Annotated in this window: 61 protein-coding genes (1 of these 61 running past the window's edge); 23 read left to right on the top strand and 38 right to left on the bottom strand. The window is 47.6% G+C overall.

What is annotated here, in order from left to right:
* Positions 1–340: 340 nt before the first annotated feature.
* From rplQ to W04_RS16680, 19 genes are all read right to left on the bottom strand, one after another.
* Complete coding sequence (rplQ, locus tag W04_RS16600; protein WP_022943959.1) at positions 341–742, bottom strand: 50S ribosomal protein L17; 402 nt, start codon at positions 740–742, stop codon at positions 341–343.
* A 40-nt stretch (positions 743–782) separates the two neighbouring features.
* Positions 783–1,769, bottom strand: a complete 987-nt coding sequence (locus W04_RS16605; RefSeq protein WP_022943958.1) for a DNA-directed RNA polymerase subunit alpha — start codon at positions 1,767–1,769, stop codon at positions 783–785.
* Between the two features lie 24 nt (positions 1,770–1,793).
* The gene (rpsD, locus tag W04_RS16610; protein ID WP_022943957.1) at positions 1,794–2,414 is read right to left on the bottom strand and encodes a 30S ribosomal protein S4; all 621 of its coding nucleotides are present in this window, start codon (positions 2,412–2,414) and stop codon (positions 1,794–1,796) included.
* 21 nt (positions 2,415–2,435) lie between these two features.
* A complete protein-coding gene (rpsK, locus tag W04_RS16615; RefSeq protein WP_022943956.1) occupies positions 2,436–2,822 on the bottom strand; it encodes a 30S ribosomal protein S11 in 387 nt (128 codons plus the stop codon).
* A 13-nt stretch (positions 2,823–2,835) separates the two neighbouring features.
* Positions 2,836–3,192 carry a 30S ribosomal protein S13 gene (gene rpsM / locus W04_RS16620; protein WP_022943955.1) on the bottom strand — a complete coding sequence of 119 codons (357 nt, stop codon included), beginning with the start codon at positions 3,190–3,192 and terminating at the stop codon, positions 2,836–2,838.
* 130 nt (positions 3,193–3,322) lie between these two features.
* Positions 3,323–3,436, bottom strand: coding sequence for a 50S ribosomal protein L36 (rpmJ, locus tag W04_RS18765; protein WP_002959476.1), 114 nt, complete (start codon positions 3,434–3,436; stop codon positions 3,323–3,325).
* 22 nt (positions 3,437–3,458) lie between these two features.
* Positions 3,459–4,787 carry a preprotein translocase subunit SecY gene (gene secY / locus W04_RS16625; RefSeq protein ID WP_022943954.1) on the bottom strand — a complete coding sequence of 443 codons (1,329 nt, stop codon included), beginning with the start codon at positions 4,785–4,787 and terminating at the stop codon, positions 3,459–3,461.
* A gap of 11 nt (positions 4,788–4,798) precedes the next feature.
* On the bottom strand, positions 4,799–5,233 hold the full coding sequence (gene rplO / locus W04_RS16630; RefSeq protein WP_022943953.1) for a 50S ribosomal protein L15: 435 nt from the start codon (positions 5,231–5,233) through the stop codon (positions 4,799–4,801).
* Positions 5,234–5,238: 5 nt separating this feature from the next.
* Entirely contained in the window at positions 5,239–5,418 is a 180-nt protein-coding gene (gene rpmD, locus W04_RS18770; protein ID WP_081604373.1) for a 50S ribosomal protein L30, read from the bottom strand.
* Positions 5,419–5,424: 6 nt separating this feature from the next.
* Positions 5,425–5,931 carry a 30S ribosomal protein S5 gene (gene rpsE, locus W04_RS16635; RefSeq protein WP_022943952.1) on the bottom strand — a complete coding sequence of 169 codons (507 nt, stop codon included), beginning with the start codon at positions 5,929–5,931 and terminating at the stop codon, positions 5,425–5,427.
* Between the two features lie 9 nt (positions 5,932–5,940).
* A complete protein-coding gene (rplR, locus tag W04_RS16640) occupies positions 5,941–6,294 on the bottom strand; it encodes a 50S ribosomal protein L18 (RefSeq protein WP_053911660.1) in 354 nt (117 codons plus the stop codon).
* A gap of 9 nt (positions 6,295–6,303) precedes the next feature.
* Positions 6,304–6,837, bottom strand: a complete 534-nt coding sequence (gene rplF / locus W04_RS16645; RefSeq protein WP_022943950.1) for a 50S ribosomal protein L6 — start codon at positions 6,835–6,837, stop codon at positions 6,304–6,306.
* Between the two features lie 12 nt (positions 6,838–6,849).
* Positions 6,850–7,242: a 30S ribosomal protein S8 gene (rpsH, locus tag W04_RS16650; protein WP_022943949.1), complete on the bottom strand. Its 393-nt coding sequence runs from the start codon at positions 7,240–7,242 to the stop codon at positions 6,850–6,852.
* A gap of 21 nt (positions 7,243–7,263) precedes the next feature.
* Complete coding sequence (rpsN, locus tag W04_RS16655; protein WP_022943948.1) at positions 7,264–7,569, bottom strand: 30S ribosomal protein S14; 306 nt, start codon at positions 7,567–7,569, stop codon at positions 7,264–7,266.
* A gap of 10 nt (positions 7,570–7,579) precedes the next feature.
* Positions 7,580–8,119 carry a 50S ribosomal protein L5 gene (rplE, locus tag W04_RS16660; RefSeq protein ID WP_045980290.1) on the bottom strand — a complete coding sequence of 180 codons (540 nt, stop codon included), beginning with the start codon at positions 8,117–8,119 and terminating at the stop codon, positions 7,580–7,582.
* A 15-nt stretch (positions 8,120–8,134) separates the two neighbouring features.
* On the bottom strand, positions 8,135–8,449 hold the full coding sequence (rplX, locus tag W04_RS16665) for a 50S ribosomal protein L24 (RefSeq protein ID WP_022943946.1): 315 nt from the start codon (positions 8,447–8,449) through the stop codon (positions 8,135–8,137).
* Positions 8,450–8,459: 10 nt separating this feature from the next.
* Positions 8,460–8,828: a 50S ribosomal protein L14 gene (gene rplN / locus W04_RS16670; protein WP_022943945.1), complete on the bottom strand. Its 369-nt coding sequence runs from the start codon at positions 8,826–8,828 to the stop codon at positions 8,460–8,462.
* A gap of 318 nt (positions 8,829–9,146) precedes the next feature.
* A complete protein-coding gene (locus W04_RS16675) occupies positions 9,147–11,084 on the bottom strand; it encodes an AsmA family protein (protein ID WP_053911661.1) in 1,938 nt (645 codons plus the stop codon).
* 68 nt (positions 11,085–11,152) lie between these two features.
* Positions 11,153–12,454 (bottom strand): PLP-dependent aminotransferase family protein, encoded by a 1,302-nt coding sequence (locus W04_RS16680; protein ID WP_306341155.1) that lies wholly within the window; start codon positions 12,452–12,454, stop codon positions 11,153–11,155.
* A 209-nt stretch (positions 12,455–12,663) separates the two neighbouring features.
* Here W04_RS16680 and W04_RS16685 point away from each other — a divergent pair, with 209 nt between their 5' ends.
* The 3 genes from W04_RS16685 to W04_RS16695 all read left to right on the top strand — a co-directional run bounded on the left by W04_RS16685 (position 12,664) and on the right by W04_RS16695 (position 15,438).
* On the top strand, positions 12,664–13,188 hold the full coding sequence (locus tag W04_RS16685; RefSeq protein WP_053911663.1) for a GNAT family N-acetyltransferase: 525 nt from the start codon (positions 12,664–12,666) through the stop codon (positions 13,186–13,188).
* Between the two features lie 117 nt (positions 13,189–13,305).
* The gene (locus tag W04_RS16690) at positions 13,306–14,463 is read left to right on the top strand and encodes a hypothetical protein (protein ID WP_053911664.1); all 1,158 of its coding nucleotides are present in this window, start codon (positions 13,306–13,308) and stop codon (positions 14,461–14,463) included.
* Between the two features lie 288 nt (positions 14,464–14,751).
* A complete protein-coding gene (locus W04_RS16695; RefSeq protein ID WP_082342274.1) occupies positions 14,752–15,438 on the top strand; it encodes a TorF family putative porin in 687 nt (228 codons plus the stop codon).
* 47 nt (positions 15,439–15,485) lie between these two features.
* Here W04_RS16695 and W04_RS16700 read toward each other — a convergent pair whose 3' ends face one another.
* Positions 15,486–16,211: an ABC transporter substrate-binding protein gene (locus W04_RS16700; RefSeq protein WP_053911665.1), complete on the bottom strand. Its 726-nt coding sequence runs from the start codon at positions 16,209–16,211 to the stop codon at positions 15,486–15,488.
* A complete protein-coding gene (locus W04_RS16705) occupies positions 16,198–17,085 on the bottom strand; it encodes an aldo/keto reductase family oxidoreductase (RefSeq protein WP_053911666.1) in 888 nt (295 codons plus the stop codon). The genes W04_RS16700 and W04_RS16705 overlap by 14 nt, the downstream gene beginning before the upstream one ends.
* A 71-nt stretch (positions 17,086–17,156) precedes the next feature.
* Between W04_RS16705 and W04_RS16710 the strand changes: the two genes are divergently transcribed.
* Positions 17,157–17,966 carry an endonuclease/exonuclease/phosphatase family protein gene (locus tag W04_RS16710; protein ID WP_053911667.1) on the top strand — a complete coding sequence of 270 codons (810 nt, stop codon included), beginning with the start codon at positions 17,157–17,159 and terminating at the stop codon, positions 17,964–17,966.
* Here W04_RS16710 and W04_RS16715 read toward each other — a convergent pair.
* Together W04_RS16715 and W04_RS16720 are read right to left on the bottom strand one after the other, a co-directional pair.
* Complete coding sequence (locus W04_RS16715; protein ID WP_053911668.1) at positions 17,961–21,545, bottom strand: M1 family aminopeptidase; 3,585 nt, start codon at positions 21,543–21,545, stop codon at positions 17,961–17,963. The two genes, W04_RS16710 and W04_RS16715, sit on opposite strands and share 6 nt — an antisense overlap.
* A gap of 8 nt (positions 21,546–21,553) precedes the next feature.
* A complete protein-coding gene (locus W04_RS16720; protein ID WP_022943935.1) occupies positions 21,554–22,438 on the bottom strand; it encodes an ABC transporter ATP-binding protein in 885 nt (294 codons plus the stop codon).
* A 162-nt stretch (positions 22,439–22,600) separates the two neighbouring features.
* Here W04_RS16720 and W04_RS16725 point away from each other — a divergent pair, with 162 nt between their 5' ends.
* Complete coding sequence (locus W04_RS16725) at positions 22,601–23,278, top strand: nitroreductase family protein (protein WP_053911669.1); 678 nt, start codon at positions 22,601–22,603, stop codon at positions 23,276–23,278.
* On the opposite strand, the gene W04_RS16730 is transcribed toward W04_RS16725, so the two are convergent.
* From W04_RS16730 to W04_RS16740, 3 genes are read right to left on the bottom strand one after another with little or no spacing between them, the layout of a single operon-like run.
* Positions 23,273–24,328, bottom strand: coding sequence for an efflux RND transporter periplasmic adaptor subunit (locus W04_RS16730; protein ID WP_053911670.1), 1,056 nt, complete (start codon positions 24,326–24,328; stop codon positions 23,273–23,275). The genes W04_RS16725 and W04_RS16730 overlap by 6 nt on opposite strands.
* Positions 24,318–27,587, bottom strand: coding sequence for an efflux RND transporter permease subunit (locus tag W04_RS16735; protein WP_053911671.1), 3,270 nt, complete (start codon positions 27,585–27,587; stop codon positions 24,318–24,320). The genes W04_RS16730 and W04_RS16735 overlap by 11 nt, the downstream gene beginning before the upstream one ends.
* Before the next feature lie 3 nt (positions 27,588–27,590).
* A complete protein-coding gene (locus W04_RS16740) occupies positions 27,591–27,887 on the bottom strand; it encodes a helix-turn-helix transcriptional regulator (RefSeq protein ID WP_053911672.1) in 297 nt (98 codons plus the stop codon).
* A gap of 136 nt (positions 27,888–28,023) precedes the next feature.
* Here W04_RS16740 and W04_RS16745 point away from each other — a divergent pair, with 136 nt between their 5' ends.
* Genes W04_RS16745 through W04_RS16755 form a run of 3 tightly spaced genes read left to right on the top strand, consistent with a single transcriptional unit; the run spans position 28,024 to position 30,395 of the window.
* Positions 28,024–28,212 (top strand): DUF2892 domain-containing protein, encoded by a 189-nt coding sequence (locus W04_RS16745; protein ID WP_022943930.1) that lies wholly within the window; start codon positions 28,024–28,026, stop codon positions 28,210–28,212.
* Position 28,213: 1 nt separating this feature from the next.
* Positions 28,214–28,558 (top strand): rhodanese-like domain-containing protein, encoded by a 345-nt coding sequence (locus W04_RS16750; RefSeq protein ID WP_053911673.1) that lies wholly within the window; start codon positions 28,214–28,216, stop codon positions 28,556–28,558.
* Between the two features lie 58 nt (positions 28,559–28,616).
* The gene (locus tag W04_RS16755) at positions 28,617–30,395 is read left to right on the top strand and encodes an alkaline phosphatase (protein WP_053911674.1); all 1,779 of its coding nucleotides are present in this window, start codon (positions 28,617–28,619) and stop codon (positions 30,393–30,395) included.
* Here the strand turns inward: W04_RS16755 and W04_RS16760 are convergent.
* Both W04_RS16760 and W04_RS16765 read right to left on the bottom strand, forming a co-directional pair.
* Positions 30,392–30,937 carry a PH domain-containing protein gene (locus tag W04_RS16760; RefSeq protein ID WP_053911675.1) on the bottom strand — a complete coding sequence of 182 codons (546 nt, stop codon included), beginning with the start codon at positions 30,935–30,937 and terminating at the stop codon, positions 30,392–30,394. The genes W04_RS16755 and W04_RS16760 overlap by 4 nt on opposite strands.
* Entirely contained in the window at positions 30,930–31,334 is a 405-nt protein-coding gene (locus tag W04_RS16765) for a DUF3224 domain-containing protein (protein WP_053911676.1), read from the bottom strand. Before W04_RS16765 ends, W04_RS16760 begins: the two co-directional genes overlap by 8 nt.
* Positions 31,335–31,473: 139 nt before the next feature.
* On the opposite strand from W04_RS16765, the gene W04_RS16770 reads away from it, so the two are divergent.
* The gene (locus W04_RS16770) at positions 31,474–33,261 is read left to right on the top strand and encodes an ABC transporter transmembrane domain-containing protein (protein ID WP_053911677.1); all 1,788 of its coding nucleotides are present in this window, start codon (positions 31,474–31,476) and stop codon (positions 33,259–33,261) included.
* On the opposite strand, the gene W04_RS16775 is transcribed toward W04_RS16770, so the two are convergent.
* On the bottom strand, positions 33,251–33,895 hold the full coding sequence (locus tag W04_RS16775; protein WP_371741515.1) for an OmpA family protein: 645 nt from the start codon (positions 33,893–33,895) through the stop codon (positions 33,251–33,253). The genes W04_RS16770 and W04_RS16775 overlap by 11 nt on opposite strands.
* 71 nt (positions 33,896–33,966) lie before the next feature.
* Positions 33,967–34,791 carry an ABC transporter substrate-binding protein gene (locus W04_RS16780; RefSeq protein ID WP_082342272.1) on the bottom strand — a complete coding sequence of 275 codons (825 nt, stop codon included), beginning with the start codon at positions 34,789–34,791 and terminating at the stop codon, positions 33,967–33,969.
* Positions 34,792–34,824: 33 nt separating this feature from the next.
* On the opposite strand from W04_RS16780, the gene chrA reads away from it, so the two are divergent.
* The gene (gene chrA / locus W04_RS16785; protein ID WP_053911678.1) at positions 34,825–35,958 is read left to right on the top strand and encodes a chromate efflux transporter; all 1,134 of its coding nucleotides are present in this window, start codon (positions 34,825–34,827) and stop codon (positions 35,956–35,958) included.
* 13 nt (positions 35,959–35,971) lie between these two features.
* Here the strand turns inward: chrA and W04_RS16790 are convergent, their stop codons facing one another.
* From W04_RS16790 to speA, 4 genes are all read right to left on the bottom strand, one after another.
* Positions 35,972–37,165: a mechanosensitive ion channel family protein gene (locus tag W04_RS16790; RefSeq protein WP_045980275.1), complete on the bottom strand. Its 1,194-nt coding sequence runs from the start codon at positions 37,163–37,165 to the stop codon at positions 35,972–35,974.
* Positions 37,162–38,082, bottom strand: coding sequence for an acyltransferase (locus W04_RS16795; protein WP_053911679.1), 921 nt, complete (start codon positions 38,080–38,082; stop codon positions 37,162–37,164). Before W04_RS16795 ends, W04_RS16790 begins: the two co-directional genes overlap by 4 nt.
* 2 nt (positions 38,083–38,084) lie before the next feature.
* Entirely contained in the window at positions 38,085–38,978 is an 894-nt protein-coding gene (locus W04_RS16800) for an acyltransferase (RefSeq protein WP_053911680.1), read from the bottom strand.
* 96 nt (positions 38,979–39,074) lie between these two features.
* Positions 39,075–40,955, bottom strand: coding sequence for a biosynthetic arginine decarboxylase (speA, locus tag W04_RS16805; protein WP_045980273.1), 1,881 nt, complete (start codon positions 40,953–40,955; stop codon positions 39,075–39,077).
* A gap of 160 nt (positions 40,956–41,115) precedes the next feature.
* Between speA and speE the strand changes: the two genes are divergently transcribed.
* Together speE and W04_RS16815 are read left to right on the top strand one after the other, a co-directional pair.
* Positions 41,116–41,976 carry a polyamine aminopropyltransferase gene (gene speE, locus W04_RS16810; RefSeq protein WP_022943916.1) on the top strand — a complete coding sequence of 287 codons (861 nt, stop codon included), beginning with the start codon at positions 41,116–41,118 and terminating at the stop codon, positions 41,974–41,976.
* A gap of 185 nt (positions 41,977–42,161) precedes the next feature.
* Positions 42,162–44,195, top strand: a complete 2,034-nt coding sequence (locus tag W04_RS16815) for a glycoside hydrolase family 97 protein (RefSeq protein WP_053911681.1) — start codon at positions 42,162–42,164, stop codon at positions 44,193–44,195.
* A gap of 80 nt (positions 44,196–44,275) precedes the next feature.
* Here the strand turns inward: W04_RS16815 and W04_RS16820 are convergent, their stop codons facing one another.
* From W04_RS16820 to W04_RS16835, 4 genes are all read right to left on the bottom strand, one after another.
* Complete coding sequence (locus tag W04_RS16820; protein WP_053911682.1) at positions 44,276–44,656, bottom strand: DUF6768 family protein; 381 nt, start codon at positions 44,654–44,656, stop codon at positions 44,276–44,278.
* Between the two features lie 11 nt (positions 44,657–44,667).
* The gene (locus tag W04_RS16825; RefSeq protein ID WP_053911683.1) at positions 44,668–45,180 is read right to left on the bottom strand and encodes an RNA polymerase sigma factor; all 513 of its coding nucleotides are present in this window, start codon (positions 45,178–45,180) and stop codon (positions 44,668–44,670) included.
* Between the two features lie 404 nt (positions 45,181–45,584).
* Positions 45,585–46,640, bottom strand: coding sequence for a potassium channel family protein (locus W04_RS16830; protein ID WP_053911684.1), 1,056 nt, complete (start codon positions 46,638–46,640; stop codon positions 45,585–45,587).
* A gap of 45 nt (positions 46,641–46,685) precedes the next feature.
* A complete protein-coding gene (locus W04_RS16835) occupies positions 46,686–48,473 on the bottom strand; it encodes a DUF885 family protein (protein ID WP_082342273.1) in 1,788 nt (595 codons plus the stop codon).
* Positions 48,474–48,705: 232 nt separating this feature from the next.
* Between W04_RS16835 and W04_RS16840 the strand changes: the two genes are divergently transcribed.
* From W04_RS16840 to hemB, 11 genes are all read left to right on the top strand, one after another.
* The gene (locus W04_RS16840) at positions 48,706–49,656 is read left to right on the top strand and encodes a diguanylate cyclase domain-containing protein (protein WP_157576514.1); all 951 of its coding nucleotides are present in this window, start codon (positions 48,706–48,708) and stop codon (positions 49,654–49,656) included.
* Positions 49,657–49,746: 90 nt separating this feature from the next.
* A complete protein-coding gene (gene ubiE, locus W04_RS16845; protein WP_022943908.1) occupies positions 49,747–50,502 on the top strand; it encodes a bifunctional demethylmenaquinone methyltransferase/2-methoxy-6-polyprenyl-1,4-benzoquinol methylase UbiE in 756 nt (251 codons plus the stop codon).
* A gap of 9 nt (positions 50,503–50,511) precedes the next feature.
* The gene (locus W04_RS16850; RefSeq protein ID WP_053911686.1) at positions 50,512–51,135 is read left to right on the top strand and encodes an SCP2 domain-containing protein; all 624 of its coding nucleotides are present in this window, start codon (positions 50,512–50,514) and stop codon (positions 51,133–51,135) included.
* 11 nt (positions 51,136–51,146) lie between these two features.
* Positions 51,147–52,745, top strand: a complete 1,599-nt coding sequence (ubiB, locus tag W04_RS16855) for a ubiquinone biosynthesis regulatory protein kinase UbiB (protein ID WP_053911687.1) — start codon at positions 51,147–51,149, stop codon at positions 52,743–52,745.
* 70 nt (positions 52,746–52,815) lie between these two features.
* Entirely contained in the window at positions 52,816–53,058 is a 243-nt protein-coding gene (gene tatA / locus W04_RS16860) for a Sec-independent protein translocase subunit TatA (protein WP_053911688.1), read from the top strand.
* A 6-nt stretch (positions 53,059–53,064) separates the two neighbouring features.
* Positions 53,065–53,385, top strand: a complete 321-nt coding sequence (tatB, locus tag W04_RS16865) for a Sec-independent protein translocase protein TatB (protein WP_022943904.1) — start codon at positions 53,065–53,067, stop codon at positions 53,383–53,385.
* Positions 53,378–54,118 (top strand): twin-arginine translocase subunit TatC, encoded by a 741-nt coding sequence (gene tatC, locus W04_RS16870; protein WP_022943903.1) that lies wholly within the window; start codon positions 53,378–53,380, stop codon positions 54,116–54,118. Before tatB ends, tatC begins: the two co-directional genes overlap by 8 nt.
* Positions 54,115–54,666 carry a hypothetical protein gene (locus W04_RS16875; protein WP_053911689.1) on the top strand — a complete coding sequence of 184 codons (552 nt, stop codon included), beginning with the start codon at positions 54,115–54,117 and terminating at the stop codon, positions 54,664–54,666. The genes tatC and W04_RS16875 overlap by 4 nt, the downstream gene beginning before the upstream one ends.
* Before the next feature lie 9 nt (positions 54,667–54,675).
* The gene (locus tag W04_RS16880; RefSeq protein WP_053911690.1) at positions 54,676–55,449 is read left to right on the top strand and encodes a TatD family hydrolase; all 774 of its coding nucleotides are present in this window, start codon (positions 54,676–54,678) and stop codon (positions 55,447–55,449) included.
* Between the two features lie 2 nt (positions 55,450–55,451).
* Positions 55,452–57,239 carry a sensor domain-containing diguanylate cyclase gene (locus W04_RS16885; protein ID WP_053911691.1) on the top strand — a complete coding sequence of 596 codons (1,788 nt, stop codon included), beginning with the start codon at positions 55,452–55,454 and terminating at the stop codon, positions 57,237–57,239.
* 9 nt (positions 57,240–57,248) lie between these two features.
* Positions 57,249–57,671: the beginning of a porphobilinogen synthase gene (hemB, locus tag W04_RS16890; RefSeq protein WP_022943899.1), read on the top strand. Its footprint extends 588 nt past the window's final position; the window shows 423 of its 1,011 coding nt (coding positions 1–423); its start codon is at positions 57,249–57,251; the stop codon falls past the right edge of the window.

A 57,671-nucleotide genomic window follows, 5' to 3' on the forward strand; every position in this document is an offset into this window, starting at 1 on the left:
CTGTTTAAAACTCAGTTTTACTTGACTCACCCAACTCGTTGAAGTGCTTGTTTGTAAGCAGTCCGCCGTGTCGGTGGATGCGCATTATAGGGAGATTCGATTTCCACGCAACCCCTTTTTTAAAGAAAACTGCAAAAAATGGATCGTTTGAACAAAAATAGAACTAAAACTACTGTATTTAACAGTTATAGATCTATTTAGGATCTAAATTGCTACATTTAAGATGTTTTATATAGAGAAGGGTTTAGCTAAATAGCTATATATAGAAGAGCTGAAATTTAATTTTGACCATAAAAAGAAAAAGCCGAGCATAAGCTCGGCTTTTTGTGTCTTTTACGACTTACTCTGCAGACTGTGCGTCTTCTTGAACGTCTTCGCTCGCAACTGGGCGATCTACTAGTTCAATGTAAGCCATTGGTGCGTTGTCGCCTGCACGGAAGCCACACTTCAAAATACGAGTGTAACCACCAGGACGGCCTTCGTAGCGAGGACCAATCTCGCTAAACAACTTACCAACAACTTCTTTATCACGCGTGCGAGCAAATGCTAAACGGCGATTTGCAACGCTATCAGTCTTAGCCAGTGTGATTAAAGGTTCAATTACACGGCGCAGCTCTTTCGCTTTAGGCAATGTTGTTTTGATGATTTCGTGCTTCACCAAAGAACCAGCCATATTGCTGAACATCGCTTTGCGATGGCTGCTGTTACGGTTTAATTGACGACCACTCTTACGATGGCGCATGACCCTATCCTTCTAACTAAACTAAATATAGTGATTTAGATTACTCAGCTAAGCTTGCTGGCGGCCAGTTTTCTAGGCGCATGCCTAGAGACAGACCACGTGATGCAAGCACGTCTTTGATCTCAGTTAGAGACTTCTTACCTAAGTTAGGTGTTTTCAGAAGCTCAACTTCGGTACGCTGTACTAAATCACCGATATATTGAATTTGCTCGGCTTTCAAGCAGTTTGCTGAACGAACTGTTAGCTCAAGATCATCAACTGGACGAAGCAGAATAGGATCGAATTCTGGCTTCTCTTCCTTCTCTTCTGGCTCAGAAACATCACGTAAGTCTACGAATGCTTCTAATTGCTCAGCAAGAATGGTCGACGCACGGCGGATCGCTTCTTCAGGATCTAAAGTGCCGTTTGTTTCCATATCAATGATTAACTTGTCTAAGTCAGTACGTTGTTCAACACGTGCTGATTCGACCGAGTACGCAATACGCTCAACTGGGCTGAATGATGCATCAAGCAACAAACGGCCGATTGGGCGCTCATCGTCTTCAGAGGATACGCGGCTAGAAGCTGGTACATAACCACGACCACGCTCAACACGGATGCGCATGCTGATCTCGCTATTGTCAGTTGTTAAATGACAAATTACGTGATCAGGATTGCTGATTGTTACATCACCATCGTGCTGGATATCTGCCGCAGTCACAGGGCCTACACCAGATTTAGTCAGGGTCAGAAAAACTTCATCTTTGCCTTCGATATTAACTGCTAGACCTTTAAGGTTTAACAGGATTTCAATGATGTCTTCTTGTACGCCTTCTTTCGCGCTGTACTCATGTAAAACGCCATCAATTTCTACCTCAGTAACTGCGCATCCAGGCATAGATGACAACAGAATACGACGTAGAGCGTTTCCTAGAGTGTGACCAAAACCACGCTCAAGCGGCTCTAGTACCACTTTTGAACGAGTTGGGTTGATAGCGTCGATATCGACTAACCTTGGTTTTAGGAATTCGGTTACAGAACCCTGCATTTTATCCTCTCTTAACTCTTAACTTTACTTCGAGTAAAGTTCGACGATTAGTTGTTCGTTAATGTCCGCAGACAGATCAGAACGCTCAGGTAGGCGCTTAAAAGTACCTTCCATTTTCTTACCGTCAACTTCAACCCAAGTTGGCTTCTCACGTTGCTCAGCCAATTCTAGAGCTCCAACGATACGTGCTTGCTTCTTCGACTTCTCACGAATTTCTACCTGATCTTCAGGAGTAACGTTGAAAGAAGGAATGTTTACAACACGACCATTAACCATAATCGCTTTGTGACTTACTAGCTGACGCGCTTCAGCACGTGTGCTTGCAAAACCCATGCGATATACAACATTGTCTAGACGTTGCTCTAGAAGCTGAAGTAGGTTTTCACCTGTATTGCCTTTAAGGCGAGCAGCTTCTTTGTAGTAGTTACGGAATTGCTTTTCAAGGATGCCGTACATACGACGAACCTTTTGCTTTTCACGTAGCTGTAGACCGTAGTCAGATAAACGACCCTTACGGGCGCCGTGCTGACCAGGTGCTGTCTCAAGTTTACACTTAGAGTCGATAGCTCGTACGCCGCTCTTAAGGAACAGGTCAGTACCTTCACGACGACTTAGCTTGAGCTTAGGGCCCAAATATCTTGCCATGTTCTTTCTCCTAACCTATTGTTATACGCGACGTTTCTTCGGTGGACGACAACCATTGTGTGGAATTGGCGTCACGTCAGTGATGTTTGTGATACGGAAACCAGCAGCATTCAATGCACGTACAGCAGACTCACGGCCTGGACCTGGACCTTTAATGAATACTTCTAAGTTCTTCAAACCGTATTCTTGTGCAGCAGTACCTGCACGCTCTGCAGCTACCTGAGCAGCGAATGGTGTAGATTTACGTGAACCACGGAAACCTGAACCACCGGCAGTTGCCCAAGAAAGTGCATTACCTTGACGGTCTGTAATCGTAACAATAGTGTTGTTGAAAGACGCATGAACGTGAGCCATGCCATCAGCAACTTGCTTTTTGACCTTCTTACGACGAATTGGTGCTTTAGCCATAATTTACCCCACCTTATTTCTTGATAGGCTTGCGAGGACCCTTACGAGTACGCGCGTTAGTCTTAGTACGCTGACCACGTAGTGGTAGCGAACGACGGTGACGTAAACCACGGAAGCAACCAAGGTCCATAAGACGCTTGATGTTCAAAGTAACTTCACGACGAAGATCACCTTCTACAGTGTACTTGCCAACTTCTTCACGAAGCGTGTCAAGAGTTTCGTCATTTAGTTCACCGATTTTAGTATCTTCTGCGATACCTACCGCTGCCAAGATCGCCTTAGCGCGGGTTTTACCTACACCATAAATTGAGGTTAAACCAATAACCGCATGTTTATGATCAGGAACGTTAATGCCAGCTATACGGGCCACTAACACATCTCCTATAGTTTAAATTTGGTAATCATCTTCTCGAAAAGCCCGTTAGGATACTCAAGTGATGACCAAACTACAATGAAAAACACAGGCCGAGCATACCACTCAGCCTGCATGACTTGTTTAATTAGCCTTGCCTTTGCTTGTGCTTAGGCTCACTGCAAATCACACGTACAACGCCGGCACGTTTGATTACTTTGCAGTTACGGCAGATTTTCTTAACGGAAGCACGTACTTTCATTACTCAACTCCGTAAACCGACCTTATCGGCCATAGCCTTTAAGGTTTGCTTTTTTCAGCACAGAATCATACTGATGTGACATCAGATGGGTCTGTACTTGTGCCATAAAGTCCATGATCACAACAACGATAATCAAGATTGATGTACCGCCGAAGTAGAATGGCGTTTGCCATGCCATGGTCATAAACTCGGGCACTAGACAGATAAAGGTAATGTACAAGGCACCTGCCAATGTCAGGCGTGTCATTACTTTATCAATGTATTTCGATGTCTGCTCACCTGGACGAATACCTGGAATGAAAGCTCCAGATTTTTTCAGGTTGTCTGCAGTTTCACGCGGGTTGAAAACCAACGCAGTGTAGAAAAAGCAGAAAAAGATAATAGCAGCAGCCAAGACCATTGCGTACAGCGGTTGACCCGGAGTCAATGCTGTGGAAATGGCTTGTAACACGTCAGCTACAGGACCTTCACCCTGGCCGAACCAGCTTGCAATTGTACCAGGGAACAGAATGATACTACTAGCAAAGATTGGTGGAATAACCCCAGCCATATTTACTTTCAACGGCAAGTGTGTGCTTTGAGCAGCGTACACCTGACGACCTTGTTGGCGCTTTGCGTAGTTAACAACAATACGACGTTGACCACGTTCAAAGAAAACCACCAAGTAAGTAACGGCAAACACGATTACCGCAATCAATACCAGTACCAAAATGTTCAATTCACCTTGGCGCGCCATTTCGGCTGTCGAACCAATAGCAGACGGCAGGTTAGCTACGATACCAACAAAAATCAGAACTGAGATACCGTTACCGATACCACGCTCTGTAATTTGTTCGCCCAACCACATTAAGAACATACAGCCGGTTACTAAGCTCACTACAGCAGTGAAATAGAAACCAAAGCCGGGGTTAACAACTAACCCGTCCATCATGTTCGGTAAGCCAGTAGCAATACCGATTGATTGGAACGTAGCAAGCACGAGCGTACCATAACGCGTGTACTGACTGATTTTCTTACGCCCCTGTTCACCCTCTTTTTTCAGCTCTACCATCGCAGGATGTATATGCGTTAGTAGCTGCATGATAATTGAGGCCGAAATATAAGGCATAATACCCAGTGCAAGTACCGAAGCACGCTCAAGCGCACCACCGCTGAACATGTTGAACATTTCAACAATGGTGCCCTTCTGTTGCTCGAAGAATTCGGCAAGTACAGCGGCGTCAATCCCAGGGATCGGCACGAATGAACCTAAACGGTAAATAATGATAGCACCGAGTACAAATAGTAAACGACGCTTCAACTCCGCAAGCCCGCTTTGTGCACTTTGCATATCGTGACCTGGTTTAGCCATAAAGTACTTCCTTACTCTTCTACCTTGCCTCCGGCAGCTTCAATCGCTTCGCGTGCACCTTTGGTCACTTTAAGACCTTTAACAGTGACGGCGCGAGAAACTTCACCAGATTTAACTACTTTAACGAACTGGATGTTCTTCTTAACCAGACCAGCTGCTTGTAACGCGTTTAGATCTACCACATCGCCTTCAACTTTAGCGATTTCGAATAGATTCACTTCTTTAGTCGCAAGAGACTTGCGTGAAGTGAAACCAAACTTAGGTAGACGACGTTGCATAGGCATTTGACCGCCTTCGAAACCAACGCGTACTTTACCACCAGAACGTGATTTTTGACCTTTGTGACCACGGCCACCAGTTTTACCTAGGCCAGAACCGATACCACGGCCCACACGTTTGCCGGCTGATTTTGCACCTGCAGCAGGTGAAAGTGTATTCAAATTCATTCGAATTACCCCTCAACCTTAACCATGTAAGAAACTTGGTTGATCATACCACGTACTGAAGGCGTATCTTCTAGCTCTACAGTGTGGTTGATACGACGTAAACCAAGGCCACGTAATGTAGCTCTATGCTTCGGCAAGCGGCCGATTGAACTACGTACTTGAGTTACTTTTACTGTATTTGCCATGGTGTCTTACCCCAAAATTTCTTCAACGCTAAGACCACGCTTCGCAGCAACTGCTTCTGGAGACTTCATGTTCTCTAGTGCTGAGATAGTTGCGCGAACAACGTTGATCGGGTTAGTCGAACCGTAGGCTTTTGACAATACGTTTTGTACACCAGCTACTTCTAGTACTGCACGCATCGCACCACCGGCGATGATACCAGTACCTTCAGATGCTGGTTGCATGTACACTTTAGAACCAGCGTGACGACCCTTGATAGGGTGCTGAAGTGTATTGCCTTTAAGCTCTACCTTGATCATGTTACGACGTGCTTTTTCCATTGCTTTTTGAATAGCAGCTGGAACTTCACGTGCTTTACCATAACCAAAACCTACTTTACCTGCGCCGTCACCTACTACTGTAAGTGCAGTGAAGCTAAAGATACGACCACCTTTAACCACCTTAGACACACGGTTTACCGCGATTAGCTTTTCAGCCAAATCAGGCTGTTGTTGCTTTGCTTCTACGTTAGCCATTGTCTACTCCTAGAATTGCAGACCGGCTTCACGCGCTGCATCCGCAAGCGCCTTCACACGGCCGTGATATTTAAAGCCACTGCGGTCAAAAGCGATACTTTCGTTAACGCCTTTTTCAGCCGCACGTTCTGCAACTGCTTTACCCACTGCTTGAGCAGCTTCGATGTTGCCAGTGCCTTTAACTGTTTCAGCAATTGCTTTCTCAACAGTAGAAGCAGCAGCCAGTACACTACCCTCAGCACTAATAATCTGAGCATAGATGTGACGTGGCGTGCGGTGGATAACAAGGCGGATTTTGCCCTGTTCAATAAAATTTCTACGTGAGCGCTTAGCGCGACGTAGACGTGCTGTTCTCTTATCCATCGTCCTACCTTACTTCTTCTTAGCCTCTTTACGACGCACGTATTCGTCAGCATAGCGAACACCTTTACCTTTATAAGGCTCTGGCTCACGGTATGCGCGAATGTTTGCAGCAGTTTGACCAACTAGCTGCTTGTCTGCGCCCTTAACAACGATCTCAGTTTGGCTCGGAGCTTCAATCGTGATGCCCTCTGGGATCTCGAAGTTGACTGGGTGTGAGAAGCCTAGCGTTAAATCTAGTACTTTACCTTTCACCGCAGCACGGTAACCAACACCAACTAGCTGTAGCTTCTTCTCGTAACCGTCGTTCACACCAACAATCATGTTGTTGATAAGTGCACGTGCAGTACCAGCTTGAGCCCAAGCGTTAGCAACGCCTTCTACAGGTTTAGTGGTGATTACATTGTCTTCGAATGAAACTTCAACCGCTTCGTTGATAGCACGGCTAAGTTCACCATTCTTACCTTTAACTGTGATGTCCTGGCCTTTTAGCGTGATTTCTACACCGGCTGGAACATTAATAGGTGCCTTTGCTATACGCGACATAGTCCCCTCCGATTACGCTACAAAGCCAATGATTTCACCGCCCACGCCAGCGCTACGCGCAGCACGGTCAGTCATCAGGCCTTTAGAAGTTGATACGATAGCGATACCTAGACCACCCATTACCTTAGGTAATGCGTCACGTTTCTTATAGATACGTAGACCAGGGCGGCTAACACGCTGGATGTTTTCGATTACAGCTTTGCCTTCGAAGTACTTAAGCTCGATGTTTAGTTCAGGTTTAGCGCCTTCTGTTACTGAGTAACCAGAAACATAACCTTCATCAGTTAGTACTTTAGCAACTGCTATTTTCAGCTTTGAAGATGGCATTGAGATAGAAACCTTCTTCGCAGTCTGGCCGTTACGGATACGTGTGAACAAATCCGCAATAGGATCTTGCAAGCTCATTGTCTTACTCCCGTGATTCTATTACCAACTAGCCTTTTTAAGGCCAGGAATTTCACCGCGCATAGCTGCTTCGCGAACTTTAATACGGCTTAGGCCGAACTTGCGAAGGTAACCATGTGGGCGGCCCGTGATGTTACAACGATTACGTTGACGTGCAGGGCTTGAATCACGCGGAAGAGTCTGAAGCTTCAGAACCGCGTCCCAACGCTCTTCATCTGATGAATTAACATCGCTGATGATAGCTTTTAGTGCCGCACGCTTTTCAGCGTATTGGGCAACTAGTTTAGTGCGCTTTGCTTCGCGCGCTTTCATTGAATTCTTTGCCATAACCCTACCCTTATTTCTTGAATGGGAAGTTAAACGCTTCTAACAACGCACGGCCTTCCTCATCATTCTGCGCAGAAGTAGTGATAGTGATGTCTAGACCACGTACACGGTCTACACGATCATAATCGATTTCTGGGAAGATGATTTGTTCACGTACGCCCATGCTGTAGTTGCCGCGACCGTCGAAAGACTTAGCGCTTACACCACGGAAATCGCGAATACGCGGGATAGCGATTGAAACCAAACGCTCAAAAAAGTCCCACATACGCTCGCCACGTAGGGTTACTTTACAACCAATTGGGTAGCCTTCACGGATCTTAAAGCCAGCAACTGATTTGCGTGCTTTCGTGATAAGAGGCTTCTGACCAGAGATTGCTTCTAGATCAGCAACAGCGTTTTCTAGAATTTTCTTGTCAGCTAGGGCTTCGCCCACACCCATGTTTAATGTGATCTTTTCGATCTGAGGGACTTGCATGACAGAGCTGAAACCAAACTTCTTTTGAAGTTCAGCGACTACTTTGTCTTTATATACTTCATGCAGTTTCGCCATCGTCTACTCCAACTATTAAATAGTTTTACCAGTAGATTTGAAGATACGTAATTTCTTACCGTCTTCAATCTTGAAACCTACACGATCTGCTTTACCCGTTTCCGAGTTGTAGATCGCAACGTTTGATACGTCGATAGACGCTTCTTTCTCAACAATACCGCCAGCTTGGTTCAACTGAGGAACAGGCTTTTGGTGCTTCTTGATAAGGTTTACGCCTTCAACAAATACTCGACCAGTTTCAGTAACAACTGAAAGCACTTTACCGCGCTTACCTTTGTCTTTACCGGCCAGTACGATTACTTCGTCATCACGACGGATTTTTGCTGCCATGATCGACTCCTTATAGTACTTCTGGTGCTAGTGAAACGATCTTCATGAACTTTTCAGTACGAAGTTCACGAGTCACAGGGCCGAAGATACGGGTTCCGATTGGCTGGTTGCTATCGTTTAAGATAACAGCCGCATTGCTATCGAAACGGATCAAAGAGCCGTCTGGACGACGAACGCCTTTTTTGGTACGCACAACAACCGCGTTTTTAACATCACCTTTTTTAACTTTGCCGCGAGGAATCGCTTCCTTAACAGCAACTTTAATGATGTCACCAACCGATGCGTAACGACGGTGTGAACCGCCAAGGACTTTAATACACTGCACTTTGCGGGCGCCGCTGTTATCTGCAACGTCCAGCTGAGTTTGCATTTGGATCATCTTAATGTGCTCCGGTGTAGTTACAACTCGCCATAATTCCGTTAAAAATTAAGGCATTAAATAAATTATCCGCTCAATTAACAGGCAACTTTTCGGTTACTTGTGTGCTGAGGGCGGGCAATTGTATCAGTAATGGCGGGCAAAAGGTAGGCTAATTTTTAATTAATTTCTTTACTTAGCTCGGTTAATAAAGGCTCTGAGAGCCCTAAGGTGAGAACTGAAAATTATCGAAAACAGGCTATTTTTCGCACCATCAATTGCTTATAAAAGCATCAAGACACAAAAGTGCCTTGATGCTGCATGTATATATGGGGGGGATTAGCCGCCAAACAAGCCTTTGAGTTTGTCTTTTACTTTTTCTTTGGCTTTTTCTTTCACTTCCTCTTTGGCTGCCTCACCAACGTCCAAGTTAACCGCCACGTCATGGAAAGGACCTTTTATACGAACCGGAATTTTGAAACCGGTGCTGTCATCGGTGGTGCCTTGACCTTCGATTGAATCCACAATCCCCGTTACTAAGCGGTAGTTTACCTTGGTCGCGGAAAGATCCACTTGGCCTTCACCAGTAATACGAATGAGCGGGCTTAGCAACGACAAATCTGAGTTGACGCCAACGCCTTTGGTAAAGTTCATACTCCCCGTCAAAGCGGTAAAGTCTGTCTGCTGTGACTTATCAAAGCCAGTATTAAGGCCTTGTGAAAGTGCGGATGTATTTCCCTTAACGAGTTCCTTCGCCTTTCGCACCAATTCAGCAATGTTCGCTCCTTTAACAGCACCATCGGCAAAACTGAATGCTAATTTGCCAGCCAGTGCATCAACGAAGTCTTGTTGGCTTTGCCCTTCGGTAGTCAGTTGCCAATTAAGCGCTCCTTTGCCCATTAACTTATCAAACTTCACCGCATCGCTAAGAAGAGGCTCAGCATTTATACCACTGAGGTCAAACTGAGTATCGATGTGGTAAGGCTGTCGCGCTGCGTTCAGCGTTACTTTGCCGGTTCCCTGGCCTTCATAGGCAGCGAATTTATCCATACTGAGAGTGGCTACGGCATTATCAAGCTTAATACTGAATTGGTTCTCACCGAGTGTAATATCACGCGCTTTTAAGCCACTTGAGCGAACCACAATATCGGCATCAAGGGCATTCAGGGCAGAAAGATCTATCGGCGTATCATCCCATTCTAAGGGTTGAGCCTGAGAATCATCATTACTTGGTTGCTCGGTATTCGCGGCAGGCTCCGGTAAGTAAGGGTTTAAATCTAGCATGCCCAAATCTACGTTGGCAGTAAGCGCTAAACGCTCGCCAAGGTGAATCGTACTCATACCTTCGATGGCAAGCTGATCTAACGTCGCCACGAGCTTATTAATAGTAAAAGCCTGTCCTTGCAGTTGCATACTGCCCTCTACACGGAAATCATTAAACGCGTTGTCTTTGGCATTAAGCTCAACGCCTTGCCACTTGGCAATGCGCTTCACCGAATCCCCTTGCAACATCAAGGTGCCGCTAATATTTCCACCCTGCTCAGCAATGTTGCCTTTAAATTCCATATCAACAAGCGCAGATGTTAAGTTTTGCGTAAGCGTAAATGGTCGACCTTCGATGGCTTTGATTGGGTTATCCAATTCTATATCAAGGTTAAACCGCTCACCCATGTACGTTATGCCCCCTTCTAGTTCTAAAGGTTGGCGTAACGATTTAAGTAATACCGCTAATTCCAAGTCGCTAATTTGTTGTTTACTACCAGTTTGCCCGTCCAGATAGGTAAGCTGACCACCATAAATAGCCACTTCTCCAAGCTCAATATCAAAGTTGTCTGGCAGCTTGACTTGGCCTTGCTCAGTGCTTTGTTGCGATTGCTCAGTTGCGACCTTATCAAAGAGCTGCCAATTGCCTTGGCCTTGGGCATTTGTTTCCAGCAACACATCCGGCTCACGGATAACAAACTTATCCAGCTTCACTTCACCAGAGAATAAGGTGCTCCAGGGGATATGCACATCCAATTGTTTCATCGTCGCCATATTGGCTCGCGATCCCCCTTCCATATTGCTAAAGCTAACATCATTAAGCTCTAATCGCAGTGAAGGGAAAATCGCTAAGTCTTTATCGCCGGCAATCGTCAGTGTGCGCCCTGTGGTGTTTTGTACCTGCTCTGACACTTTATTGAAGATGGCATCGACAGGAATAAAGAAAGGAATGGCGATGAGTAAGCCGATAATTACGACTATGATTACGCCCAAAACCTTGGCTAGGGTCTTCATGGTGAACCTCGTTCCATTAAAGCAAATGTGTTTAGCATAACCTAAAGTAGTTATCTGTGTAATTGTAGTTAAAGTTCATGAATATAGGATGATAGTTGCTGAGCCAATGTATGCACTGCTTGCGCCATGGTTTTCTCCCAAGGTAGGGCGAAGGTCATACGAAAAAAACGCGCATAATCGATTTGTGGCATAAAGAGTTCGCCAGGCGCAATGGCGATACGCCGAGTAATCAACCGTTGCCATAGCTCATCACTGCAGCCCCCTTGAGGAAGCTCAAACCATAAGCTTGGCCCACCACCGATGTCTTGGTACAAATGCGCAACGCCAAAGTGATTGAAAATTTCATCAACCTGCTGGTACTGCCTTAATAGTTGCGCTCGTAAACGTCGGGTTAAACGGCGATAGTCACCACTGCGATACAAATGAGTAATCAGCTCTTGGCTCGCGATGTCGCTCGCCTCACTAAGCACTGATTTAGTCAAAATAATATCAGCAGCGCAATTACGGCAGAGCATATACCCCAAGGTTAGAGCAAAGGACAGTGTATCACTGTAGTCACATATGCTGATCACCGCTAGAGAGCTATCTTCATCTAAGAGGCTCGCAATTGACGGAGGTCGAAACTCACTAAAACTAAGCTCGCCACGGTCATATTCAATTAGTGCAACATCATGGCGCTGCGCCCAAGCCAACAATGCACGTTTTTGTTGTTCGCTCAGCAGGCGCCCTGTCGGATCTTGATAATTAGGGTTAAAAATATAAGCGCGAATGTCATGCTCTTGTCGAGCCTGATCCAATAATGCCAATTCGGTTTCGAAGTCGGGCTGTATAGGGACACCCACATAAGCTTGAGCGCTGTGGTGCAAATGCGCCAATATAAAAAATGAGCTTGGAGACTCAACTGCCACCTTATGCTCACTCAACCCTAATCCCTTTAACGCCAAAGTAAGTGCCGAACTGCGTCCATGGGTGATCACGACCTCGGCTGGATTTATAAGCTGCTGACTCAACGCATAATGTGTCGCAATTTCTTGACGCAGCGAATCAATACCGGCTTCACGATTGTCTTGGAGTAATTTAAATGGGCGCTGCCTGCGCACACGCTTTTGCACCCGCGTGAGTAGCGCTTCGTTATCTAATACCGTACTTGGCCCAGTGCAGGATAGCGGCACTATATCTGCATCGTTAAAACTGTATTGCACCGCTTTGTGTAACGGCATGGAAATCAGCTCACTTGGGATTAATTTATCACCAAAGTTTTGTTGCGCAGTGCTTTGTTGACGAGCACAAACGTAATAGCCACTGCGCGGCCGGGCCTCAATGAGTTGCTGTCCTTGCAAATGTTCATAAATTTTAGCAGCTGTCGACACTCCAACTTTTCTTTCACGAGCGAAATTCCGGACAGAAAGAAGCCTATCACCCTGTTTTAATTGGCCATTATTAATTAACTTAGCTAGTGCCTCGGCCTCTCGTTGATAGATAAAACTGGGCATCTGTATTGCTTATTTTTCATTTTTATTGTGTCTGTTTTGCTTTTTTACGTGCCATTACACTGGTTGTCAAACGAAAAGGAGCTAACATGACCCTATTAATAGACACACCAAGGCTGCAGATGCGTCATTTCCGACTTGCTGATGCCGAAGCAGTGCGCGCATTTAATGCCAACACCGAAGTCACTCGGTATACCGGAGACCCCGCTCAGATAAGCACCAGCGAACAGGCTCGGCGCCTCATCAAAGACGTTTGGTTACACGAATACAAACGTTATGGTTACGCTCGTTATGCCTTGATACACAAGCAACACAACAGGTTAATTGGATTTTGTGGTTTTAAGTTCAACCCACAACAACAGCTTGCTGATTTAGGCTACCGCATGCTTCCTCAGTATTGGCAACAGGGTCTTGGCTATGAGGCGGCACAAAGCGTCATGACATATGGGCTAACCACTCTCGCATTACCGGGAATTTATGCCGAAGTAGATAGTGCCAACACGGGCTCTGTACGCATTCTGCAAAAACTTGGTTTTACGCACACGGATTCATATCGTCAATGGGGGCTCAACCTACAACGCTATGATTATCTGTGTGCTCCCTATAGTAGATAAGCCTCCAAGCTACTTAAAACAGCAAAGTCAATATTGCATCAACACACAATGTCAGTATGATGCACAGCCCCGCTCAAAGTGGGCTGTGTTGTATCAAGTGGAGTTGTAGTACCAAGCATGAAGAAGTTGCTTATATCCCCATCAAAAATGGCGCTGGGTGAACAAGAAAGTCAGATTTATCAAAATATTTTAAAACAGGCGACCGATATCAGCCTAAATCTAATGGCGGTGAAGGTTGAAAACCACCCAGACGAGTTCTTAGGTTGGTGTTATGAGTTACTTGACGCACTCAATAACCGCCTAAACTACGAGTTACTAGAGCCTCAGCAGCTCCCTTGTGTAAAGAAGCTACACACACTGCTTACTGAAGCCATTAGCTTTTTGCAACTGAAGGCCTTGCGTATTACTCCCTGGCCAGTGCTATGTGAATACCTGCAACAGCAGCAATCACGCGTTTTATTAGATGAACACTTAGCCTTATGTGACTACATCGACAGGTTACGGGAACTGTCGTTAGCTGAACTCAGTAAAGAGGACCGCCTTGTAGTCGCGGGTAAACACCTCAACAGCCATGACCCAGCAGTCTACCGCTTTGATGTCGAGCTCTTTGCTGCAACGAGAAGCAATAAAGCATTTCACCAATTGCTGGCTGATTTCCCAGCTCTTTTTGATCAGGCTTTGGCGCACATTCCACTACAAGGAGAGGTAACGCGCGAGCATTACAGTGCCTTTGTTACAGCCTATCAAAGCATCTTCATCGATGCCGATGAAAAGCCTACACTTGCTCCGGCAACGCGCCTGTTAGCCATGCGCCGACCCGATGTATTCACTCCTGCCAGCCAAGCTAAATTAGATACTTTGTGCGCTGCGCTAGGTGTTGCCAAATTGAGTAACCGCGACTTCGAGCGATATTGGCAGGAGCTGGTATGCACTATAACTCGCCTACCCTGGTACACTATGGCCAGCGGCGACAATGACCTAGAGCAACGCTTGTGTGCCAACAAGGCACTCTTGCCATGCTTATTTTTCTATTTCGCCGAGGATAGTGCACAGCAATCAAACTACTACAAGCTGCTCCATAAGCCGAAGCGTTCATCTTCCAGCAAAGCACCTAGGCGCAGCAAAGAGTCTGCAGCAACGCTGGTAGATAGAGCTTTAGCCGAAGATGATATCCCAGAGTATATTCGCGCCAAGCGCGACTCTATCATCGCCGAAGTGGAGAAAGGCCGCAGCATCAATGATACCCTCACCTTGATGCGCACCATTTTCGGTTAACCCCTCATCCCATACAGAGCGCCGCTCGGCGCTCCAGCTTATCAAGCGCCTCCCCCAGGTTTGCAGCAACAGTACCAGCGCATAACGAGTCACGGTGGTGTGAATTATCTCGGTGCATCCGCATAAAATATGCACCAGGGTCGTGCAACAGATCACTTTGTGAAATCTGGCCATTTCCAAAAATCAATACCAAGCTGTTGAAAAATATTTAATTATTAATTTATTTCATACTCTGGCATGGCCTTTGCCCTGTTTATGCCAACACAGCGCGAAAACGGGAATGAAACAATGATAAAAACAACACGCTGGCAAGCCTCGGGGCTACTCTGTCTCGCCCTGTTGCCTATGACAGGCCATGCTAAGAACAGTCTAACTGCGAATGTGGCGGCTAGTTCAAACTATTATTGGCGAGGGATCACACAAAGTGATGACCAAGCCGCAGTATCGGGCGGCTTAGATTATGCTACGGACAGTGGCTTCTATATGGGAACTTGGCTATCCAATATTGATTTCGGCGAAGCCGCAAGCACTAGTTATGAAATGGATTTGTACGCTGGCTTTGGCGGCACAGCGGGAGAGATCGATTACGACGTTGGTTATATCTATTATGCCTACCCTGATGCCGCTGACGACATTGGTTTTGGTGAGGTTTATGGTTCACTAAGCTGGCAATGGCTGAGCGCAGGGGCGAGCTACCTACTTAATGCCGAAGACGATGCCACCAGTGAAGAAGATATGCTTTATTTAGAGCTCAATGCTAGTTTTCCAGTTTTCACCGACACTGAGCTCGCATTCCACTTAGGCCATTCTAGTGGTGACACCGTTCGGGAGTGGTATGGTGAAGATGATAGTTACTTAGATTATGGCGTTAGCATCAGTAAAGCCGGGTTCACACTTGGCCTGTTGCAAACTGATCTTGATGCTGATGACGATTTGAAAGCCTACGTGTCCTACAGTATGGACTTTGATTTGTAGGTCTTTACCGACTTATTGTTGCTGCAAACCAGGGGCCGTCAGGCCCTTTATCTTTTATTTTTCTCATCAAAAACCTGCTTTAGAGCTTGCACTAATTGAGGATCAGAGTGTTTATTCACTGCCAAGCATAATGGCGTTCGTTGACTTTGCTGTAACTCCCACACCTTGATTACTGTATTGGCCGATAACTCCCTTTGGCGCAGCGCTAAGGTCATCGCAGCTTCGGTATTTAAAATTAAATCTAACCTTCCAGCTAGAAATTTAGTCATGCTGACCTCAATACTAGCCGCCACATCTAAGTGCCGCTCATCACTAAACCCCTGTTGCCGCAAATGCTGATGAGTCCAGCCGTCTCGACTCACTGCGAGCGTATACTGCTTCACATCAGCCAATGAATGCACTTTTATGCGCTGATCATCACTGCGCTTGTAGATAAACATAGGAGTGGGCGCACTGATGGGACAAAACCAGTGAAATAACTGGTGCCGCTGTGCGGTTTTATAAATTGCGAATATACCGTGGTTAGCGCGAGTTTTAGCTAAATTATAGGCTCGCGCCCAAGTAGTAAGGTGAATATCAGCATCAATATTGGCGGCTTCTAAAGCCCCACGCACAGCTTGCGTTGCCCGGCCAACCACCTGACCCTGCTCATTAAGGTAGTTGTAGGGCGGCCAGTGCTCGGTATAAAGCTGTAGCTGGGGCTGCGCAACGACGCTAAAGCTAAGACTCATTGCAATTAGCCACACATAGATGTGATATTTAAGGTACTGCATGGCCTTTAGATGCCTGCCATATTCGATACCATTGCTCATGGCTTAATTCTAGCAGCTGAGCGCCAATTGCACTGCGAATACGCTCAATATTCCCCGTACCTAACACCACAGCAGGCTGGCTTGGGTGCTTCAACAACCACGCATATACCACTTGATCTAGGCCGCTTGCCCCGATTTCCTGTGCGATTTGCTCTAGTGTTTGCCGTAACCTTTGTGCCTTTTCAGTCATACTCGTAAATATCTCGCCGCCCGCCAGCGGCGACCAACACATCGGGTTTATGCGCCAACGTTGACACTGATCTAAAGTACCCTCATCTAACGCATTCATCTGATAGGGAGAGAACTCAATTTGGTTGGTTTGCAGCGGGAAATCCAACCGCGACTGCAATAACTCAAACTGACTGGTGGTAAAGTTAGAAACGCCGAAGTGCAATACATCACCACGCGCTCTCAAGGTATTGAATGCTTCAGCCACTTCATCTGCCTGCATTAAGTAGTCTGGGCGGTGGATCAACAAGCAATCTAAACGATCGGTGTGAAAATGCTGCAGTGACTTTTCAGCACTGGCGATAATATGCTCACGGCTGGAATTATAGTGATTAACATGCCCGGGCACAGCGCGCTTACCCTGCTGCAGCGCAATGCCGCACTTGGTGATGATACGAATTTGTTCACGTACGCTGGGTTTGAGCTTTAATAACTCTCCGAACGCCGCCTCACAGCGATATTGACCATAAATGTCAGCATGATCTGTATCGACAATGCCCTGCTCAATACATTGTTCTACAAACGCGAGGTTTTGTTGGGCGCTGCGCTGCCAATCGAGCATGCGCCAAAACCCTAACACTAAAGGCGAAATTGTTCTGTGTGCCATACTTTGCAACCTGATATTTTTTTGCCACTATAGCACAGCCCATTGGCAGCCCTTCAAGGTACATCATTGTCGTGATCAGTTTATATTTGGTGTTTTACAGCGCATTTCTACTTTGGCAACAGTGGGTGTTACCAGCTGCCAGTGAAGACATCCAGGGCATTGTCTCAACGCCACGGCAATGCGCGCAGCAACTCAGAAAACCTATCACTACGCACACTGACGTCCTACCTCAGCGTATTGAAGTCCTCAGTTGGAATATTTATAAAGCACAACGTGAACAACTACTACCGGATTTAAGAGCGCTGTCTCAGGGCGTTGACTTTGTGCTTTTACAGGAGGCGTTTCGCGACCAACAACTCTTTGCTATCAAGCCTTATGCACGCTTTTCCCCCGGTTTCCGGGGGTGGTCAAAACAAACCGGTACCTTATTGCTCAGTGATTTTCAGCCGCAGCTCTATTGTCGCTTTTACCAACGCGAACCCTGGCTGCGAACACCGAAGGCATCAAGTATAAGCCGTTATGCACTAGCGCAGGGAGGCAGTTTACTTGTGGTGAACCTCCACGGTATCAACTTTACCTGGGGCACCGAAGACTATCAACGCCAACTAAAAACCTTAACCCTGCTCATTGCTCAGCATAACGGGCCTGTTATTTTTGCTGGCGATTTCAATACCTGGAGCCACTCCCGTCAACAATTAGTACAGCAGCTATTAACTCCTTTGCAGTTAGCACCGGTGACCTTATCCCCTGACCAGCGCACGCGTTTTTTTGGCTACGCTCTGGATCAAGTGTGGACCCGAGGGGTAAAAATAAAAAGAGCTCAAGCGTTGGCACGCGAGAGCTCAGATCATAACCCGATATTGGTATCGTTAAGTTTATAGCTTTTTCACGTTATTAGCGCTATCACGATCGACTAATTTAATGAGTGGGTCGACACCTGCAAAACTTGGCCGCTCATCAACGTACAGCTCTAGTGTATTGGCGCCTGAGACCAGCTCATGCTTTTGTAAGTAAATCACTGAATCGTTGGCACTTAACTGTTCAGGGTCAAAGTGGAACAAGCCGATATCCACCAGCTGCTGCATGGGCTCTTCTGTCTCGACCCCCTCACCATTGGCATATACTTTTTTGGCATCAATGCTCAAGGTCACTTTAAACTTACCGCTTTGCTCATTTGTTTCACTCACGACTACATCTTCTAGCGCTAGCTCATACAAAGTGATGCGTTTAAACTGATCATCAATAAAGGCCTGTTCTTGCTCATTCGCTTGCGCTTTGAGGTGACGCAACAGGTCAAGAGTTGTGGGGTAAGGGTTCGTTTGGTACTTAAACTCCTGTAAAAAGTGCCGCAATGCCGTGTTGGTGCGCTTATCGCCTAACCTATCAGCAACCGCCATCATCACCACCGAGCCTTTACGATAGTGCAAATATTGCTGATTTTCAGAGCGATATAACGGCATCTCGCGATAACTTTCCATAGTGCGGCCCTGTAAATAGCGATCTAACTCATATTTGAGGAACTTACGCAGCTTCTGCTCGCCATATTTTTCCGCCATCACTTGCAGTGCACTGTACTGAGATAAGGTTTCAGATATGACCGCCGACCCCTGCACATTGGCGGCACCAACTTGATGTCCCCACCACTGGTGCGCAACCTCGTGAGCGGTTACATAATAAGGCAGGTTAATATCATCTGGGTCTCGCAAGTCGGTGATGAAGCCAATACGTTCAGAATACGGAACGGTGTTTGCGAAGCTCTGCGCAAAGCCACGGTAACCTGGGAACTCGAGGATTCGTAGCTGTTTATGCTGGTAAGGACCAAACTCTTTGGTGAAATAATCGATAGAGTCCTTGGTAGACTGGATCATCGTATCGACATTCCACGGGTGGTCACGATGATAATAAACTTCAATATTGATGCCTTTGTAACGCTCTTTCTTCACCTCTAAGCGGGCCGACATAATATTGTAGAAGTCCACCATAGGCGCATCCATCTCATAGCGATAAGTCCGGCGCCCGCGTTCTTCATCTACTTGTTCACTTTGCAAATAACCTGGGGCGATAGCAAATTGATCAATATCAGTGCTCACCGTGGCGCTGAAATCAATAAAACCGACGTTGGCACCAAAGAAGTTTTGCCCATAATAGCGACTATCCTCGAGGTCATTGGCACGCTCAAGCTCGGGTAAATCACGCTTGCGACGCTCGTTGCGATCCCATAACTGGTAATCAAGGCGATAGCCAAATACCGGTAATAGTTCCGCGTTATTAATAAAGGTGCCATTTTCAACCAAGCTGGTATCAAAGCCGCTATCTTTAAAGCCTTGGTGGGCACGTACCACAGTTAAAGTGCCTTGACGCACCTCCCCTGGCTGCAAAGGTTTTTCGAACTCAAACCACCAAGTGTTGAAGTCATCAATCTTTTCACCTAAGGCACCGCCTTCTAGTTTCACCTGCCATTGTTCACTGTACTGCGGTTTACTCACCAAGAAACGTTCAATCACTTGCTCAGTTGGGTTGGTGAACGTGATATCGGCTTGTGCTTCAATACGTCGGCGCTGCGGATAGATATCAGCGGTAATGTCCACCTTAGTTAACATAGGCACAGGCGCTTCTTTATATTGGCCCAACTGCTTTTCGTATTGCACCTGCAGAGCTTGAATATCGTCTTTGGAGTGAAATTCGTTCAGTACCCGCGTGTTGTGGTATATCCACGCGCCGCTGGCGACAAACATCACCAACCCACAGGCTGCCAATACTTGCCCTTTACCGCCTAAGTTATAACTGAGCAGTCGTATACGCGCCAATAGGCTTTGTTGCGGACCTCGGTGCCATAAGCCGTAGCCTAATGCTGCCAAAGCTAAGGTCATACCTAACCAATACACATTGTACCAATGCACTGCATTAAGAAAGTGACCGTAAGTATTCAAATCAGAATAAGGAGCAGCTGGGGAGCCGGCAAAGTCATACATGTTATGACTAAAGCCATAGTTGTTAAGGATCAAGCTTACGGCGTAATAGACAATAAACAGTACCATGCCCACATATTTATTGGGGCTGATCACTTGGAAGAAGAAGGCCAACACTGTGGTCATAAATAAAGGCACCAAGGTTAAGTAACCCAAGCGGAATAAGTATTGACCCAGTTCGATATTAAAGTGACCTTTGATCAGCTGATAACTAATAGTGAGCGCCATCCCCACTACATATAACATCACTAATACAGCGGTCACAGCGGTTAACTTCGAGCCCCAAAACACTAAGTTATGTGCTGGGTAAGAATCGATGATATCGCCAAACTTTGAGTTGCGTTCACGCCATACCACTTCAGCAGAGTAGTACACCAACACAATGACCATCAACACGCCCATGGCCCCTTGAATAAGGGGAACCATAGTTTGTGTCAGCGGCCAGTTGGATACGCCATAGCTGACCCCTGGTGCGAGTAGCGGAGCAATCAGCATAAACAGCGTGATGGTCGCTAAAATCAAAAACGCTGGGCTCATTAATACCTGAGCAAACTCAAACCGGGTGCGCATCATAAACTGACTGCGGGTATTAATGCTCTGTACTCGCACCGAGATATTGTTGGCTAATGCTTGTTGCGCGCGCTTACGCATTGATTGCGATACACCTGGGCGCTTTTTATCTTTACCTTGGCTTTGATAACCACTTTTGAGTCCTAGCAGCGCAAACACGACTCCTGCGACAGCGAGCCATAGCACGCGGTTATACAGCAGGTAGCTGGAAAAAGGTAATAACAGTTCATTCTTCTCAACCGTGGTCCAATAACGCGTTACATCTGCAAATGCACCATAACCAAAGGGGTCTAATAATGCCGCCCACACCCGTACCGACGGCTCTTCAAAATACACCGAAAGGGTCGAATAAGTGAGAAATAGAATCACGGCGGCAATATATACAGCCATCATGGTACGAAAACGCAGCGCCGCTACATGACAAAACACCGCAATCACAAACAAAGTGGGTAAAGCAAGGACCAGATAAGGCTGCAGGTAGTGAGATAAATGCTGCTCGCCCAGCAGCTCGGCTGGCGACCAACCAAGCATGACGCCAAAAGCGCTCCCCGCAAACACACCTAAAGGTACAAACAGCATTACCACCGCAGTCACCACAAAAGAGCCTAAAAAGTGACCCAAGGTGTAAGCCTGCTTATTAAAAGGCTTGGTGTACACCAGCTCTAGCATGTTTTCAGTATCGTTGCGTAAGCTGGATGAAGCGACAAAGTTCACCACCGCAAAAAGCACGAAATTCAACGCCACAACTTGCACAAACGCATTCACAAATGGGCCGTTGAGATGCACGTTAGAACCCCACAACGGGAGGTTATCGCTCATGGTCATGGCAAACGAAAGTAGGAAAAACAATAAACTACAAACGTAAAAAGATGGCTGGCGCAAAAAATAGCGCAGCTCAAAGGTGAGCATTTTAAGTAACATATGCCCTCCTACGCCTGTGCCGCTGCACGTTGCTGGTATAAAGTCGAGAAATACACGTCTTCTAAGTTACTGGGCACGGCCTCAAATCCTTCCGGCGGCGCATCGGCAAATACATGTAAAATAGTATTGCCAGCAAACAAGCGTTTAGAAATCACCGGTAGATGCTGCTCAAGCTCTAACGCCTGCTGTTGATTGGCCACTTCTTTTCGCCAAATCTGGCCATTAAGCTGATGGGTCAAATCGATAGGGTTGCCTTGCAGGAGAATTTCGCCACCCGCTAGCACCGCCATGTTAGGGCATAACTCACTGACATCATCAACGATGTGAGTTGATAAGATCACCACTTTTTGCTCACCCAAACTAACTAATAGATTGTGAAAGCGATTCCGCTCTTCAGGGTCTAAGCCCGCAGTCGGCTCATCGACTATCAGTAGGTCAGGGTCGCCAAGCAGCGCTTGAGCAATGCCAAAGCGTTGGCGCATGCCTCCTGAAAAACCACTCACTGCTTTCAGTTTATGCTCATACAAATTGGTGTGCGCAAGTAGGCCATCGACCACTTCTTTACGCTCTTTGGCGTTGTCTAAACCTTTTAATATCGCCATATGATCGAGCAAATCTGCTGCACTAACTCGGGGATAGACGCCAAAATCTTGTGGCAGATAACCCAGGCGGCGGCGCACTTCCTGCGGCTGTTTAAATACATCCAGTCCATCAAACTCGATGGTGCCGCTATCCGCTGTTTGTAAGGTTGCAATGGTGCGCATCAATGATGATTTTCCGGCACCGTTCGGCCCAAGGAGCCCAAACATGCCTTTAGGGATTGTTAAATTCACTCCTTTGAGCGCTTGCACGCCATTGCCATATGTTTTGGTAAGGCCTTGAATCGAAAGCACGGGGTATTCCTTTTTATATTTATTATTAGTGCCTAGGGTTATACCACAGGGGAAAGCGGGTACAAAGATGAACGCGACGTTAATATGTAAGTAAATATGATGTAGACAGAAATACCATTCGGACCTAGGCTAAATTCACCACCACCATTGAGCGAGTACACTATGCAGCCCCACCAACATACCCCGTTAACCGACTTTATTGAGTACCCTGCCGCGCAAATGCTGACGCGTGCGCAGGAGTTTTTAGACACCGCCAAACGTCGCCATAGTATTCGTAGTTTTAGCGGCCGTGCGGTTGATAAGCGCATTATCGAAACCTGTATTCAGGCGGCAGGCACAGCGCCGAGTGGAGCTAACCACCAACCCTGGCACTTTGTCGCTATCAATTCCGAAGCCGTAAAAAAGCAAATTCGCGAGCAAGCAGAGCAATTAGAGCGCTCGTTTTATGAGGGCCGCGCTGGGCAGCAGTGGCTAGATGCACTCAAACCTTTGGGCACCGATGCGCAAAAGCCATATTTACAACATGCGCCTTGGTTAATCGCGGTATTTAGCCAGAAAAAAGGCGGTTTACACACCGATGAGCAGCAACCCAATTATTATGTTCACGAGTCTGTTGGGCTCGCTACAGGCTTTTTAATTCAAGGCTTACATCGCGCCGGGCTAGCCACCCTCACGCACACTCCCAAGCCGATGAGCTTCCTGAGCGAAATTTGCGGCCGTAACAAGGACAATGAACGTCCCTATATGCTTACCGTGGTTGGCTACCCAAGTGACGATGCCACGGTGCCTAACCACGCTTTACAGAAAAAATCGCTGACTGAGATAGCAACATTTTTATAGCGCTGCGGGCTGCGCTTCGGTGGCTATTATCTCACCGGGGCTCAGCCCTGAAAGCACCTCAACCTGATCATCCACAATTTGTCCCAAACGAACATAACGGCGCTGCAATTGTCCTTGCTTTACCACCATGACCATGTCCAGCTGACCATGTTGGTGCACCCACTCGCGGGCCACCAGCACTCCTTGGCGTGAAGACGCTGGCAGCTCCAGCTGCGCATACAAGCCTGGCAGCAGCTTCGCACTTTGTGGCGCCGCAAAGCGCATCAACAGTGAGCGCGAACCACTGTCTGCGGCGGGGACCACCTCCACCAACGGCACGTCTGCCTGTAGCGCTAACGCGGCGATTGAAACTCGTCGCTGTGTGCCAATATCCAAGGTTAATGCCTGGCCTTCACGTACCGCAAACTCAAGCTGTAGTTGCTGCGGGTTGTAAATGGCCAGTAGCGCCTGCCCTGGGCTGGCGGTATCACCCGGCTCAGCGAAACGCTCGACCACGCGCCCAGCAATAGGTGCAGTAATGGTGGCGTACTGTAAGGCAATCTGCGCTTGTTGCAACGCTTGTTGGGCCTGCTCAACACTGGCTTTGAGGTTGTCATGGTTGGCGGTAGCTACATCAATATCGTTTTGCGAAATCAATCCTTGTGCAAATAGCTCGTTAGCACGGCGAAGCTGTTTACTGGCCTGCGTCAATGACGCTTGCAATGCATTTACTTGCGCTTTGGCTTGCTGCACTTGGCTTTGTAGCGCCTTTTTATCAAGCTCAATCACCACTTGCCCTTGCTTTACGGTGTCGCCTGCACGCACTAAAAAGCGCTCAATCTGTGCTAATACCCGTGCTGAAACTTGGGTATTTTGCTTGGCAATAACCTGCCCTGGCACCACTTCTGCAACATTTATGGCACTAAGCTCAACCTGATGGGTGGCGCCTCGGTATGATTGTTCATCGGTTTTAACTCCTGGCGCAATATGCTGAGTAAGCACTCCAGAAAACCACACTATTACGGCGGCTAAAATAGCTATGACGAGCGCCGCTGTTAACTTAGTTCGCATTGTTTGCTTCCTCTTTTGCAAAGACCAGGTAATACACCAAAGGCACGACCAGCAAAGTGAATAGGGTTGAGGCGAGAATGCCGAAAATAATCGCGATTGCGAGACCGCTAAAGACGGGATCAAAAATGATCATTATATTGCCCAGCAGGGTGGTCCCAGCGGTTAACAGCACTGGTCGCATACGTACCTGCACAGCGTTAATAAGCGCCGTTTTAATGGCTTCACCTTGGCGTCGTGATTGTTCAATAAACTCCACGAGGATCAGTGAATTACGTATGACGATACCGGCCAGGGCAATCATTCCAATCATCGCCGTGGCGGTAAATAACACCGGCTCCGGCGCGCCGGCAATAGCGCGCTCACCCAATTGATTCAGTAACCAAAAGCCGGGCATAATCCCAATAATGGTAAGCGGAATGGCCGACATAATAATTAATGCCAAGCTCATGGATTTTGTTTGCACCCGCAACAACACTAAAATGGCCACCAACGCAAAGGCAAAGGCAATGCCCATATCGCGAAACACGTCAATGGTGATGCGCCACTCCCCTTCGCCGCTAAAAGATACATCAATCCCCTCGCTAAGGTGCCATGCTTGAGTACCACCCGAATTAACAAAAGTACGCTGCTGCCAAGGGGTGCTTTGCAATTCTGCCACGCCCTTATCGGCACTGACATCGGCAATCACTTCCGCCGGGGTACGGCCATTGAGCTCAGCCATGACATAGATAACCCGTTGTAAGTCTTTGCGCACAATGGGCTGGGGTCGCGCTAATGAGTTAAACTCGCCCAACTCGGACAGCGCCACCATAGGCTGAGGAGCGCTAGATAAACCAAGCTCCGAACTGCGTTGGCTAATATTGCGCTGACCTTTCACCTGCAAGGCGCCAACATGTGTTTGCGTACGGTGGCGATATGGCAGCGTCACCTCGATAGGCAGCGGGTTGATTTCATCATCGACATAAAGTTGACCGACCTGCTGACCTTTTAATGCCACCCTCAACGCCGTAGCGATATCGGCGCTGGCTACCGCCGACAGTGCCGCTTTGCTAGTGTTGGTAACAAAGCGCAGCTGTGTTTGCGCGGCGGCCATGGAGCTGTCAACTTCAACAACATGGGGCTCTTGGCGCAGCCGCGCCATCACTTGGCGTGCGGCCTCACGATGCTGTTGCGCATCAATAAACGGTTTGGCATAGACCTCGGCGACCAAAGTGCTCAGCACCGGAGGTCCGGGCGGCACCTCAATCACTTTAATAGTGATCTCATCTTGATTAAATTCGGCCAGCTTATCACGCAGCCGTAACACCACGGCATGGGACTGATGCTGGCGTTGCGATTTATCGTGTAGTAATACCCGTAACTCCCCCTGATGCTCGCTAACGCGGCGGTAATAACCTCGCACCATACCATTAAAGTCCATACTCGAAGGCTGGCCGACGTACGCGGCAATGGCCTTGACCTCATTAAGCTGCCACACCTTATGCTGAACCTGACGGGTTACCGCCGCTGTATGCTCCAATGCCGTCCCTTCGGGCATGTCAATGAGCACCTGGACCTCACTTTTATTATCATAGGGCAGTAACTTCAGCGGTACGGCACGCATCACTGGTAAGCTGGCACTGAATACAAATAACGCTAAAACCGTATACAGCACCCATTTGGCTCTGCGTGGTTGGCTAAGGATATAACCCAGCAATTGCGTGTATTTCTGCATCGCTTTGCTTGGCTCCCTGAGCGCTAGACCTTGCTCTGGCTTGAGGATACGCATAGCTAGCCATGGCGTTACGAAAAATGCCACCAGTGTCGATAGCGCGACACTGATTGGCACGTTAAACGCCATGGGCGCCATATAGGGACCCATCATTCCGGTAATAAAGGCAAGTGGAAAGAAGGCCACCATAATGGTCAATGTTGACATCAATAGCGGCGTGCGGATTTCGCTGATGGCAGCGACGATGTTATCTTTTCGATCACCAGAGCGATTAAGGTAACGACTGATATTGTCTATGCCGGTGATTGGGTCATCGACTAATAGCCCCAAGGCTAAAATGAGCGCGAACAAGGTGACACGGTTAATGGTGTAACCAAATGCCCAATCTAAGGTAAGGGTGAGGCCATAGCAAATAGGCAAGGCCAAGGCGATCACGATCGCTGGACGCCACCCTAGAAACACGCCAATAAAGAGCACCACGGTAATAATGGCAAAACCCAGGCTGGCACCGAGGTTATTGACTTTGTCATTCGCTGTTTGGCCATAATCGCGTAGCGTCACCACTTTGACTTCAGGCGGCAACAGCTGTTGTTGCAACCGCGCCATTTCACGATGCACCGCATCGGCAACCGCCACCGCATTACTACCCCCTTGCTTTGCCACGCTTAAGGTCACTAAGGGCAGCTGCTGGTGATCGCCGTGTTGTAACCACTGGTAATGACTCGGCTCACTGGGGCCGACGGTGATCTCGGCGACGCTATCTAAACGCACTGCCTGACCATTGACAACATTAACCACTAACTCACTGAGCTGCGCTTGGTCGCGTAAGGCATCACCGGCTTGAACATGCACCCGCCATGGACCTTGAGCATCGTTGACTCGACCCACTTCATGCAGCTGATTTGATACTTCCAGCGCATAGAGAACATCTTGTACCGTGGTTTGATGGGCATTGAGCGCGCTGATATCGAGATAAATATAGGCACTGCGTTTACGTCCAGCGACCACCTTTACCTCGCTCGTATCCGCCAAGCGCTGTAAATTGGTGGCTAGCTCCTGGGCCATGCGGGTGAGGTCATAATCGTTATAGAGCTGCGGTGCCTCGCTGTATAAGCCCAACATCACAATGGCCACATCATCGACCGATATGGGCTTAATCTGCCACTGCTTAACCACCTGAGGCATAGTGTCTTGATAGGCATATAATTTTGCATAAGTGTCTATCAAAGCTTGCTCGCGGGAGTGACCCACCTCGAAGCGCAGTGTGGTCACTAGTTGCTCATTAGCCGTGGTGGAATAGATGTGTTCAACCCCTGGAATTTGCGCCAGCAGCTTCTCTAGTTTGATGGTCACCAGCCGTTCGACTTGTGGCGCTTCAATTCCGGGCACGGCCACCGTGATATCAAGCATAGGCACGGTGATCTGTGGCTCTTCCTCACGCGGGGTATAGCTTAAGGCCAAGGCGCCAAGCACCAAGGCCACAATGAAAACCACCAACGCAAAAGGGCCGTTCAAACTCGCTTTTACTGTTTTATCCAAGGCGTTCACAGCCTACTCCTGACAAAATAGCATGTATAAAGTCTGCAAAATGGCCTTAGCGTTATCATCACACAACTGGTAGTAAATGGTCTGACTCTCACGCCGCGTGGTCACCATGTTTTCGTTACGCAATACAGCGAGGTGCTGTGATAATGCCGACTGACTTAACGGCACTGCATCATTGAGCTGGGATACGCTGAGTTCACCCTGCTGCAAACTGCATAGGATCATTAGACGGTTTTTATTTGCCAGAATCTTCAACAGGCTTTGTGCCTGCTCAGCGCTGTCGGCTATTTTACTGAAATCCACATGTCGCTCTTGTTGTGAACTGAGAATGGCAGAAGTATAGAAAGGAATATTAGCCTTGTCTAATATTAATTGTTGCTAATTTAGATTTTACTAATATACTTAATGTAGTCTCTCATCTCTAACAAGGTGTATTGCTATGAATATATCTGCTGCGCTGCGACTGATTGCTGGCGTTATGGTCCTGATATCCTTACTGCTGGCGCATTTCGTCGACTCTAACTGGCTATTTTTTACTGTATTTATTGCCCTTAATCTTATCCAATCAGCATTTAGCGGTTGGTGTCCTATGATGTATATATTAAAAAAGCTAGGCATGGAGGAATAATATGCTGACCCCTATCCCAGATTTACTGAAAACCATCACCCCTAATCAACGCCGCATTAGCGCCGAGCAAGCGAAAGCGGAGCTAAATGATAATCATGGCTTATTGATTGATGTACGCGAACCCGCCGAGCATGCAACCAAAGCCGCCACTGGCGCTATTAATATTCCTCGGGGGCTACTGGAAATGAAGCTGATGGAAATTGAAAAAGACGCCAACCGCCCTATCTACTTACACTGTGCCAGCAGTGCGCGGGCGACACTAAGTGCCGAGCAGCTCACTCGCGTTGGCTACAAAAATGTCACCGTCATAACCTGTAAGGCCGATCATATTTGTCAGGTGTTTTAACCTAACAGTAACATGACTCCGATATGCTCTGTATTTTTAGGTTAATGGGTACAGAGTAATGACGTTAACACGGAGAAGTTTTTTAAAGGCATCGGCAGCCGGGTTTGGTGCTGCCGTTTTATCGCTCGGCCTCAGTGGCTGTGTATTCGATAGTGACGATGACGATAGCGTCGATGTGAGCTTTGATCACGGTGTCGCCAGCGGCGACCCACTCAGCGATGCCCTCATTATTTGGACTCGAGTAACACCGCAACAGCCAGTTAGCAGCCTCAAAGTGCAATGGCAGGCGGCAACCGATCCCGAGTTTATCAACATCAGCCATGATGGCGAGGCGCAGGTAAGTGCCGACAGTGACTTTACACTGAAAGTGGACTTACAAGGCCTCGATGCTAACACTCAGTACTACTACCGCTTTAAGGCATATGGCAAAACCTCTCCTACGGGTAAGGGGAAAACGCTGCCAACAGGCAATATCGAGCAAGTTAAGTTCGCCGTGCTTTCATGCGCAAACTACCCTGCTGGCTATTTTCATGTATATGGCGAGGTTGCCAAACAACCCGACTTAGACGCGGTATTACACCTTGGCGATTACCTCTATGAGTACGGTAATGACGGTTATGCCACTGCCGATGCAGCGGCCCTTGGGCGCCTACTACCGCAAGATAACAGCACAGAAATGTTATCGCTTGAAGATTACCGTAAACGTTATGCACACTACCGCACAGATACCGACCTACAAGCAGCGCACAGCCATTGTCCGTTTATTGTGGTGTGGGACGACCATGAAATAACCAATGATACCTGGCGTGATGGTGCCCAAAATCATAATGAGGACGAAGGGGATTTCACTCAACGTAAGCTTTATGCCTTACAAGCTTACTTCGAGTGGATGCCCATACGTAATGTGGCCGACAAAGAGCGTATTTATCGTCGTTTTGATTTTGCTAACCTAGTGTCTTTGTACATGCTGGATACCCGCGTACTGGGCCGCGATGAGCAACTTAGCTTTGCTGATTTTGATCTTGCTAGCGCTCCAGGACAAGTGCAGTTTGCCAGTGCTATTAGCTCCTCATCACGGGCTCTTTTAGGTAGCGAGCAATTAACTTGGCTACAAGATGGCATTATGACCTCTGACTGCCAATGGCAAGTACTCGCACAGCAGGTCCTGATGACGAAGATGCATATGCCGGTGGAAGTATTACAGCTGCTCGGGAGCCTGCAAGTAGCCTTGGCTAGTGGCGAAGATACAAGCGCCCTGCTCACCCAAGCCAATGCTTTGTTCGCTGAGTTGGCGCAAATAAAAACACGCATACTAGCTGGGGATCCCACTGTCAGTGCCAACGAGCGCGCCCGGGTAGAAACCAAAGTACCCTACAACCTTGATGCCTGGGACGGTTACGCTTATGAGCGCGAGATGTTGCTCGCCAGCGCCGTAGCTGCGCAAAAGGATTTAGTTGTACTTGCTGGCGATACCCATAATGGTTGGGCAGGTCAATTGCGAACCGACGCCACTAATCCCATTGCTGCTAACCAAGCGGCTGGCGTTGAATTTGCCACCGCTTCGGTTTCTTCCCCTGGACTTGAAAGTTATTTATCCCTGAACACTCAGGATCCGCAGGCAGTAGCACAAATAGAGCAGGTCATCACCTTGCTGATTGACGACCTTACCTATAATAACTTAGTGGATCGGGGTTATCTCACGGTGACGTTCACCGCCGAGCAGGCACAGGCGCAGTGGCATTACATCAACACGGTAAAAGACAGCAATTACCAAGTGCTTTCAACACGTTCAAAGCAGTTATCGGTGAATGCCGGTAGTCGTCAGCTGATAAGTTAATCTGAACGCTGCTCGAGATGCTTGAGTCGCGTATCAATCCGTTCTACAACTTCGACCAGGCGTGCCAACAGCGCTTGGTCACTAGGTTGTGATAGAGAGTCTGATTGTGTTTGTTGATGCTCAGCTAAACGCTCTTTTTGCGCCAAAATGGCCTCACGGAACTGCTGTGCATCCACCACTCCGATGAGTGACACTAACGCACCGGTACCCGACTGGCCCGCTGTTTCAAAGCTCAATTGATGAATACCAAACACTCGCATCAATGGCCCTTGCGTTAACCCCACATCGGTAATTTTATCAAGGGGAATGGTTTTTTCAGTGCGCACCAAAATACCGCGTTTAACAAACAGCTTTTTTTCACTCAAGGTTGCCGACATGGCCGCCAACATACGCCCTGATACGAGCCACACAACAATGGCAATAACGGGGATAAAAACAATACCAAACAAGGTCACAGAGGCAACCAATAACCACAAGACCAACCAGTATTGTTTCACTTTGGGGTTAAATTGCGCACTGTGTAAAATCGTTTCACTACTCATTAGTACTACCTAGCTGGTAGTCAAATACGTAATGGTGAGCGCCATTGTCCATATTGATGGTCATTTTCCCGCTCAAGCCTCGCAATTCGCCGCTACCTGAATCCGGCACCACCTCAAGGATCAATGTATCTTTGCCTTGGTTCATGGTACCGAAGTGCTGGAGCACGAAGCTGCCTTTTTTGTCACCCAGTGTCCCAGTGACCTGCTCCAAGGCAACATAACCAGCAGAGCCTTGCACTGGCGTGCGGGCACTGAGCATTTCACCTTGACTAATACCGTGGAGCTCACCACTAAAGGTTTTATCTATCGACATTCTTCCTAAATCAGTACCGTCTACCCCAGTGGCATAACTTTGTTGCGGGTTTAATTTAACGGTAAAAGTTCCTGTTGCTTGCATGGTAGCTTCCTGTTGGTTAGTCCTTGTACTCTAGTTGTATAGAAAAACCACCAACAACGCAACGTTGGTATCATAGCAACCATGGCGCCAGTGCACAGGTTTGATACACTGAGCACTTAATCCGCAGCAAAGTACGCATATGAACACAGCCGCTAACGAAAAAAGCGCTTTGCGCTACCTCCGCCCTATTTTTAAATTTGTGTGGCCTTATAAGTGGGTGGTTATCGCCGCCCTCGCAGCGCTACTACTAACCGCAGGTATTAACCTTTCGTTGGGACAGGGGCTCAAGCAAGTGATTGATGACGGCTTTATTGCTGGTTCAATTACTCAGCTACGACAATCTGTGATGGTGCTTATTGCCCTAATCGCGATCATGGCGGTGGGAATTTTCTGCCGCTTTTACATGATGTCGTGGCTAGGTGAGCGCGTTAGTAACGATATTCGCAAGGCGGTGTTCGCGCGTATCGTCTCCCTGCACCCAAGTTACTTTGAAGAGAATCGCAGCGGCGAAATTATGTCGCGCCTAACCACCGATACCACCTTACTGCAAAGCATCGTCGGCTCGTCTTTATCCATGGCGCTGCGCAGTGCGTTGATGCTTATCGGCGGCATCATTATGCTGTTTATCACTAATGTGAAGCTGACGTTGATCGTACTGCTGTGTGTACCGCTGGTGCTCTTACCTATGAAGTTATTCGGCCGCCGCGTGCGCTACTTAGCAAGTAGCTCCCAAGATGCTATCGCTGACATCAGCACCTATGCTGGCGAGGTCATGCAAAACATCAAAACTGTGCACAGTTTTAACCGCCAGGCGATGGAGCAAAACGCTTTTAACGGTGAAGTAGATAAAGCTTTCTCAGTCGCCAAACGACGAATACTTCAACGCGCCATCCTGATAGCCCTCGTGATTTTTATCACCTTCTCAGGAATCAGTTTTATGCTCTACAGCGGCGGCGTGGATGTTCTCAATGGCGCTATGACTGGCGGTGAGCTGGCAGCCTTTGTTTTTTATGCTGTGGTGGTGGCGATGTCGGTAGGCACAGTGGCGGAAATATATGGCGAACTGCAACGCGCGGCGGGGGCCGCTAAGCGCCTAGTAGAGCTGCTGCAAGTACGCAGCGATATAATCGACCCGACGACTCCAGCCCGCTTTGACAACCAGCAAAGCGAAACGGCCATTTTAGCTTTTAATGAGGTGAGTTTTTGCTACCCCTCGCGACCAGATAAACCCGCCCTTGATGGATTTAACCTAACCATTAACGCTGGTGAGACCATTGCAATTGTCGGCCCTTCGGGGGCGGGCAAAAGCACCTTGTTTGAGTTGTTACAGCGTTTCTATGACGTGAGCAGTGGCCAAATTAAGTTGCACAACAAAGAACTTAGCACTTTGTCTTTACACGCGCTTCGTGACGAAATGGCTATGGTGGCCCAGCATCCAGTGCTGTTTAGCGCCGATGTTTATCACAATATCGCGTATGCGCGCGAAGACGCCACACAAGCCCAAGTTATCGCTGCCGCGAAACAAGCCTATGCACATGAATTTATAAACGACTTACCTGATGGCTACAGTAGCTTTTTGGGGGAGCGGGGGGTGCGCCTATCGGGAGGGCAAAAACAGCGCATTGCCATTGCTCGTGCGATTTTAAAAGACCCTAATATTTTACTTTTAGACGAAGCGACCAGCGCTTTAGACGCCGAAAGTGAGTTTCATGTGCAAGCCGCGCTGACCCGACTCATGCAATCCCGCACAACGCTAATTATTGCCCATCGTTTAAGTACGGTGATGCATGCGGATCGCATCGTGGTCATGGACCAAGGTAAAGTGGTGGCCGTTGGTGACCACCCGACATTATTGCAACAATCGGCGCTGTATCAGCGCCTATGCGAGTTGCAATTTAATCAGCCTTCGCAGTTATCTAGTTCTTAACGTTAGGCACGATTTGGATTTCTACACGACGGTTCAAGGCGCGACCGTTAGCCGTGGAATTATCCGCAACCGGGCGACTTTCGCCAAAGCCTTGAGTGCTCACACGCGCCGCTAAAATTTGCTTGTTCACCAAGTAATTTTTAACGCTCTGAGCACGCTGCTCAGATAAACGTTGGTTATAATCACTGGCGCCGGTGCTGTCGGTATGACCTTGAACGCTCAGGTAGGTTTTCTCGTACTTGTTCATAACACTGGCAATTGCGTCTAAAGTACGGTGGAAACCACTAGAGATATAAGATTGATCGGTGGCAAAGGTAATATTTGAAGGCATCACTAAACGGATGTTATCGCCCTCGCGTACCACTTCCACGCCCGAGCCCGCTAATTCATCTCGAAAAGCCTGCTCCTGCTTATCCATGTAGTCACCTACCGCAGCACCCGCTAAGGCGCCAATGGCGGCACCGATAAAAATACGCTTGTCGTCATGATCGCCCGTCGCTTTACCTAGTACGGCGCCAATACCGGCACCGATACCTGCACCTTTTTGCGTATTGGTTGCTTGGCAACCTGACAACACCACTGTTACCGCTACTGCTGTAGCCACTGTAGAAAAACGAGTCATACGTTTAACCATTGTGAATTCCTAAATAGTTGAGTATGCAGGTGATACTAGCAAAGATTAATGAACTAGAGGTTAAAACCGTGCTAATTAATTCCGTTTTGAGGCATCACTGGAGGTAGCGCATAAGGTTTGACCAACGCACTTAACTCGCCACTGTTAAGCATTTTCTGGTACTGCTGATTAATTTTCTCAGCCAGTGTGCTGCCAGCAAAACGCGATGCAAACGCCATATGACCATAAATGGCGTCTTGGTACCTATATGGGTGCTTCATAAGTTGATGTGCCGGACGTTGCAGTACGCCCATGGCATGTTCTGCCGTCGCTTCGACGCCAATAAACAGGTCTACGCGGTCTTTAAGTAACATATCTAAAGCGATTTGCTCTGACGTCACTGGTACTTTTATCAGCTTTTCATCATTGTCAAAGCGCGCAAAGTGCGCCGCTCCGCGCATCACCGCAATACGTTTCCCATACAAGTCGTTGTAGTGCTCAATGTTAAAGCTGGGTGTCTTTAGTGAATAAAAGCTAAATGATGAGTGCAATGCCATATAAGCTGGCGTGACAAACTGCAGTTGTTGTTCACGAGCAGGGGTACGTATTAGCCCGCCCATTATATCGACTTCATTATGAGTGAGTAAGTAAACACAGCGAGAAAACGGGCATGCAATTACGTTGATATCGAAGTTTAGCTCTTGTGCTATCGGGCGCAGGATATCAATAATCAGCCCTTTAGGTGCGCTCGATTCGGTATTGCTATACGGCGGCGCATGATCGACGGCCACACTAACAACCGTGCGAGCACTGGCACAAAGCGAATATACCAACGTAACTATCAGCAAAAAAAAGACGCGTGCTCTTACTACCACCTGTGCCCCTTGCAACCAACACCGCTGTGCCTGTACTGTCATATTAATGACAACTAATCGAAGTATAGTTTAGCGATGAAACTTTTATCGTTATTTTACCAGTTTTTCCTCCTCGGCTGCACTAGCTTTGGTGGCCCAGCAGCACATTTAGGTTACTTTCAACGCCACTTCGTTGAAAACAAGCAATGGTTATCACAGCAGCAGTACGGGCACTTGATCTCGCTCAGCCAGCTATTACCAGGTCCCGGCAGTTCGCAGGTAGGCTTCGCAATTGGCTTACACCATGCGGGCGTGCTTGGTGGCATCGTTGCTTTTGTTGGCTTCACCTTGCCCTCTATGTTGATTATGGTGTTATTGGCTGTTGGCGCGCAGCAATTAGGCTGGGGGCTGTCTGGGTTGATCATTGGCCTAAAACTTTTCGCAGTCGTCATTGTTACTGATGCACTGATAACGATGACTAAAAGCTTTTGCCCTAACTGGCAAACAAAAGCGTTAGCATTGCTCAGTGCCTTGGCACTTATTTTTGTTCCTTCCCTTTACACTCAACTGGCCATTTTAGCCGTAGCTGGCGTAACCGGTGCTTGGTTATTAAAACCGATGGAGTGCGCCGAGTCCGAGTCGCCTACACGACTTAACTGGCCGGCTTTACTGCTCTTTTCAGTGCTGTTTTTACTTACCTTTAGCGCGGCTTCTGGCTATTGGCAACTGGCTGGGCAGTTCTATCAAGCGGGATCTTTGGTATTTGGCGGCGGCCATGTGGTGTTACCGCTGTTAGACACTATTCTGACGGATGTTGACAGCGATGCATTTTTATCCGGCTATGCAGCCGCCCAGGCCATTCCTGGGCCGATGTTTACCTTTGCTACGTACCTTGGTGCTATCATGACACCGCACGCGCCTTTGCTAGGTGCTACCTTAGCCACCTTAGCCATTTTTACGCCTGGTTTTTTGTTGGTTATCGGCTTTCATCGCCACTGGCAGTCGTTATTGAGCAACCCACTCGTTGCTGGCGTGAGTAAAGCCATTAATGCTGCAGTGGTGGGCTTTATTGCTGCCGCTTTATACAACCCGATCATCCCCGCAGGCATAAGCCAATGGTGGTATGGTCTTGTTGCCATTATCGGGCTGTGGGTGTTGCGCCAGTATAAACCGCCAATACTTATGGTAATCGCCAGTTTTGCAGCGCTAGGGCTACTGCTGGCAAAGTAGCCCTAACCGCCGATTAGTTAGGGCTACTCATTTGCCCAGTAATACTCTGATATGGGCGTAATTCGAACACAGGCAGCATCGCGAGCAGATGATCCATAATCTCAGCCTGCAAGTGCTCATAAGAGATCCAGCGTTTATCGGCACTGAAGCAGTAAAATTCAATAGGCAGGCCGTGGTTTAGTGGCTGCATCTCACGCACCATTAAGGTCAGCTCATTGTTGATGCGCTCATGCTGCTTCAAGTAGCCTTCGGCATAGCGGCGAAATAACCCGAGGTTAGTGACCTGCTCCGGCAAGTTACTGGCTTTGACATAATCATCAATATTAATGCTGTCGCTGATACGTTGCTGCAATGCCTCGTCGGCGAGGCGAATACTGTTCATATCAATATTCAGCGAGCGCTTTATCCGGCGACCACCAGACTCTTGCATACCGCGCCAATTCTTAAATGAGCCGGCCACCAGCATATAAGTTGGAATTGTGGTGATAGTGTTATCCCAATTACGCACTTTAACGGTGTTCAGGCCAAGATCGATAACTTCACCGTCAGCGCCGTAGTTATCAACCTGAATCCAATCTCCGTAGGTAACCAAGCGATTAGCGGCAATTTGAATACTGGCAACGAAGCCCAAAATCGTGTCTTTAAACACCAGCATAGTGACCGCTGCAATAGCACCAAAACCAGAGATAATATAGGTGGGAGACTTCTCCAGCAGTAATGAGAAGATTAAGATGGCGCAGATTATAAAAGTCACCAGCTTTACCAGCTGGATAAGGCCTTGAATCGGGACTTCTCGGGCAAACTCAAACTGATTATAGATAGCACCACCAACACTGACGACACTACTGACGATAAAGCCGCCATACACAATAAGCGCTATTTGCGCTAAGGTCCGTACAACGCCACCCACCAGCTCGGTGCTTGGAAAAACGTTCTGGAAAAAGGCTAAAAACACCACACAGCAAATAATACCGGCGACGCGACGATTCAGCTTTTGTAGCAACGGCGCCAGCATAGTAATGCGCTCTGGTGATAACTTGGCGGCCAGCGACTGTACACCTGGCAACATCAAGCTGCGCAGGAAAAAATACAGCAACAGAATCGCCAGCATCCCCAAACCTGTCGCGGTAATCGCACTGAATAAACTGGCTTGCTCCATGCCCTCAAACCAAGGCTCGACTAGGGTTTGTAACTGGCTCTCATTCATAGTTCACCTGTTGAATTCGCAACGTCAGAACACACCTCAGTGACAGGTGCATGATTGTGAGCAATCAACGCATCTTTCTGATGCCACATAACATTGAGGTGTTTTTGAAACTCAACGCGAAAGGCTTTGTCTTGCTGATAATCCCCCACTAGTTGTGGCGCAATTTCTCGCACCTCTACGGAGAGTTCAATATGAGTAAGTCGGCCAGTTAAAAAGTCGCGACAGATATGGCTGCCCTGTGATTGGTAGTGCAACGTTGCATCTAAGAGACCGTCAAATTGCTCCCCTAGCACTTGCAGTGCAAAGGCGATACCGCCAGCCTTGGGCTTGAGCAAATGGCGAAATGGACTCTCTTGGCGTTGATGTTTACTGGCCGTGAAACGTGAACCCTCGACAAAATTAACGATACACGATGGATACTGTTTAAAGTTATGGCAACTGCGTTTGGTTCGCTCTACGTCCATACCTTTGAGCTTTGGGTTCTTGGCTATTTGCTCTTTGCTAGCACGCTTCATAAAGGGCATACCCATAGCCCATGCACCGCTGCCAATGAGTGGCACATATTTTAACTCATCTTTGAGGAAGAACTTCGGTGCGGGTAGCTCATTCACCGCACTAAGAACAACGATATCAAGCCAGCTGAGGTGATTAGATATCAGTAAATACCAAGCGCCTTTTTGCACTTCACCGTTGAACGACACATCAAAGTTCTCACAGCCGATCTTTAACCCTAAACGATTACCACCACGCCAGCCATTGTAGGCGCTATGTAATAAGACGGTCACTACATGCAGAGGCAACACTAACTTCACTAAGCCTAAGAGGAATACGATTACTCCCCACACCAGTGTATTCACTAGTAACACACAGCCAGCTAAAATCCCTGCTAACCAATTGGGTAGAAATCGCTTGAGCATAGTTAACTCCTGTTATGCTTTGCTAAATCGTCAAATACACGGTCTTTGTCATGCCACATATCATTAAGTTGCTGCTGAAAAGATACCCGAAATTCATTGTCATTGCTGTAGTCGCCCACCAACTTTTTATCAAGCGGGAGTACCTCAACATGCACAGCAACCTCTTTCACTTTGCCTGCAGCCAAGTCCAAAAATGTGGGGATGCCGCCGGGGTAATGAATGGTCACATTCACTATCTTGCTGATCTGCTCTCCCATCGCTTGCAGCACAAACGCGACACCACCCGCTTTAGGCTTCAGTAAATGCTTAAACGGACTGCGTTGGCGCTGATGCTTGTCCTCGGTATAGCGCGTTCCCTCTACGAAGTTGACAATAGACACCGGCATTTCTTTAAACTTTTCACAGGCTTTGCGTGTGGTTTCGATATCTTTACCACGCAGTTTAGGGTTCTTCTTAAGCTGCGATTTACTGGTGCGTTTCATAAAAGGAAAATCTAATGCCCACCAAGCTAGACCTAAAAAAGGCACGTACAGTAGCTCTTTTTTCAAAAAGAAATTCAAAAATGGAATGCGGCCCCGAAAGATGCGCTGCATCACCAAAATATCGACCCAACTTTGATGGTTGGCAATCACGAGATACCAATCTTTTTTGCGTAGCTTATCAAGGCCGCTCACTGTCATCTTATAGGGAGTGAGCAATTTTTGATTCAATGAGTTACCACCCACCCATAACCCTGCCATGGCTTTTGCCGCCGCACTCATTAACTTTTGCCAAGGCTTGATTGGCAATAATTTCAGTAACCCGCAAAGCACGATGGGGAAAAACCAAAACAGGGTGTTAATCGTGTACAAACTAACACTTAAAACTTGCCTAACTACAGCTACTACAGCGCGCAAAACGACTTTCCTATATAGGTATAAAAAACAAGCGCTAATAATAGCGCTTTTTATCGACAACAGAAAACCGATCTGTTGGTGTTACTAACAACAAAGTTAATCTTCGAAATAGGTGTATCCGCTCAGACCTTGTTGTAGCTGTTCAATATACGCCTTTTTGATGTCACTATCGATATCAAGCGCGTTGATACGCTGGTGATAGACTGCTGCTAAGTCATCGCTATCGTAATGCACAAATTTTAATACGTCCTGAACACTGTCGCCCTTGAGTTTATGACTTAATTTAAACTCGCCATTATCACTGTGCACATGCACCGAGTCGGTATCACCGAAAAGGTTATGGAGATCGCCAAGAATCTCTTGATACGCACCCACCATAAACATAGCGACATGATACTGTTGGCCGAATTCATAACGCGGTATCGGCAGGCTCGTTTCAATCCCCGCACCGTCAACATAATCGCGAATTTGACCATCGGAATCACAAGTGATGTCTTGGATAATCACACGCTGCTCCAATGGCTTATCTAAGTTTTCTATAGGTAGTACCGGAAATAGTTGGCCAATACCCCAGACATCGGGCAGTGATTGGAACAGCGAGAAATTCACAAATAGCTTATCAGCGAGCTTTTCGTTAAGGTCGTCCAATACCTCGCGATGGGCACGCACCGAATCCCGCAAACAATCACGTACCTTATGTAAGGTGCGGAAGTAAAGCTGCTCCACTAACGACCATTGCATAATGCCCAGCATGCCATGAACATACTGGCTATGAGCCTCACTAAATAAGTGCATGGCATCGTGATAGCTCTCCAAGGCCATACGACTGCTCACCGCTTCACAAGTGTGCCGCATTTCTATCACTACAGAAGGCAAATTTTGGTACTGGTCGATGGCTACATCGTTATTTGGGATGCGCTCCACATCCACCACATCGGTAATCAGCACGGCATGATGAGCCGTCAGCGCTCGTCCTGACTCGGTAATGATATGTGGATGTGCTAAATCATGGCTGTCGCTTACCTCACTAAATGCGGCCACCACATTGCGCGCGTATTCTTCCACGGTGTAGTTCATAGAGCAGCTGCTGCGCGACCCCGAACCTTCGTAGTCCACACCTAGACCACCACCGACATCAACCGTTTGTAGCGGTACGCCCATTTGCGATAGTTGCGCGTAGTGGCGTGCACACTCTTTGAGCGCGCGTTGAATGTCGCGAATATTGGCAACCTGTGAGCCAATATGAAAATGCACGAGTTCCAACAAATGTAACTTGCTTTGTTGACGTAGCAGTTCGACCGCTTGCAGTACCTGCGAGGCGGTCAGGCCAAACTTGCCTTTTTCGCCGCCGGTATTTTGCCACTTGCCCTTACCCACAGAGTTGAGGCGAATACGTATACCTATTGCTGCTTCAAGGTTCATGGCCGCCATTTCTTTGAGTAAGGCATCCAATTCAGAGAGCTTTTCGATAACAATATTAACCTTGTGGCCCATGGCTTGACCAATTAATGCGAGACGCAAAAACTCACTATCTTTATAGCCATTACACACTATGGTGATATTTTTTTGTGCCAGTCCCAATATCGCCATTAACTCTGGCTTGGAGCCCGCCTCTAAACCGACTTGGTTGCTATCATGGGCCAATAACTTATGCACCACCGAGCGCTGTTGATTCACTTTAATTGGGTAAACACAGGTATAGCCGCCTTGATACTGCTTCGCCTCATTCGCCTTAGCAAAGGCACCGATAAGCCGTGAAGCTCGGTGTTGCAGAATATCGGTGAAGCGCACTAATACCGGTAACGTCAGACCTTGCTCTTTAAAGCTTTCCACCAGCTTATTTAAAGGCAAACCTGGGCGACTATGATCGCCATCGGGATACGCCACGAGCTCGCCCTGCGGATTAATATCAAAGTAACCGTCGCTCCAGTGACTTACGTTATATACGGCCTGAGCAGCCTGGTAACCCCATTGCATAAAGCACTCTCAATATTGACCTGTGAATTTGCCGCTAGTGTAATACCTTAAAGTGTTCCTAGCGAATAGAAAATCGTACGGATTGGGCTAAAATTTCATTGAGCATTATGACGCTCACTGGCAAAATTGTCCCTCCACTTTACTGGCGATTATTGAGCACATGACAAGTTTAGATAAAAACCACTGGTTTACCGAGGTAAGCGACCGTGACGGTAGCGCATTCTCACTGCGTATTAATAAGCTGCTTGAACAGCAACAGTCTCCGTTTCAACACGTGGCAATGTATGAAACCACCGATTTTGGTAACTTGATGGTGATCGACGGCTGCACTATGGTCAGTAGCCGAGAAAACTTCTTTTATCATGAAATGATCGCCCACCCAGCGCTATTTAGCCACCCGAACCCAAAAAACGTGGTGATTATCGGCGGTGGTGACTGCGGAACCCTGCGCGAAGTGCTAAAACATGACAGTGTTGAAACTGTCACGCAAATCGACATTGACCAAGTTGTCACTGAGATGTCGCTGAAATATTTCCCTGAGTTGTGCAGTGCCAATGATGACCCCCGTGCCACCTTGCTCTTTGATGATGGCATCAAATACATGCGCGATGCGCAAGCCGAGTCGATTGATGTCATTATTGTCGATGGCACTGACCCTGTAGGCCCCGGCGAAGGCTTGTTTAATCATGCTTTTTATCAAAGTTGCCTTGCAGCATTACGTCCAGGCGGTGTGCTAGTGCAACAAAGTGAAAGCCCGCTTATGCATATGCCATTGCTGCTGGAAATGCGAGCGGCCATCAAGCAGGTTGGTTTCGGCGCGTTGCAAACCTTGCCTTTTCCACAGCCGATTTACCCATCGGGGCTGTGGTCGGTCACCTTAGCACGCAAAGGCCTGGGTTTTGACGGCTTTAGAGCCTGTGACCCTGACGCCCTCAACACCTTATATTACACGCCAGGCGTACACCAAGGTGCGCTCGCGGAGCCACCTTTTATGACCAAGGCCTTCAATCAGCAAGGCTAATCAGATGGGCGACTATTCGCCCTGACTCTCGCTATGTAATATGTGAATACGTATGCAGAGTCGTGTATTTCATCGCTAACCCCCTTACTCTTAATGCTTCCAATACAAGTACCTGTAGGCCTGCGTTTGCCAGCACACGTGACAGCCATCGCTTTAGCCTCGGGTATAACAAGCAGGATAGGTTGATGCGATTATTACTTCCCTTACTACTTGCCTCACCTTTGGCGTTGGCAAAAACAGTCGATGTTAGCTCTCCCGATGGCAAAATCACGCTTACATTAAGCGACGAAGGGGCGCCACATTATCATGTGAGTTACGCTGGCAAAGCGGTGATTAACCCATCTAAACTGGGTTTTTATTTTGCCCATGCCGCCCCGCTAAGCGATGACTTAACTATTAGCCACAGCGAACGCCACAGTGCCGACACCACCTGGCAACAACCCTGGGGTGAGCAACGTTTAATTCGCGATCATCATAATGAGTTGGCAGTTACTTTTAGCGACCCAGAAGCAGCTGAGCAGTCTTATACCGTGCGCGTAAAAGTGTTTAATGACGGCCTTGGATTTCGCTATGAGCTTACCGGTAAAGAGCGCCCCGATTACCGTATTACCGATGAGCTCACCGAATTTGCCCTTGCTGGCCAAGACAATGAAGCGCTGTGGATCCCAGCTCGAGGCTGGAATCGCTATGAATACGTTTACAACCGCACTAACACTGCTGAAGCCGCCCATGTACACACCCCCTTCACCGTAAAAATGCAAAATGGTGTTCACCTCAGTATTCACGAGGCAGCACTGGTCGACTACGCAGGCATGACTTTGAACCAACGCCGACCAGGCACGTTCAAGGCCGATTTAACTCCTTGGTCTGATGGTATCGCGGTGAAAACAAAAAATGGTTTCACCACTCCTTGGCGGACCATCCAAATTGCTGATAAAGCCACTGGACTACTCAACTCACACCTGATTTTAAACCTTAATGAGCCCAATAAACTCGGTGATGTGTCTTGGGTTAAACCCGGTAAATATGTTGGTATTTGGTGGGGCATGCACATCAATGAAAACACCTGGGGCAGTGGCGACAAGCACGGAGCCACCACCGAAAACACCCGCAAATATATGGACTTCGCCAGTGAGTATGGCTTTGACGGAGTGTTGGTTGAGGGCTGGAACCAAGGCTGGGATGGTGATTGGTTCTATAACGGTGACTTATTTAGCTTTACCGAGAGCTACGATGATTTTGACATTGAGGCCATTGCCAAATACGGCGACAAGCGTGGCGTAAAATTGATTGGTCACCATGAAACCTCCGGCAATGTTAGTAACTATCGCCAGCAAATGGACGCCGCCTTCGCGCTCTATCAGCGCCATGGTGTTAGCCAGATCAAAACCGGTTATGTTGCCGATGGTGGCAATATTAAGCGCCTTGATGAACAAGGCATTGCTCGCTATGAGTGGCATGACGGCCAGTTTATGGTCAATGAATATCTCCACAATATTAAACTTGCCGCCAAGTATCAGCTCAGTATCAATACCCATGAGCCAATTAAAGCAACCGGCTTGCGCCGTACCTACCCAAACTGGATCACTCGCGAAGGAGCCCGAGGCCAAGAGTTTAATGCCTGGGGAACGCCGCCCAACCCGCCCGCGCACACGCCGATGCTGGCTTATACGCGTATGCTCGCCGGGCCTATGGATTTCACGCCGGGCATTTTCGACATGGGTTTCAACGGCTTAGGTGCTGATACTAATCGCCCGCAAACAACGCTGGCAAAGCAGTTAGCACTGTATGTGGTGTTATACAGCCCGATTCAAATGGCCGCCGATTTGCCACGGAACTATCTCGCCAAACCAGCAGCATTTCAATTTATCCAAGATGTACCGACCGACTGGGAAAAGAGCCAAGCCATTGCTGGCGAAATGGGTGAATATGTGGTTTTTGCTCGTAAAGAGCGTCAACGGGATAACTACTCTGGCAAGGATTGGTACCTCGGTGCTATCACCGATGGGCAAGCTCGAGACATCACCATTAAACTTGACTTCCTCGAGCCAGGAAAGCGTTTTGAAGCACAGATATACGCCGATGGTGAAGATGCTGAGTGGGTAAACAACCCCTACAGCATGGACATTCACACCGAAAACGTGAGCAGCCAAGATAGCTTAACCCTGCGCTTGGCGCCAAGCGGCGGCACCGCCATTCGCTTTAAAGCACTAGACTAACCGCGCTCACAGGCCGACGCCCCGGTCGGCCTGTATTACCTGAACCGTTCACACATGCCCTGCCAACACATGTATAGTGATTAGCTTGATTGTTGCGACGCCGCGGCCGCGCTCTGCAAGTTTAATTCGCTGCGCTTTATTTCACGTAATATTGAAGTGCGGTTCATTTCCATAAATAGCCACAATTTGATGGCTATTTGTACCAACAGCCCAGCGATAAACCACACTCCCCAAAATACCTGCTCGTTGATAACGGTGGCCATGTAGAATCGGTAACCAGCATAAATAAAAGCCGCCGTCGCGAGTAGTGCAAGCAGCGTCGAAAGCCAAACCCAGCGGCGCATAGAGCCATTATAGATGTGCCCAAGGCGATTAAATAAGCCCTGTTCACGAGATAAAATCTGATCTAACTGCGCTTGCTCACTGTGTAAACTCGCTTTAATTTGTTGCTCAACACTCATAACGCTCTCTCCTATTGCTGTGCCCATTGGCTTAATCTTTTTCTGGCTTTGTGCAAACGTGACTTCACTGTGCCTTGAGGAATATCCAACACCACTGCAATGTCGCTAATGGCTAGCTCTTCAAGGTAAAACAAATACACTGTATGACGCTCCCCCCAAGGCAGTCTGGCTATCAGACTCAGCATATCTAGGCTTTGCTCCAAACTTATAGGTTGCGCCGCCACTAACGGTGCTTCGGCTATACCCTGCTCTTTGCACTGACGCCGTATTACATCAATAAAGCGCCGGTAAATAGCACGAAATAACCAAGCTTTGAATGCTCCGGGCTCCAGCAACGAACGTGTATCTTTGGCTACCTTACTCCATACTTCCTGAGTAATATCACCAGCATCTTGGGGAGATTGGCACAGCTTGTAAGCAAAACGATAACTTGCTTGATAGTGTAGCTCGCATAATTGGTTAAACGCCTGCTTATCACCGCCCTGCGCCGCTAAGACCAGCAATGCCGTATAAGATTGTTTCATAGCCTTTCCAGGTGTTTATTAGCAAGACGCGCTATGGCTTACAAAGGTTCACGTATATTGAAAATAAATAACGCTTGATTGCCGCTATCGCTCATATAAACGTGTAGCGCAAAAGCCAATAGTAAGCACGCACATCAGCCATGTCGGCCCACTCAGCTAACAAAGCATGGGGTGCAGGGCTAATATCCTTCTCCGTAGACGTCATTTTATTTAGCGAAAGTGCGAGTTGCAGTGAGCTTTATCACCGCGATGAAAATACATCCCTTCTCACAGCAAGCGATACAGCTCAGCGCATTAGGGGAAAGAGCGTCAACTGCGAGCCCATGGGGCTGGGCCCGCAGTCCAATACTGGCAAGCTATTTACTTGTACAACAGCGAGAACTGCTATGAGTACAAAGCAATCGTTAAGGCCACTTAACCTCGGATGCCAACACCCGCTCGGGGGCAATGTAGTGAATGATATCGCCACCTTGGATGGCATAATCCAACGGCGGATTTAAATCCATATCTAAGGCGCTGCGATTATGAGCAATCCCTAAAATAGTGGCGTCGTATTGGTGTTTGAATACCGTAAAAATATCGTTGTAGGTAAACTGGCCGACATCGTTGGGGATCATCATAGAAAAATGGGTATCCCCATGCAGGCTAGACATAATTTCCTGTTGCACCCGACTCGCCCCTGGGTCCTCCATAGAGCGCACTAAGACTTCCGCTGTGCGGTTAGAGCTGCACTCCACATTAGCACAATGTTCACCTAGCATCTGTGCCTTGCTTTCATCGTCAAAATAAGCACAAATATGGGCACTTTCCTTAACCAGCTTGCTAATCTTTAGCGCCGTAGTGAAGCTTTGGTTATCATCGGCTCCCTCAACAATTATTTTATCTGCTGTGGCAATGCCTACGCGTTTAAGTTGCTCTTCATCGGTGTAACTACTGAGCTTAACAAAGCTGACATCGGGCTCAGAGAAAAACGGGTGCTCCATATCATCGGTTACCGCGAGTACAATTTCACGCTTTACCCGTTTTTCATCAGCAAGAATATAGCGCACCATTTTTCTGGTACGCACTGGGTGCCAACCAAAAATAATGATGTGATTAGCAAAATGAGTCACGTCTTTTTCACCTGTCATAGCGCGCCTTATTAAATGTGTGATGGACTGCCCTGCTTTACCCAGCAACATGCCGAACAAGGCCAAACCGAAGGGGATCTGAACCAAAGCCACCAATAAGCGGCCCATCTCTGTAGTCGGACTAAAGTCGCCGTAACCCACCGTTGAGGTAGTCACGACATAATAATAAAAAAAGGTATTCGCAGAGGTAAGCACATGCTCCCCAGCAATAGACAATAGCACCCAAGTGAGTGCCATATGTGCCAAGGTGACAAACACCACAACCTGCCAACTAAGTTGGTCAATATGATTGCGTATCGTCAGTAGCACACGCTTTAAAATAATCGGCATAGCTCGCCTTATTAGTATACTTATGGGCGCAATTGCGCCCTTCCCTTACTTCGCTTTGGCACCGTTTTGGTTGTTAGCAAGTGCCTCGTCGATATAGTTATCTATTTGTTGTTCCAGTACATTAAGAGGAATTGAGCCATGGCGCAAGACCTGATAGTGGAACTCGCGCACGTCAAAATCATGGCCTAAAGCGTTTTCCGCTTTAGCGCGCAAGCGCTTAATGGTGAGCTCACCAATTTTGTATGACAGCGCCTGGGCCGGCCATGAGATATAGCGATCAGTCTCGGTTTTCACATTATGCAGCGACAGCGCGGTATTATCACGCATAAAGTTCAGCGCTTTATCACGGCTCCAACCGAACATGTGCATGCCTGTGTCAACCACTAAACGCGCTGCACGCCACATTTCATAAGTGAGACGACCAAAATTACTGTATGGATCTTGATAGAAGCCCGCTTCTAAGCCTAAATACTCACTGTACAGCCCCCAACCTTCGCCAAAGGCCGATAAATAGGCGTCGCGTCGATAGCTAGGTAGGTAATCAAGCTCAGCATTGAGGGCAATTTGTAGATGGTGACCCGGTACGGCTTCGTGTAAGGTCAAAGCTTCTAAAACATATAATGGCCGTTTATCCAGTGCATAGGTATTAACCCAGTAGTAACCAGGCTCATCCTCTTTGCTTGCCCCCACATAACGACCTGTGGTGTATTTTGGCGCAATACTCGCTGGCACCGGAGCGACACCGTAAGGTTTGCGTGGTAACTGCTTGAATAGTTTAGGCAGCTGCGCATCCATCTTTTTGGCGATGAATGAGGCTTCTTTCAATAGCTCTTCCGGTGTTTTAGCGTAAAATTGTGGGTCGGTACGTAAAAATTCAATAAACTCAGCAAAACTGCCTTCGAATCCTAAATCATCAATAATCGCCTGCATTTCGCCGCGAATACGAGCCACTTCTTGCAGACCGAGTCCATGAATTTCTTTCGCAGTCATCTGCGTGGTGGTGTAATGACGCGCTCGATTAGCATAATACGCTTTGCCATTTGGCACTTCAGAAATCCCTATCGATTCACGTGCTCCGGGCTGATAGGTTTGCGTAAAGAAATCGTAATAGCCTTGGTATGCTGGCAATACCTGTTCACCGATAACGCGCTTAGCTTGCGCTTGCAGCTCAGCAAAGGCCTCGTCACTCACCCCTGCGGTGTTACGCTTGAAAGGGGCATAAAATGCAGACTCGGTGACATCATCGACCAAGTACGCGCTTATCGACTCCTCGTAGCCGGCAAGCACGGCTTTAGGTTGCGTTAACCCTGTTTCGAGCCCTTTTTTCATCCAATAGATGTTTTGCTCAAAGAACCGAGGCACTTGGCGCAGGCGCGCTAAGTAGGTTTCAAACCCTTGAGCAGAACTGTAATCTCCACGCTGCACCATAAATGACAAGGATGAGTGAAAACCATATTCGGAGGTCAGGGGCATATAGTGCGCATTGAACACATACTCATCGACACTGTTTTGCACCTGCGCAGTCAAAATTTGCAGATTGATCTGATTCTCTTCACTGAGCGTGCTTTTATCGATAGCTTTAAGCTTATTCAATAATGCTGTTTTATCTTGGTATTGCTGCTCTAAGAATTCAGGCGATAAATTGGGGAGCAAATACCCGTCAACCTCTTGCTTATAGGGGTTTACGCTTTCTCGATAACTGACAACCTGCTCAGCCAATGTGGTGAACTGGTTATTAGTATTGGTCTTGTGTGCTGAGCTTGCGCAGCCACCCAAAGCAAGGGGAATCGCACAGGCCAATGCCAGTTGCTTAATATGTGTTCCTAGGTTCATGCTTTATTCTCATTGATTGTGCATTTCGCCATACTCTAGCCTACCACAGCGCGCGAGCCAACCGCTTGCGACCAGCGTCCAAATGTCGGTTCTGCGCATAAAGTGGGCGCTTGGTCGCAATTATGTAACCAGAGTATTCCAAAAGAGAACAATTTGCTTTTTAATACCGCCAAGGGATGTATAAGCAAGCTAGGATTGGCTGCACCTCCATTTCAACCTGGTGATTGTGATTATGATGTTCCATGACTCCATGGCCAACGCGCAAGAGAAAATGACCCAAGTCTGTCATTTGCTCGAACTGCATGCGCTGCCGCCAACACCTTTAAATTACCATGTGCTGTACCAGCATGTGAGTGAAGGCGAAAGTGCACTGAGTGAGGCCTTACAAGCTGCTGTAACCGAAGGCCGCACCATTGACTCAGTGTTAATGGAAGAGTTGTATATACAATATCTCACACCGGATCATCAAAAGCAGACCGCTATGGTTGAACGTATTAGCGAATTGATAGGTAATCTAGAGCGCAATAGCAAAAGCAATCAAAAACACATCGACCATTACCACCTCGAAATTGATCGTTGTGCTCGCGCTTTAGATGAACATGATGTTGATAAAAGCCGACACCAGCTGCGTAAGTTAGCCGAGCATACCCTAGTGTTAAAAGGGCAAATGCAAAAGTTTAAGCAACTACTGGAGCAAATAAAACAGCAATACCTTAGTACTAAATCGCAACTAAAACGCCTTAAAGACAAACACCATCTCGACCCACTCACCGGCCTTTATCACCGTCATTATCTCGATAAAAAATTTCAGTATTGGGCCAAGAAGCAGCATCAAATCTCTTTAATCCGTATTGATGTCGAAAACTATCAACAGTTTTGTCATGACTACGGCGACAGCATTGGTAATTTAATGCTCGAAAAAGTGGCCACCAAAATAGACAAATATGTCAAAGAAAGTGGTTTTTGCGGGCGCACCCAAAATGAGCAATTTACCATTATGATGGCCGACGTCGAGGCACAAACCGTGGACCTCATTGCCGAAAAAGTACAAGCCGGCATCAGTAAGCTTCGCTTTGTAAGTTCACGCAGTGGTAAACAGCTCCCTGGTGTGGCGTTTCAATGCCAAACCATACATCGCCAGCAAGAACCTAACTTTAGCGCCCTCGTCTCATCCACTCATTAGCTTCTGCGCTTGCTAAAAACGGCTTAATCCTTGAGCTGTTACAGGGCCTCAAGTACACTATGACAAACTCTCCCTCTGGGCTTAAATTAGATGAAAGAAGCTGAGCAAAAAACCACCCACTTTGGCTATAAAACGGTTGCTACAAGCGACAAAGTTAACCACGTAGCGGATGTCTTCCACTCTGTTGCTGCCAAATACGATTTAATGAATGACTTGCTCTCTTTTGGCATCCACCGCTTATGGAAACGGGTTACCATTGCCAGTTCAGGAGCCCGCAAAGGGCAAACCATACTAGATTTGGCCGGAGGTACGGGCGATTTAACCGCTAAGTTTAGCCAACTAGTGGGAGAGACTGGCAAGGTGATTCTCGGCGACATCAATGACTCGATGCTTAAAGTGGGTCGCGATAAACTGCGCGACCGAGGCCTAGTCAGCAATATTGAATATGTACAAATGAACGCCGAAGCGCTGCCATTTCCCGATAACAGCATAGATGTGATCACCATTGCGTTTGGTTTACGTAATGTGACCGATCAGAGCAAAGCCCTCGCTTCGATGTTTCGCGTATTAAAACCCGGTGGACGATTACTGATTCTTGAGTTTTCCAAGCCTGAACATGAAGTGCTTACTAAACTGTATGATATGTACTCATTCAACATTTTACCGCAGGTCGGTAAAGCGGTACTCAATGACAGTGAGTCATACAAGTATCTAGCAGAGTCAATCCGTATGCACCCGGACCAAGACACCTTGGAAGCCATGATGAAAGAAGTGGGCTTTGAGCAAACCAGTTATCAAAATATGACCGGGGGCATTGTTGCCCTCCACCGTGGCTTTAAATTTTAAGAGGCAAATATGCTCTCTCACTTTGCTGTAGCCAGCGCTGAAAAGCTGGCTAATCGACTGATACTGCTTGATCCGCAGTTGCAGCAAAGGCTGCAACAGATAAACACTCAAGTGCTGGTACTGCACATTCGTGACTGGCAGCAGTATGTAAGTGTTCACTATGGTGATGCAGGGCTAATGCTGCAAGCCCATAATGAAGCACCCGAGCAACACCAATGCTTTATTAGCGCTGATACTGATACATTAATGAAGCTAAAGGATCCCTCTTTGCTCACCCAGCTCATCCGCCAAGATAAGCTCGACCTTGAAGGCGATATTCATCTGGCCCAAGCCTACAGCCAAGCCTTTAATGATTTGGATATTGATTGGCCCGAGCACTGGTCTAAATATATCGGTGATGCTCCAGCACAGTTGCTATGGCAAACTCTCAGTAAAGGTAAAGCGCAAGCTCAGCAGAGCCTCACTAAACTCGACCATATCGTGCTCACGCTCTTGCAGGATGAGCTTAAAGTGAGTATTCACCCGCTAGAATTAGAACAATTCACGCGCCAGAGTCGCCAGCTAAAATCCGACGTCCAGCATCTTGAACAACGTATAGATGCGTTGTTGACGCACGTTCAGCAAACACAGTAAAGAGGTGCCCTTTGTCTGCGGCAAGACTGTATTTCATCACTAAAACCTTATTGCAGTATGGCATCGATGAACTGCTGCCACAGCAGAAGCTTCCTTGGTTTGCCAAATTGGCTCGACGCAGTATTTTTTGGTTACGTAATCGCCATAAGGATAAACCCGCAGGCGTGCGTTTACGTTTAGCGCTACAAACATTAGGGCCGGTGTGGATTAAGTTTGGGCAAATGCTCTCTACCCGTCGTGACTTGCTACCACCGGAAATCGCCAGTGAGCTGGCTCTGCTACAAGACCAAGTTCCTCCTTTTGCAGGTGATCAGGCCAAAGCCATTATCGAGCAAGCACTGGAAGTTAATGATATCAGCGACGTGTTCAGTGAGTTTGATGTGACTCCCTTGGCTTCCGCATCAATTGCGCAGGTGCATACGGCCACTCTCATTGACAACGACGGTGACCACCAAGATGTGGTCGTTAAAGTCATTCGTCCTAACATCAAAAAGCAAATAGATGCCGATTTAGCGCTGATGCAGCAATGCGCCCGAGTTGTCGCCAAACTGCTTAAAGAAGGCCGCCGTTTACGTCCGGTGGAGGTTGTTAAGGAGTATAAGAAAACCCTTCTCGATGAACTCGATCTGATGCGCGAAGGCGCCAATGCGATTCAGCTACGACGTAATTTTGAAGACTCGGAATCACTGTATATCCCCTTTGTGTATAGCGACTTTAGCCGCACTAATGTGCTGGTTATGGAACGTATATATGGCATTCCCGTATCCGACACCGATGCCTTATTAAAACAAGGTACCAATATGAAGTTATTGGCAGAACGTGGCGTTGAGGTCTTTTTTACCCAAGTTTTTCGCGATAGCTTCTTCCATGCGGATATGCACCCTGGCAATATTTTTGTTTCCTTTGATAACCCTCACAACCCGCAATATATCGGCATCGACTGTGGCATTGTTGGTACCTTAAATAAAGAAGACAAACGCTATTTAGCGGAAAACTTTATCGCCTTTTTCAATCGTGATTATCGTAAGGTTGCTGAGCTGCATGTGGATTCTGGCTGGGTCCCTGCCGATACCAGTATTGAAGAGTTTGAATTCGCTATTCGCACTGTTTGCGAGCCCATATTTAACAAGCCGCTAGCGGAAATTTCGTTTGGTCATGTATTGGTTAATTTATTCAATACCGCTCGACGTTTTAATATGGAAGTGCAGCCACAGCTCGTACTACTGCAAAAAACACTGCTTTATGTCGAAGGATTAGGGCGGCAGCTTTACCCTCAGCTAGATCTGTGGAAAACCGCCAAACCCTTCTTAGAAGACTGGGTTAAACAACAAGTAGGGCCTTGGGCGGTCGCCAAACAAATGTACGCCAACTTACCATTTTGGGCAGAGAAGTTTCCTGAGCTACCGGATCTGATCTACCATAATTTGAGGCGTCAACAGCATCCTCCTGCGCCACCAGCAACCAATCACAAAGCGATTATTTTAGCGTTAGCTGGCTGCACAGGACTGATCGTTGCTTGTTTAGTCGCGCTGGCGCAACATCCTGTATTTTCAGCAGTCAGTGCCGTCGCCGGGTTTGCAGCGCTGTTTGCTGCTTGGCGTAAAGGCTAACAGCACTATGACATCATCTTTGTGCGCGGTATACTTCGCCACAGTTTAGTAGGACATTTCGGAGACAGTTATGGGTTTTGGCGGTATTAGTATTTGGCAGTTGTTGATCGTATTAGCGATCATCGTGCTACTTTTTGGCACTAAAAAGCTACGTAATATAGGCGGTGATTTAGGTAATGCAGTAAAAGGCTTTAAAAAAGCGGTATCGGATGACGAGAATAAGCCCGATGCAAAATCAGATGACGCTAAAATTTCTGAATCGAAACAACAGGCTGAAGAAAACCCAAGTCAAAAAGACAAAGATAAGGTGTAGCCACCCATGGGCATGTGGGAATTATTGGTGGTGTTCGTTGTAGGTCTTATTGTCCTTGGCCCCGAACGCTTACCTGTGGCCATTCGAACGGTAAGCCGCTGGGTAAAAACAGCCAAAGGCATGGCCAACAATATTTCTGCACAGGTCAACGAGGAACTGCGTGTACATGAGCTACATCAGAACCTTAAAAAGGCTGAGCAGCAAAATATGGAAAACCTTCCTGACGATGTAAAAGACTCGGTGGCAGAGCTGCATAAAGCGGCGCAATCAGTCACTCGCAGTTATGACAACGCACCAAAAAAAGACAGCAGTAACAAAGATGAGTGAACCCCAACAGAGCGGCTTTATTGCCCACTTGGTCGAATTACGTAATCGCTTGATGCGCTCATTGCTTTGCGTATTGTTGGTGTTTGTTGCGCTCGTGTATTTTGCCAACGACATTTACGCCTTTGTTGCAGCGCCTCTGCTTGCACATTTGCCAGCAAACAGCCAGATGATCGCCACCGATGTTACCGCACCGTTTTTTACGCCTTTTAAGCTTACACTTTTTGTTGCCATATTTGCTGCCATCCCCTTTATCTTGCATCAAGTATGGTCTTTTATTGCGCCGGGACTGTATCAACACGAAAAGCGCATGCTGATCCCTATCTTGCTTTCAAGCGTCTTACTTTTTTACGGTGGTATCGCTTTTTGTTACTTCGTTGTCCTACCCATCGTACTTAGCTTCTTCACCGGTATTGGCCCTGAGGTTATGACGCTTACGCCAGACATCAGCAGCTATTTAGGGTTTGCATTAAAGCTATTTTTCGCCTTTGGTATTGCCTTTGAAATCCCGGTAGCCATCATGCTGCTTTGTTGGAGTGGGGCAACGACCACCGCGAGTTTAAAGCAAAAGCGCCCTTATATCGTGGTTGGGGCTTTTGTGGTCGCGATGTTTCTAACGCCCCCCGATGTGTTATCACAGACCTTGCTCGCCTTACCGATGCTGTTATTATTTGAGCTCGGCCTGATTTTGGCCGCCTTTTATAGCGCTAAATCACCACAGGAAGAAAAACAATGAAAAAATATTTAGTATCCGCCGTGCTCACCGCTTGGGTGGGAACACTTTCTCCCGCAGCCATAGCCAATGACGGCGTGAATATTCAAGCGCTAAAGGCCTGTAGCTTTATTGAAAATGATTTTCGTCGCCTGCTGTGCTACGACAACATCATGGCCGGCAAACCTATTGATGCCATGCCTAAGGGCGAAGTGAAAAACACCAACGCTGCACCGCAAAGTAATAAAAAAGCGCAAGCCGCAAGTGTTGCCGGTGCGCCAGCAAAACATAGCAAAACCAATAAAGCAGACTTTGGCCTAGAGCATAAAAAAGAAAAAGAACAAAAAGACGATAATAACGAGCTTCGCGCGCGTGTAAGCCAAGTTGATGAAGCCCCTTATGGTGAGCTTATTTTGACTCTCGACAACGGCCAAAAATGGCGCCAAATTGGCACCGAACATTTTCGTTTGAATAGCAATGACACAGTGATTATTAGCCGTGGCATGTTCAACTCTTTCCTACTGAAAAAGCAAGGTGCAAATAAGTCTATCCGTGTTAAACGCGTTGATTAAGTAGCTGCCATGATAGATATCGGAGTCAATCTCACAAGCAGCCAATTTGCAGCAGATACTGACGCTGTGGTTGCTCGTGCGCGCGACGCAGGTATCACCAATATGGTAGTGATTGGTTGTGACGAGCGCGATAGCCAGCATGCAGTAGAGCTGGCACGTCGCCATCAGTTGTTTTGCACCGCCGGTATTCATCCCCACAATGCAAAAGATGCAAGCGCCGAGTTCGAACACGTTATCACCCAGCTAGCCAGTCAAAGTGAAGTACTGGCTATTGGTGAATGCGGCCTTGACTACAACCGCGACTTCTCACCGCGACCTGTACAGCGCGAGATTTTTGCTCGCCAGCTAGCTTTGGCAAATGAATTAGCGCTGCCCGTATATTTACATGAACGTGATGCCAGTGCGGATATGCTAGCACTGCTGCAAGAGTATCAACCCCGTGGAATTGTGCACTGCTTTACCGGCAATGCTGAACAGGCTCAGCACTATCTTGAGTTGGGCCTATATTTAGGCATCACAGGCTGGGTATGTGATGAACGTCGCTCGCAAGCGCTCAATGAAGCCTTGGCGCATATTCCTAGGGAGCGATTACTAGTTGAGACTGACGCTCCTTACCTCTTGCCTCGGACAATACGACCAAAACCAAAGTTACGGCGCTGTGAACCCCATCACCTTGGCTACGTAGTCACCCACTTAGCTCAACGCTACGCATGCACTGAGGCAGAGATCATCGCGCAGACCAAACATAATTTTAGCCAATTGTTTAATGTGGAGCTGCGTTAGTTATGCGTGTGCTTGCTTGGGCGATGATGCTGCTGTGGTCGTGCTCAGCGCTCGCCTCAAGCATGAGTATCAATACCGAAGCAGACTCCTTAGCAACAGCGCAAAATTCACCCCATTGGCAACCCCTTAATAAGCCGTTTATCAACTTGGGCAACAAAGTGCGTTATGGCTGGCTGCGGGTGAATTTAAGCTCTCACCAATACCCACCCAGCGTGTATATTATTGCCATTGATAACCCATTAATAGACAGCCTCAAGGCGTTTCATTTACGTGATAATAAGCTAATCAATACGCGTACTATAGGTAGTCAAGTTGATGGTGCAGATCGACTTTTTAAAGATGAATCACTGTCCTTTTATATTGATACCCGTAGCCCTGGGGAGCACTGGGTCTACATCGAAGTGATCGCCAGTGACGGCTTTAGACTGCCGGTTCAGGTGCATACTCTGAAGAGCTACTTTGAGTACAAAAGCAGCTTCAATAGCCTATTCGGGGCGGTGATGGGCCTCGCGGCAACGCTGATATTGACCACCTTATTCTTTTTTATTCTGTCACGACAAGCCCGCTTTTTATTGGCCACGGCATACATTAGTGCTTTGGCACTGATAGGTATTTACGTATTTGGCTATGGCTATCGCTATTTGCACCCCGATACACCTTGGCTACAAACGGCGGTGCTGCCCCTACTACTGATAGCTGCACCAAGCCTCTTAGTTGCTTTGAATCAAACACTGATAGCGCCAATAAAACGTAAAACGGTGATTACAGTCATGCTCATTACTGTGGTTATCGGCCTACTTCCAAACCTATTACCTGCCGCTATTGCCGACCCTATCGTGGTTGTTGCGAGTACCTTATTTTGTTTATTCGGCGCGGTCTATAGTGCTTGGCAGGGGTATCGCAAGCAACAACAACAGTTATGGGTACTCAGTATTGCCAGTCTGATGTTACTCGCGCTTATGAGCTATTTTTGTCTCAACTATTTTGGTTTCGCATTGCCGATTAGCAAAACCAGTTGGTGGCTTTTTTTGCCCCCAGCGAGCAGTGCCTTACTGGTCTGTTTTGTAGTTATTCGCAACTTATTAAGTCAGCACAGTGAACGCATGCGCGCGCAGCAACAAGCACTGGCGGAGCAGCAAACGCGAGACCAATTACTGGCTCAGCAGCTGGCACTAGAGGAGCAAACTAAAGAAGAACTAGAAAATAAAGTAGAAGAGCGCACTATAGAGCTACAAATTACTCTGCGGGAATTAGAAGAAAAGAACACTGAGCTAGAGCGCATTAATAACGAGGACCCATTAACGGGTGTCAAAAATCGCCGCTTTTTCGATAAGCGTTTAGAGCATGAGTTACGGCGCTCACAACGGGATGACGCTCCGTTGAGCCTGCTAATGATAGACATAGATCACTTTAAAAAGGTCAACGATAGCTATGGTCATCCCGCCGGTGATGCAGCTATTAAATTGGTGTCACAAACTATCAAAGCCTGTTTGCGCCGGCCATTTGACCATGTGTGCCGCTACGGCGGTGAAGAGTTTGCCGTTATTTTACCTAATACCACTCACGAAGGCGCTCTCAAGCTGGGCGAAGAAGTATGCACTGAGGTAGGTCAACAACAGGTTGAATTCTCAGAGCACCAATTTTCATTAACTGTTAGTATTGGCGTGCATACCGCTTACGGGGAAACCACCGCTCACGCTGGCGACATCACCCATATGGCGGATGAGGCGCTATACCATGCTAAAGCGCATGGTCGTAATCAAGTAATTAGCTCACAATCTTTGCCTTAGGAGAGCATTATGGCCCAATCAGGACTCGACCTGTTTCCTTATACGCGTATGCGTCGTTTACGTAAAAATGACTTCTCTAGACGCTTAACTCAAGAGCATGAGCTCAGCGTTAATGACTTAATTTATCCAGTGTTTGTCTTGGAAGGCAAAAACCGCCGCGAACAGGTTGAATCTATGCCTGGCGTTGAGCGCTTGTCCATCGACTTATTGATTGAAGAAGCTAAAGAGTTGGTCGCTTTAGGTGTACCCGCTATTGCCCTATTTCCAGTCACACCCAGTGAAAAGAAATCTCTGCATGCCGAAGAAGCCTATAACCCAGAGGGGTTAGCACAACGCACGGTGCGCGCTTTGAAGAGCGAACTGCCTGAGCTAGGGGTGATCACCGATGTTGCCTTGGACCCCTTCACCGTGCATGGTCAGGACGGCATCATT

The sequence above is a fragment of the Pseudoalteromonas sp. SW0106-04 genome, assembly GCF_001293805.1.
Classification (GTDB): Bacteria; Pseudomonadota; Gammaproteobacteria; order Enterobacterales; family Alteromonadaceae; genus Pseudoalteromonas; species Pseudoalteromonas ruthenica.

Excerpts from the sequence above, each read along its gene's own strand:
- rplQ (WP_022943959.1), bottom strand. The coding sequence starts at position 742 with ATGCGCCATCGTAAGAGTGGTCGTCAATTAAACCGTAACAGCAGCCAT.
- W04_RS16605 (WP_022943958.1), bottom strand. The coding sequence starts at position 1,769 with ATGCAGGGTTCTGTAACCGAATTCCTAAAACCAAGGTTAGTCGATATC.
- rpsD (WP_022943957.1), bottom strand. The coding sequence starts at position 2,414 with ATGGCAAGATATTTGGGCCCTAAGCTCAAGCTAAGTCGTCGTGAAGGT.
- rpsK (WP_022943956.1), bottom strand. The coding sequence starts at position 2,822 with ATGGCTAAAGCACCAATTCGTCGTAAGAAGGTCAAAAAGCAAGTTGCT.
- rpmJ (WP_002959476.1), bottom strand. The coding sequence starts at position 3,436 with ATGAAAGTACGTGCTTCCGTTAAGAAAATCTGCCGTAACTGCAAAGTA.
- secY (WP_022943954.1), bottom strand. The coding sequence starts at position 4,787 with ATGGCTAAACCAGGTCACGATATGCAAAGTGCACAAAGCGGGCTTGCG.
- rplO (WP_022943953.1), bottom strand. The coding sequence starts at position 5,233 with ATGAATTTGAATACACTTTCACCTGCTGCAGGTGCAAAATCAGCCGGC.
- rpmD (WP_081604373.1), bottom strand. The coding sequence starts at position 5,418 with ATGGCAAATACAGTAAAAGTAACTCAAGTACGTAGTTCAATCGGCCGC.
- rpsE (WP_022943952.1), bottom strand. The coding sequence starts at position 5,931 with ATGGCTAACGTAGAAGCAAAGCAACAACAGCCTGATTTGGCTGAAAAG.
- rplR (WP_053911660.1), bottom strand. The coding sequence starts at position 6,294 with ATGGATAAGAGAACAGCACGTCTACGTCGCGCTAAGCGCTCACGTAGA.
- rplF (WP_022943950.1), bottom strand. The coding sequence starts at position 6,837 with ATGTCGCGTATAGCAAAGGCACCTATTAATGTTCCAGCCGGTGTAGAA.
- rpsH (WP_022943949.1), bottom strand. The coding sequence starts at position 7,242 with ATGAGCTTGCAAGATCCTATTGCGGATTTGTTCACACGTATCCGTAAC.
- rpsN (WP_022943948.1), bottom strand. The coding sequence starts at position 7,569 with ATGGCAAAGAATTCAATGAAAGCGCGCGAAGCAAAGCGCACTAAACTA.
- rplE (WP_045980290.1), bottom strand. The coding sequence starts at position 8,119 with ATGGCGAAACTGCATGAAGTATATAAAGACAAAGTAGTCGCTGAACTT.
- rplX (WP_022943946.1), bottom strand. The coding sequence starts at position 8,449 with ATGGCAGCAAAAATCCGTCGTGATGACGAAGTAATCGTACTGGCCGGT.
- rplN (WP_022943945.1), bottom strand. The coding sequence starts at position 8,828 with ATGATCCAAATGCAAACTCAGCTGGACGTTGCAGATAACAGCGGCGCC.
- W04_RS16675 (WP_053911661.1), bottom strand. The coding sequence starts at position 11,084 with ATGAAGACCCTAGCCAAGGTTTTGGGCGTAATCATAGTCGTAATTATC.
- W04_RS16685 (WP_053911663.1), top strand. The coding sequence starts at position 12,664 with ATGACCCTATTAATAGACACACCAAGGCTGCAGATGCGTCATTTCCGA.
- W04_RS16690 (WP_053911664.1), top strand. The coding sequence starts at position 13,306 with ATGAAGAAGTTGCTTATATCCCCATCAAAAATGGCGCTGGGTGAACAA.
- W04_RS16695 (WP_082342274.1), top strand. The coding sequence starts at position 14,752 with ATGATAAAAACAACACGCTGGCAAGCCTCGGGGCTACTCTGTCTCGCC.
- W04_RS16700 (WP_053911665.1), bottom strand. The coding sequence starts at position 16,211 with ATGCAGTACCTTAAATATCACATCTATGTGTGGCTAATTGCAATGAGT.
- W04_RS16705 (WP_053911666.1), bottom strand. The coding sequence starts at position 17,085 with ATGGCACACAGAACAATTTCGCCTTTAGTGTTAGGGTTTTGGCGCATG.
- W04_RS16715 (WP_053911668.1), bottom strand. The coding sequence starts at position 21,545 with ATGTTACTTAAAATGCTCACCTTTGAGCTGCGCTATTTTTTGCGCCAG.
- W04_RS16725 (WP_053911669.1), top strand. The coding sequence starts at position 22,601 with ATGCAGCCCCACCAACATACCCCGTTAACCGACTTTATTGAGTACCCT.
- W04_RS16730 (WP_053911670.1), bottom strand. The coding sequence starts at position 24,328 with ATGCGAACTAAGTTAACAGCGGCGCTCGTCATAGCTATTTTAGCCGCC.
- W04_RS16745 (WP_022943930.1), top strand. The coding sequence starts at position 28,024 with ATGAATATATCTGCTGCGCTGCGACTGATTGCTGGCGTTATGGTCCTG.
- W04_RS16750 (WP_053911673.1), top strand. The coding sequence starts at position 28,214 with ATGCTGACCCCTATCCCAGATTTACTGAAAACCATCACCCCTAATCAA.
- W04_RS16755 (WP_053911674.1), top strand. The coding sequence starts at position 28,617 with ATGACGTTAACACGGAGAAGTTTTTTAAAGGCATCGGCAGCCGGGTTT.
- W04_RS16760 (WP_053911675.1), bottom strand. The coding sequence starts at position 30,937 with ATGAGTAGTGAAACGATTTTACACAGTGCGCAATTTAACCCCAAAGTG.
- W04_RS16765 (WP_053911676.1), bottom strand. The coding sequence starts at position 31,334 with ATGCAAGCAACAGGAACTTTTACCGTTAAATTAAACCCGCAACAAAGT.
- W04_RS16770 (WP_053911677.1), top strand. The coding sequence starts at position 31,474 with ATGAACACAGCCGCTAACGAAAAAAGCGCTTTGCGCTACCTCCGCCCT.
- W04_RS16775 (WP_371741515.1), bottom strand. The coding sequence starts at position 33,895 with ATGGTTAAACGTATGACTCGTTTTTCTACAGTGGCTACAGCAGTAGCG.
- W04_RS16780 (WP_082342272.1), bottom strand. The coding sequence starts at position 34,791 with ATGACAGTACAGGCACAGCGGTGTTGGTTGCAAGGGGCACAGGTGGTA.
- chrA (WP_053911678.1), top strand. The coding sequence starts at position 34,825 with ATGAAACTTTTATCGTTATTTTACCAGTTTTTCCTCCTCGGCTGCACT.
- W04_RS16790 (WP_045980275.1), bottom strand. The coding sequence starts at position 37,165 with ATGAATGAGAGCCAGTTACAAACCCTAGTCGAGCCTTGGTTTGAGGGC.
- W04_RS16795 (WP_053911679.1), bottom strand. The coding sequence starts at position 38,082 with ATGCTCAAGCGATTTCTACCCAATTGGTTAGCAGGGATTTTAGCTGGC.
- speA (WP_045980273.1), bottom strand. The coding sequence starts at position 40,955 with ATGCAATGGGGTTACCAGGCTGCTCAGGCCGTATATAACGTAAGTCAC.
- speE (WP_022943916.1), top strand. The coding sequence starts at position 41,116 with ATGACAAGTTTAGATAAAAACCACTGGTTTACCGAGGTAAGCGACCGT.
- W04_RS16815 (WP_053911681.1), top strand. The coding sequence starts at position 42,162 with ATGCGATTATTACTTCCCTTACTACTTGCCTCACCTTTGGCGTTGGCA.
- W04_RS16820 (WP_053911682.1), bottom strand. The coding sequence starts at position 44,656 with ATGAGTGTTGAGCAACAAATTAAAGCGAGTTTACACAGTGAGCAAGCG.
- W04_RS16825 (WP_053911683.1), bottom strand. The coding sequence starts at position 45,180 with ATGAAACAATCTTATACGGCATTGCTGGTCTTAGCGGCGCAGGGCGGT.
- W04_RS16830 (WP_053911684.1), bottom strand. The coding sequence starts at position 46,640 with ATGCCGATTATTTTAAAGCGTGTGCTACTGACGATACGCAATCATATT.
- W04_RS16835 (WP_082342273.1), bottom strand. The coding sequence starts at position 48,473 with ATGAACCTAGGAACACATATTAAGCAACTGGCATTGGCCTGTGCGATT.
- W04_RS16840 (WP_157576514.1), top strand. The coding sequence starts at position 48,706 with ATGATGTTCCATGACTCCATGGCCAACGCGCAAGAGAAAATGACCCAA.
- ubiE (WP_022943908.1), top strand. The coding sequence starts at position 49,747 with ATGAAAGAAGCTGAGCAAAAAACCACCCACTTTGGCTATAAAACGGTT.
- W04_RS16850 (WP_053911686.1), top strand. The coding sequence starts at position 50,512 with ATGCTCTCTCACTTTGCTGTAGCCAGCGCTGAAAAGCTGGCTAATCGA.
- tatA (WP_053911688.1), top strand. The coding sequence starts at position 52,816 with ATGGGTTTTGGCGGTATTAGTATTTGGCAGTTGTTGATCGTATTAGCG.
- tatB (WP_022943904.1), top strand. The coding sequence starts at position 53,065 with ATGGGCATGTGGGAATTATTGGTGGTGTTCGTTGTAGGTCTTATTGTC.
- tatC (WP_022943903.1), top strand. The coding sequence starts at position 53,378 with ATGAGTGAACCCCAACAGAGCGGCTTTATTGCCCACTTGGTCGAATTA.
- W04_RS16875 (WP_053911689.1), top strand. The coding sequence starts at position 54,115 with ATGAAAAAATATTTAGTATCCGCCGTGCTCACCGCTTGGGTGGGAACA.
- W04_RS16880 (WP_053911690.1), top strand. The coding sequence starts at position 54,676 with ATGATAGATATCGGAGTCAATCTCACAAGCAGCCAATTTGCAGCAGAT.
- W04_RS16885 (WP_053911691.1), top strand. The coding sequence starts at position 55,452 with ATGCGTGTGCTTGCTTGGGCGATGATGCTGCTGTGGTCGTGCTCAGCG.